We start from the raw sequence: 57,671 nt of genomic DNA, 5'->3' as shown, positions 1-57,671 counted from the left end.
GCCGCCTGGTCCGTGACCTGCGCGAGGGCCGCAAGTCGGTCCCGTTCCTGCTGCGGCGGGGCTGGCGGCTGATGCGCGCGGAGCGCCGCATCGTGGCCCGCCAGACGGCCCTGGGAGCGTATCCCTGCGGCAAGGAAGAGGCCCTGGGCCGCTTCGCCGCCGCCGCGGCGGGCCGGTGCCGCCGGGCGAACGTGACGGCGCCGGTCCCGGAGTAGGCGGCTCGGCCGGCGGGTGCGTCGCGGCACGGCGGGAATTCCGGTAGGTGCGGCGCGGCGGGGATTCCGGCGGGCGCGGCGGGGGATCGACGACAGCGGGGTCGCCCGGGCCCCCCGGCCCGTACGACCCCGCTGTCTTCCCCTGGCCCACGCCTCCCCCGAAGCGATGGACCGTTTCCCCTTGTTGCTCCCCCGTGTCCCCCGTATCCCCATTCCCCCGGGGGTCCCCTCGGTCCCCGTTTTTCCTGCTCCCCCGTACTTCCCCCCGTGGCCCCCGCCTCCCCCGAGACGGAGGGCCCAGCCTCAGGCCACCAGCTCGCCGAAGGACTCCTGCTCGTCACGTCCGAAGCTGAGGACCTCGTCCTCGCGCAGCCGGCGCAGGGAGCGCCAGATGCTCGACTTCACCGTGCCGACACTGATGTCGAGGATGGACGCGATCTCCGGGTCGGTGCGGCCCTCGTAGTACCGCAGGACCAGCATCGTGCGCTGGAGTTCGGGCAGCCGGGCCAGTGCCTGCCAGAGCACCGCCCGCAGCTCCGTGCCGCGCATCGCGTCCGTGTCGCCCACCGTCTCCGGCAGCTCCTCGGTCGGGTATTCGTTGAGCTTGCGCCTGCGCCAGGCGCTGATGTGCAGGTTGGTCATGGTGCGGCGCAGATAGCCGCCGACCGCGGCCTTGTCGCTGATCCGGTCCCACGCCCGGTACGTGGAGAAGAGGGCGCTCTGCAGCAGGTCCTCGGCCTCGAACCGGTCTCCGGTCAGGTGGTAGGCGGTCGCGTACAGGGAGGCCCGTCGCTCCTTGACGTAGGCCGTGAACGCCGCTTCGGCGTCCGCGTTCTCCGTCCGGCCGGTGCGATCCCCCGTGGCCTTCCCGTACGCGTTCGACCCGCCGTCCCCCGCCGGCGCGTCGACGACCGCCATGAACGCCGGCCTGCGCACCTGCTCCGCGGCCGACGGGTGCTGACGTCCGGCGCCTCGAACACACCCCCGTACGTTCGTGACGGCGCCGGACTTCTCTCCGCTCCGGCCGACATCGTGGAGACGCGTGACAACCGCGCTTGAGCTGGTGCTGTGCAGTGCGTTCATCTCGCGCCCCCTATCGGTGGAGTCCGTTCGTTCCTTGCTGACCACGAGCTTGCCGGGGCAGTTTCATGGCGCTGTCCCCCGACTGTCACAGACCTGTCACAGGGGCCGTCGTGGCCGTACCCCGACAATCGGAGCGGACCGCAGGTCGAACTGAAGCGCCCCCATGGGCCAGAATGACGCTCGTGCCTTTCCTGTTGCTGATCGAGGACGACGACGCCATCCGCACGGCCCTCGAACTCTCGCTGTCACGCCAGGGCCACCGTGTGGCCACCGCGGCGACGGGAGAGGACGGCCTGGAGCTGCTGCGCGAGCAGCGCCCCGACCTGGTCGTGCTGGATGTGATGCTGCCCGGCATCGACGGTTTCGAGGTGTGCCGGAGGATTCGCCGCACCGATCAACTGCCGATCATTCTGCTGACCGCGCGCAGCGACGACATCGACGTCGTGGTCGGACTGGAGTCCGGCGCGGACGACTATGTGGTCAAACCCGTCCAGGGCCGGGTGCTGGACGCCCGGATCCGGGCGGTGCTGCGGCGCGGGGAGCGCGAGTCGACCGATTCGGCGACCTTCGGCAACGTGGTGATCGACCGCTCCGCCATGACCGTCACCAAGGACGGGGAGGACCTGCAGCTCACGCCGACCGAGCTGCGGCTCCTGCTGGAGCTGAGCCGCCGGCCGGGACAGGCGCTGTCCCGGCAGCAGTTGCTGCGCCTGGTGTGGGAGCACGACTACCTGGGCGACTCCCGTCTGGTGGACGCGTGTGTGCAGCGGCTGCGCGCGAAGGTGGAGGACGTGCCGTCCTCGCCGACCCTGATCCGTACCGTGCGGGGCGTGGGTTACCGGCTGGACTCGCCTCAGTGACCGCGACCGCCGGGCGGTCCCTGCGTGCCGGGCTGCGCTGGACCAGTCTGCGGATGCGGCTGGTCGTCGTGTTCGCCCTGGTGGCGCTGGTGGCCGCGGTGTCCGCTTCGGGGATCGCGTACTGGCTCAACCGCGAGGCCGTGCTGACCCGTACGCAGGACGCCGCGCTCGACGACTTCCGGCGGCAGATGCAGGACACCGCGGCGGCGCTGCCGACCCGCCCCACCAAGGACGATCTCCAGCGGGCCGCCGGGGAGATGGCGACCGGCAGCCCCGGTTACAGCGTGCTGCTGGTGGCCGAGCGTGAGCGGGGCAAGCCGATCGTGGGCTACTCCGACCTGGACACCTTCACCCGTGCCGACGTCCCCACGTCGCTGCGGAAGCAGGTGGCCCGCACCTGGCCGCTGACGTCGGGCAACGACCACGAGTACCACCTGTTCTGGCAGCGTACGAGCATCGCGGGCACCCCGTACCTGGTCGCGGGCACGCGGATCATCGGCGGCGGCCCGACCGGATACATGCTCAAGTCCCTCGACCAGGAACGGCAGGACCTCAACTCGCTGGCCTGGTCGCTGGGGATCGCCACCGCCCTCGCGCTGATCGGTTCGGCGCTGCTCGCCCAGGCCGCCGCGACGACCGTGCTGCGCCCGGTGCAGCGGCTCGGGGACGCGGCCCGCAAGCTCGGCGAGGGCAAGCTCGACACCCGGCTCGTGGTCTCCGGCACGGACGAACTCGCTGATCTCTCCCGTACGTTCAACAGGACGGCGAGCTCGCTGGAGAAGAAGGTCGCGGACATGAGCGCGCGGGAGGAGGCGAGCCGCAGGTTCGTCGCCGACATGTCCCACGAGCTGCGCACCCCCGCTGACCGCGATCACCGCGGTCGCCGAGGTGCTGGAGGACGAGGCGGACACCCTCGACCCGATGATCGCGCCCGCCGTGCACCTGGTGGTCAGCGAGACCCGGCGGCTGAACGACCTGGTGGAGAACCTGATGGAGGTGACCCGCTTCGACGCGGGCACGGCCCGGCTCGTCCTGGACGACGTCGACGTGGCTGATCAGGTGACCGCGTGCATCGACGCGCGGGCCTGGCTGGACGCGGTGGATCTGGACGCGGAGCGCGGAGTCATGGTCCGGCTCGACCCGCGCCGGCTGGACGTGATCCTGGCCAACCTCATCGGCAACGCCCTCAAGCACGGGGGCTCGCCGGTGGGCGTACGGGTGCGGATCGAGGGCGAGGAGCTGGTCATCGAGGTACGGGACCACGGTCCGGGCATCCCCGAGGACGTGCTGCCGCACGTCTTCGACCGCTTCTACAAGGCCAGCGCCTCCCGGCCGCGGTCGGAGGGCAGCGGACTGGGCCTCTCGATCGCCATGGAGAACGCGCACATCCACGGCGGCGACATCACGGCGGCGAACTCCCCGGACGGCGGCGCCGTCTTCGAACTGCGGCTGCCGCGCGACGCCGAGCGGATCGCACGGAACGACGAACCGGGCGCGGACACCCCGGACGAGAACGGGGCGACGTGAAGCACGGCGACATCACGTACGCGGGGCGGCGACCGCTCCGGCGGCGCACGACGGCCGCTGACGCGCCGGTGGCCGGGGCCCGGCGGCGCACGGCGGCCTCGATCGCGGCCGTGGCGGCGGTCGCGGCACTGCTCTCCGGGTGCGGCATCCGTACCACGTCGGTGCCGGTGGACGCGGGCGCCGCGCCCTCCCGCGTGCCCTGCCGGCTGTCCGCGGCGGACGTCGCCACGTCGTCGCCGGACGGGGAGCGCGTCAAGGTCTACCTGGTGTGCGCCTCGCAGCTGGTCACCGTGGAGCGTCCGGTGGAACGGCGTGCGGCCGGCGACGATCCGGTGGTGGTCGCCCGGGCGCTGCTCGCCGAGGCGCAGCGGGCGCCGTCGGCGGGCGAGCGGCGGGCCGGGTTCACCACCGCCGTACCGGTGGGGATCCGGGTGGAGGCGGCGCGCGACGACGACCCGGCGGGCACGGTGCGGCTGAGCAGTCAGCCGGAGGACCTGTCGGCGGAGGCGCTGGCGCAGCTGGTGTGCACGTACGCGGAGAGCGAGACGCTGGTCCGGGACGGTTCGGTGGTCCTGGGCGGACCGGGCAACTACCCGCCGCGCGGCTACCTGTGCACCTCGCAGACGAAGACCCGGCCGGGGGACCTCGCCACCACGCCGGACGCGGTCGGGCTGGGCTGAGGCGGCCGTGGCCGGGCGGGCCGGGTCGTTGCCGCTCGCCCGCCCCGTCCTGACCGGCGCGCGGCCCTGCGGAGGCCGGGGCGTGACCGCCGGGCCGGTGCGTTCCGGGGGCAGGGGCGTTCCGGGTGGGCAGGGGGCGTACGGAACCGATCCCGCCGGTCGTCGCGTCTTGGTGGGCGTGCGGCACAGTTCGGACGGCCAGACCGTCATCCACTTCCGCGCGGCGGGGGTCACTCTCCTGGTCGCGCACCTCCTGCTCGTCGGGTGGCTGACCTTGCGCCCGCTGGACGTCCCCTGGATCACGGCGGCGAATTTCGAGCCGCTCGCCGGGATCAGGGCGGACCTCGCGCTGGGACCGGTCGAGGCGGCCCGCCGGATCGGCGGCGCGCTGCTGCTGCTGGCCCCGCTCGGGGTACTGCTGCCGGTGGCCGGGGGCCGGATCTTCGTCTCCTCGTGGCTCTCCCTGCTGCGTACGGCCGCCGCCGGGGCGCTGATCTCGCTCGCCATCGAGCTGGGCCAGACCGGGGTGCCCGGCCAGGTCGTCGACATCGACTCGCTCCTGCTGAACACCACCGGGGTCGTGGTGGCCCATCTGCTGGTCGTCCCGCTCTGCCGGGCGCGGCTGCGCCGCCGTGGCCTGCCCGGAGCGCGGGATCTGCCGTACCACCGCCGGGAGACCCGCCTCAGGGACGAGGCCCCTGGGGGGTCGACCCCGACGATTACCGGGGTCGGTCTCGCCCCGTAGAGCGATGCTTTGTCCCCCTCCGCGGGGGCACCATGGATACATCCGGGAGCGGAGAAGACCGACTGCTCCTCCCGCCACGTTCACGAAGGAGCCCACCATGGCCGCACTTGTCCGCCCCCGCGAAGGCCGCATGATCGGCGGAGTGTGCGCGGGCCTCGCCCGGCGTTTCGGCACCTCCGCCGGCACGATGCGCGTCATCTTCCTCGTCAGCTGTCTGCTGCCCGGCCCGCAGTTCCTGCTCTACGTGGTGCTGTGGGCGCTGCTGCCCTCCGAGAAGTCCGCGTCCTCCGCGGCGGCCTGGTGACGCTCGGAACGCCCCGTGGGGCGCACACCCTGGTTCCAGGGTGTGCGCCCCACGTGCATGCACGGGTCAGGGTGGATGCGGGGCGGATCAGCCGCCGAGCGGGATCCCGTTGGCGGTGAGGCCCTGGGTGGGCAGGCCGCCGAGCAGGCCGGTGACCGGAGCGGCCGCGTCGGTGGCGTCGCCGCCGAGGATCTTGCCGACCGTGTCCTGGACCGGGGCGTTCTGGGCCGACTTGGCGACGGTGTCGACCGCCATCGTCGAGACGGGGAGCACGCCGGCCGCGGCGTCGAGCGGCAGCGCGGTGGCGGCGGAGGCGCTGCCGGAGGCTGCGGCGGCGAAAGCGGCGCCGAGAACGGCGACACCGAGAGTCCTGGAAGACTTCTTCATGGAGAATTCATCCTTGGGGAAGGGGATGTGAGCGGCTCTGCAAGCTAGTCACTGCACGGCCCTCTCCGCAAACATCCCGACACGCCGGAAAAGGGCCGGGACGCCATGTCCCGGCCCTTTCGCCCATCGGGGAAATCAGCCCGAAGAGGCGGCAGATCCGCTGGTCACAGCGGTCTGACGGAAAAGCCACTCCGACTTCAGCTCCGCGTAGCCGGGCTTGACGACGTCATTGATCATCGCAAGACGTTCATCGAAAGGAATGAATGCTGATTTCATCGCATTGACGGTGAACCACTGCATGTCGTCGAGCGTGTATCCGAAAGCCTCGGTCAGCCGCTCGAATTCCTGGCTCATGGTCGTACCGCTCATCAGCCGGTTGTCCGTGTTCACGGTGATCCGGAAGTGCAGCTTGCGCAGCAGTCCGATCGGGTGCTCGGCGTACGAGGCGGCCGCGCCGGTCTGGAGGTTGGAGGTCGGGCACATCTCCAGCGGGATGCGCTTGTCGCGTACGTAGGAGGCGAGGCGGCCGAGGGAGACCGAGCCGTCCTCGGCGACCTCGATGTCGTCGATGATCCGCACCCCGTGGCCGAGCCGGTCGGCGCCGCACCACTGGAGGGCCTGCCAGATCGACGGCAGGCCGAACGCCTCGCCCGCGTGGATCGTGAAGTGGTTGTTCTCGCGCTTGAGGTACTCGAACGCGTCGAGGTGGCGGGTGGGCGGGAAGCCGGCCTCCGCGCCCGCGATGTCGAAGCCGACGACGCCCTGGTCGCGGTAGCTGTTGGCCAGTTCGGCGATCTCCAGCGCGCGGGCGGCGTGCCGCATGGCGGTGAGGAGGGCGCCGACCCGGATGCGGTGGCCGTTGGCGCGGGCGATGCGCTCGCCCTCGCGGAAGCCCTCGTTGACGGCCTCGACGACCTCTTCGAGGGTCAGGCCGCCCTCCAGGTGCTGCTCGGGGGCGTAGCGGATCTCGGCGTAGACGACGCCGTCCTCGGCCAGGTCCTCGGCGCACTCGGCGGCCACCCGGAACAGCGCCTCACGGGTCTGCATGACGGCGCAGGTGTGCGCGAACGTCTCCAGGTAGCGCTCCAGCGAACCGGAGTCGGCGGCTTCGCGGAACCAGACGCCGAGCTTGGCGGCATCGGTCTCGGGCAGGGAGTCGTAACCCTGCGCGCGGGCCAGCTCCACGATGGTGCCCGGTCGCAGGCCGCCGTCGAGATGGTCGTGCAGCAGCACCTTGGGGGCGCGCCGGATCTGGTCGGAATCAGGGACATTCGGGGTCTGGCTCGTCATCTTGGCACTCTAGCGCCTACGCGCGTAGAGCGCCTCGTGTCGATGCGTAACAGTGACCGCGAAGTCGGGTGGAGTACACCTCTCCTTCTGACACTGTTCTGTCATGGCACAGCGCGCAGTCCCCCTGCCCCCGAGGCTGGGGCGGGCCGTTCAGACGGCCGGAGCAACGGACGAGGTCAGCGGCGTGGTCCTGCTGCTCCCGGACGGCGAGGCCGATTCCCGCCGCCGTCCCTCCACCCTGTCGTACGCGGCACAGCTGCCGTTCGCCCGTGCGCTGGCCCGCGCCGGGGCGGGCGAGGGGCTCACGGTGCACGTGCTGCGCTACCGGTGGCGCGGCTGGAACGCGGCCGACGCGCATCCCGCCGAGGACGCGGGGTGGGCGGCCGACGAGGTGCAGCGCCGGTACGGCGACGTGCCGGTCTGCCTGGTCGGCCACGGGATGGGCGGTCGGGCTGCTCTGCGGGCCGCCGGACACGGCTCGGTCACCTCGGTGCTGGCACTGGCCCCGTGGCTGCCGGAGCAGCCGGCGGGCGAACCGGAACCGGTCGGACAGCTCGTGGGGCGGCGGGTGTTGATCGTGCACGGCACCAACGACGAGCGCACCGATCCGGAGCTGTCCTACCGGATGGCGGAGCGGGCGAAGAAGGCCAACCGGGACACCTGCCGCTTCGAAGTCCACTCGGACGGGCACGCGTTGCGCCAGCACCGTGCCGAAGTGGTGGCGCTGGCCGCCGACTTCGTCTGCGGTTCCCTCTTCGCCCGGCCCTACGCCCGCCCCGTCGCGGACGCCCTGGCGGCACCGCCGCCGCTGGGGCTGCGGATGCCGCTGGCCGCCGGGTTCGGGCGGTCGCTGCGGCACTGAGGGTCGTTGCGGCACGGGGACCGCGTACACGGGGTGCGTCCCCCGGCCCGGCCCGCCGGTGGAGCACAAGGTCCGGCGTCAGGCCGTACGTCGCCGTGCCGGGCGGCGGAGCAGCCACGCCGAGGCCGCCCACGCGGCCGCGCAGCCGGCGGCGGCGAGGAGCAGGGCCAGGAGCACGTTCTCGACCAGGACGGCGGCGGTGACCGCGACGCCCACCGCGAGTGCCGTCGCCGCCGTCGGGACGACGATCCGGGAGGCGCGAGCGGCCGGGGCGCCGGTCGCGCGGCGTCGGTGCGCCCCTGCGGAGGCCCGCAGGAGGGCGCCGCCGACGATCAGCAGCGCGAGCCCGACGGCCAGCCGGACGATCGCGCCGGGGCCGGGCCGGTCGGTCGCGTCCTGGCGTTCCTTCCCCGCCTCCACCCACACCGCCCGGTCGCGCCAGGTGGCGACGGTGACCCGCGTGCCGGGTGCGAGCTTCTCCCAGACCGGGTGCTCGCCCCGCAGCCGGACGCGGAACGGCGGGGTGTCGCCGCCCGGATCGAGGGTGGCCCAGCGGGCGAAGCCCTTGCCCTGGGGGCGGGCTTCCGTGGAGAGCACGGTGGCCGGCCAGGTGGAGAGGCAGTCGCCGTTCTCCGCCGCCGATCCGCCGACCCGCTCGCACGGCCGCGCCGCCTGGAACGCGCGAGCCTCGGAGAGCGAGCCGGGCAGCAGCGCGAACAGGACCGCGGCGGCCGACACCAGCACCGATCCGACCACGGCCGGGACCACGATGCCCCTCAGACCGGCGCGGGCGGGCGGGGCCGAGGGCCCGGTGGAGTACGCGGGTGCACGGTTCATCGGGACATTCTCGCGGCCTCGGACAGAAGGATGAACCCCGCGTCCGGTTCCGACCGTGCCCCCGCCCGCTCCCGGCCGTCTCTCGCATCCTGTCCCCGGCCGTGTCCCGCTTTCCCGTATCCCCCGTACCCCCGTCCCCCCATCAGTCCGGCAGCAGGTTGCCCCGGCGTGAGAGCAGGAAGCGTTTGAAGGCGGCGACCGGCCGGGTGTCCGGGTGCCCGTCCAGCCAGGCCACGCCGATCTCGCGGACCGCGCGCGGGGCGGTGACCGTCAGCTCGACGACACCGGGGCGGGCGACCGCGGGCGGCGGCAGCAGCGCCACCCCGAGCCCGGCGGCGACCAGTCCGCGCAGGGTCTCCGCCTCCTCGCCCTCGAAGGCGACACGCGGGGTGAAACCCGCCTCCGCGCAGAGGTCGTCGGTGATCCGGCGCAGCCCGTAACCGGGTTCCAGGGTCACGAACGTCTCGTCGGCGGCCTCCGTGAGGCGGATGCGGCGGCGGGAGGCGAGGCGGTGGTCGTCGGGCACCACGAGGCGCAGCCGCTGTTCGTCGAGGCGGCGGGTGACCAGGTCGGGGGCGTCGGGCACGGGTGAGGTGAGGCAGAGGTCGAGGCCGCCGGCGCGGAGCCGTTCGATCATCGCCTCGCCGTAGTTCTGCACGAGCTGGAAGCGGACCTTGGGGTGGTCGACCCGGAAGGCGCGGATCAGGGCGGGCACGGTCTCCGAGCCCATGGTGTGCAGGAAGCCGAAGGAGACCCGGCCAGCCGTCGGGTCGGCGTCCGCCCGGACCGAGTCGGCGGCCTTCTCCACCTCGGCCAGGGCCCGTTCGGCGGAGGCGAGGAAGGTGCGGCCCGCCGGGGTGAGCGAGACCGTGCGGCCCTTGCGGGCGAACAGGGCGACGCCCAGGTCCGCTTCGAGCCGGACCATGGCCCGCGAGAGCGTGGACTGCGGGACGCCCAGCTCGTGGGCGGCGCGGGTCACGTGTTCGTGACGGGCGACCGCCTCGAAGTACGCGAGGCGTGGCGCGAGCACGGCACGGATGTCTTCTTCGTAACTGCTTGGTGACAGCCGAGGCCCTGAGCTGCGTTCATGCACCATGGGATCGATTATGGCAGTTTCATGCATTGGACGCATGAACCCTCTCCCTCTACGTTCGCTGTATGCCTCCCGCCGATACCGGGGCATCCACCGTCGTGGTGGATGCCTCTGCTCCGTCGTCCCCCGTCATCACCCCCGCCGCGCCCGCGGCCGCCGCACCCGAGCGGCTGGAGCCGGGCCGCCCCGGCTACCGCCGGATGAGCTTCGCGCTCTTCGCCGCCGGGGTCGCGGCGTTCGCCCTCCTCTACTCCACCCAGGCCCTGCTGCCCGCCGTCTCCGCCTCGTTCGACGCGACCGCCGGGCAGGCGAGCTGGACGGTCTCGGCGGCGACCGGGGCGCTGGCCCTGTTCGTGCTGCCGCTGAGCGCGCTCTCGGAGCGGTTCGGGCGGCGGCAGATGATGACGGCGTCGCTGACGGTGGCCGTGCTGGTCGGCCTGCTGGTGCCGTTCGCCCCGTCGATGGGCGCGCTGATCGCACTGCGTGCCGTCCAGGGCGCGGCGCTGGCCGGGCTCCCGGCCTCCGCGATGGCGTACCTGGCGGAGGAGGTGCGGCCCAAGGCGCTGATCGCCGCGATCGGCCTGTTCGTCGCGGGCAACAGCATCGGCGGCATGAGCGGGCGCATCCTCACCGGCTGGGTCGCGCAGGCCTGGGGCTGGCGCGCGGCGCTCGCGGCGGTCGGGCTGCTCGCGCTGGCGTGCGCCGTGGCGTTCCACTTCCTGATCCCCGCGGCCCGCAACTTCCGGCCGGGTTCGCTGAACCCGAAGGCGCTCGCGCGGACCGTCACCGGCCATCTGGCCGACCCGCTGCTGGTTCGGCTGTACGCGATCGGCGCGCTGTTCATGACGGTGTTCGGCGCGGTCTACACGGTGATCGGCTACCGCCTGGTGGAGGAGCCGTTCAGCCTGCCGCAGGGCGTCATCGGCTCGATCTTCCTCGTCTATCTGGTCGGCACGGCCTCCTCCGCCGCCGCAGGACGCCTGGTGGCCCGGCTCGGCCGCCGGGGCGCGCTGTACCTGGCGGTCTCCACCACGGCCGCCGGGCTGCTGCTCTCGCTGGCGGACTCCCTCACCGCCGTCCTGCTGGGGCTGGTGCTGATCACGGCCGGGTTCTTCGCCGGGCACGCGGTCGCCTCGTCCTCGGTGAGCCGCACCGCGACGACGGGCCGGGCGCAGGCGTCGGCGCTGTACCAGTCGGCGTACTACCTGGGCTCCAGCGTGGGCGGCACGATGGGTGCGATCGCCTTCCACGCCGGGGGCTGGTCGGGGACGGTGGCGCTGGGCCTGTTCGCGGTCCTGGGCGTCGTCTCGATCACCCTGTACGGGACGCGGGTGGCGCGCGCGGAGCGGCGGGCGTTCGTCCCGGCGACCCGCTGAGACCCCCTCCCGACGGAGGCCCTCGGGCCGCCACCGGTTTTCGGGACGCAATCGAGACATACCGGAGCGCAACCACTGCCCCCCTTCGCACGTCTACCAGGCGTAATCAACAACGCACGCTGGGCAAAGGGGAGTTGGCGCGCATGGGAGTCACGGCGAAGAATTCCGGGAGACGGCTGCGGCGCGGCGTCGCGCTGTCCGTAGCCGGACTGGTGGCCGCTCCGGCCCTGGTCCTGGGCAGCGGCACCGCCGCACAGGCGGCCTCCTGCACGAAGTCGGCGGGGCCGTACCAGAAGCAGGTCGAGAAGTTCCTGAAGCGGCCCGTGGACGGCAAGCAGTCGACGGCCGACTGCAAGGCGATCCAGGCGTTCCAGAAGAAGCACGGGATCACCCCCACCATCGGCTACGCCGGGCCGCTGACCTGGCGCACGATGAACACGATGCTCGCCCAGAAGGCGGCCGGGAAGAACCCCAACAAGGCGGGTAAGTGCCCGACCGACAAGGGCCGCATCGCCTGTGTCGACCTGACGCGGCAGCTGAGCTGGATCCAGGACGGCAAGAAGCTGACGTACGGGCCGGTGCCGGTACGGACCGGCCGGAACGGGGCGGAGACCCGGACCGGGGCCAAGAAGATCTACTGGCGCAGCATCAAGCACTGGTCGACCATCTACAAGGTCTGGATGCCGCACTCCCAGTTCTTCGACGGGGGCCAGGCGTTCCACTCGGTCACCAAGTCCATGTACAACCCGCCGGGATCCGGCGGCTGCGTCAACATGCGGCCCGCCGACGCGAAGGCATACTGGAAACTGCTGAAGAACGGCGACGACGTGTACGTGTACGGGCGCAAGCCCGGAACCTGAGCACAGCGCCTGAGGGCATCCCGGAGGGGTGCCGGACACCGTGGCCGGAGCCATGGCGTCCGGCACCCCTCTGTCCGTCTTCCGCCCCGGCTGTCAGCGGCCTGCGGTAGCTTCCGACGTAGCGGGTGACGGAAGCCACAGCGCGGCTGCGCGCGACAGGGGTGGAGCGATGAGCGATCTGACCACGACGACGGACTCGGGTGCGGCGGCCGCGAGCGCCGATGGAGCCGGGATCGACAGCCGGCTGGAAGGCCACCGGACCGAGCTGACCGGGTACTGCTATCGGATGCTCGGCTCCGCCTTCGAGGCCGAGGACGCGGTGCAGGAGACCCTGATCCGCGCCTGGCGCAACGTCGACAAGTTCGAGGGCCGGTCCTCGCTGCGCTCGTGGCTCTACCGGATCGCCACCAACGTCTGCCTGGACCTGCTGAACGCCGGCAACAAACGGGCCCGCCCCGTCGATCTGACCGGCCCGACCCCGCTCGCCCGAGCCGCGCTGAGCCCCCGCCCGGAGAACGTCTGGCTGGAGCCGATGCCCGACGGGCGGGTCCTGCCCTCCGTGCAGGACCCGGCGGAGGCGGCCGTGGCCCGCGAGTCGGTGCGGCTGGCGTTCATCGCCGCCCTCCAGCACCTGCCGCCCAAGCAGCGGGCCGTGCTGATCCTCCGCGAAGTGCTCGCCTGGAAGGCCGCCGAGGTCGCCGAGCTGCTGGAGACCTCCGTCCCCGCGGTCAACAGCGCCCTCCAGCGGGCCCGCGCCACGCTGACCGAGACGGAGGACCGGGCGGGCGACCCGGCGGACCCGCTCGACGAGGAGCAGCAGAAGCTTCTGGAGCGCTATGTGAAGGCGTTCGAGGGGTACGACATGGCCGCGCTGACGGCACTGCTCCACGAGGACGCGGTGATGACGATGCCGCCGTTCGACCTGTGGCTCCGGGGCACCGGCGACATCACGGGCTTCATGACCACCATCGGCGCGGCCTGCGCGGGTTCCCGGCTGGTGCCCGTCGCGGCCAACGGCTCCCCCGCCTTCGCGCACTACAAGCCCGCCGAGGACGGCTCCGGGTTCGTGCCGTGGGCGGTCCAGGTCATCGACGTCCGGGACGGGGCGATCACCGGGATGCACTGCTTCCTCGACGTCCCGCGCTGGTTCCCGCTGTTCGGCCTGCCGGACCGGCTCCCGGCCGACGCGTAGGAGGAAGCCCGCGTCCGGGCGTCGGGGCCCGGCCCCTGACGCCCGGACGCGGGTCCCCCCGACGCCCGGACGCGGGTCAGGGCAGCCCCGGCACGCGCTCCTCCGGGTCGTCCGCCAGCGCCACCACGTCCGCGAGCCCCACCAGGTCCAGCAGCGCGCGGAGTTCGGGCGGCACACGGCGCAGGCGCAGGGTGCGCCCGGACCGGCGGGCCACGAGCGCCAGCCGGGCCACCCCTTCGACGAGGCCCAGATCGGGCCGGACCACCCCGCCCACATCGCAGTCCGCCACCGCCCCGGGAACCGGGGCCGCTCCACGGGGGCCGGCGAGCGCGCGCTCCAGCTCCGCGCAGAGGTCGGGTACGGCGGCACGGCTGACCGGGCCGGTCACGGTCAGGACGATCGGATTCTCGGCATCCACACCAGAGAGACCGGTCCGGCGGACGAAATTCATCGGCCACCGCGCACCTCCGCCACCGCGACGCGCCCGGCCCGCCCGCGCGAGGGTGCCGCTCCGCTTGCTCCATGGCTCCGCTCCGCTCGCATGATCCCGCCGCGCAGGAGCCATTTCGCGTCAACTTCGAACTTCCGACCGCCCCTTCGGTCAACCGATCGCCCCCGCATCCCCTCTAGTCGGATGGACCGACGGCCGCAGCCGTCCTTTCTGCGTGCCTGCGGACCGGCGGGTTGAAGAACCATCGAGTTCTCCAGGGGGAGAGTTGCGCAGACACGTGAGAAACACGTGCATACCCACGGTCGCCACGGCCGTGGCCGTGGCGCTGGCGGCGGGCATGGCCCCGGCCGCCTTCGCCCAGCCGGACCCGAGGGGGGTCCCGTCCGGCGTCCGTGCCCAGGACCGGGACGTACGTCAGCTGACGCTCGTCACCGGTGACCGGGTCACGGTCGACGCCCAGGGCAAGCCGGTCGCCTTCCGGGCGGCGAAGGGCCGCGAGCACATCCCGGTCCAGCGGATGAGCGACAAGGACCACACCCTCGTCATACCGGCCGACGCCCACAGGCTGATCGCCTCCGGCAAGCTCGACCGGCGGCTGTTCGACGTCACCGAGCTGAGCCGGCCGGAGAACCTCCGGGCCCAGAAGAACGGTCTCAAGCTGATCGTCGGCTACCGGGGCAAGCAGGCCGCGGCCGCGAAGGCACAGGTCCGTGACGCGGGCGGCACCGAGGTCGGCCGGAGCCTGAAGTCCCTGAACGCCGAGTCGGTGACCACGCCGACCGCCGACGCGCCGGCCATCTGGAAGGCCCTCACCGACCGCGGCGCGGCCGGTGGGCGGGTCACCACCGCGGCCGGCATCGACCGGGTCTGGCTGGACGGGGTCCGCAGGGCCAGCCTCGACCGGAGCGTCGCGCAGATCGGCGCCCCGGCGGCCTGGAAGGCCGGATTCACCGGCAAGGGCGTCAAGATCGCGGTCCTGGACACCGGGACGGACACGACCCACCCCGACCTCAAGGGCCAGATCCTCGCGGAGAAGAACTTCAGCGCCGCCAAGGACACCAAGGACCGGGTCGGCCACGGGACGCACGTCGCCTCGATCGCGGCGGGCACCGGCGCCAAGTCGGGCGGGAAGTTCAAGGGCGTGGCCCCGGACGCCAAGCTGCTCGCGGGCAAGGTGCTCGACGACGAGGGGTACGGCGACGACTCCGGCATCCTGGCCGGGATGGAGTGGGCGGTCGCGCAGGGCGCCGACATCGTCAACCTGAGCCTCGGTGGTCCCGACACCCCGGAGGTGGACCCGCTGGAGGCGGCGGTCGACAAGCTGTCGGCCGAGAAGGGCGTCCTGTTCGCCATCGCCGCGGGCAACGAGGGCAGTGGCGCGGGCACGGTCGGTTCGCCCGGCAGCGCCACCGCCGCGCTGACCGTGGGCGCGGTCGACGACAAGGACGTGCTGGCGGAGTTCTCCAGCCGGGGACCGCGGATCGGGGACGGGGCGATCAAGCCCGACGTGACGGCCCCCGGTGTGGACACCACGGCGGCCATCCCGCCCGGTTCGCTGATCGCGCGGGAGGTGGGCGAGAAGCCCGCCGGCTACGCGACGATCTCGGGTACGTCGATGGCCACCCCGCACGTGGCGGGCGCGGCGGCGCTGCTCAAGCAGCAGCATCCCGACTGGACGTACACCGAGCTGAAGGGCGCCCTGACCGCGTCCACGAAGCCCGGCGCGTACAACCCGTTCCAGCAGGGCTCCGGCCGGATCCAGGTGGACCGGGCGATCACCCAGACGATCGTGGCCGAGCCGGTGTCGGTGAGCTTCGGGGTGCAGCAGTGGCCGCACACCGACGACGTACCGGTCACCGAGAAGGTCACCTACCGCAACCTCGGCACCGGTGACGTCACCCTCGACCTGAAGGCGACCGGCACCGGCCCGCAGGGCAAGCCCGCCCCGGCCGGCTTCTTCACGCTCGGCGCGGACAAGGTCACCGTTCCGGCGGGCGGTACGGCGGAGGTCGAGCTGACCGCCGACACCCGCCTCGGCGGCACGGTGGACGGCACGTACGCGGCGTACGTGGTGGCGACCGGCGGCGGCCAGACCGTGCGCACGGCCGCCGCGGTCGAGCGTGAGGCGGAGAGCTACGACGTCACCATCAAGCACATCGGGCGCGACGGCCGCCCGGCCGCCTTCGCGGAGAGCACCCTCTTCCGCTTCGGCGCGCAGTCCGGCAACCCGTTCCTGACCCCGCAGGTCGTCGACGGCGTGGCGAAGATCCGGGTGCCCAAGGGCACGTACGTGGCCAACTCCACGGTCTACCAGGACCCGGACGACGTCACCAAGGGCGCCGACTGGATCGCCCAGCCGAAGGTCTCGGTCACCGGGGCCGTCTCGCTGACGTTCGACGCCCGCAAGGCGAAGCCGGTGAAGGTCACACTGCCGGACGCCAAGGCGAAGGGCCAGCTGTTCGCCCCGGACTACCTGGTGGAGACGGCGGACGAGTCGGTCGGCTTCGGCTGGCTGATGGAATCGCCGGCCGGTGTCCGCACCCTGCACGTCGGGCCGCCGGTCACCGGCGTCTCGCTCGCCCAGCACTGGACGGGCACCTGGACCAGCGGCGCCTCGACCGAGTACGACATCGCGGTCGGCGGCAAGGTCAAGCAGCTCGCCACCGGCTACGACCGGAAGTTCACCACGGCGCAGCTCGCCCGGGTGAAGGTCGGCATGGGCTCGGCCGCGCCGAAGAAGAAGGGTTCGGTCACCGCCTCCCCGTTCCTGCCCACGCAGGGCGGCAGCTGGGTCACCTCGGTCGAGCAGAAGCTGCCCGGCACCCGCACGCTGTACGTCTCCACGGCCGACAAGGTGAGGTGGAACCTCGAATTCAACCAGCTCGGCCCGCTCGACGCGGATGGCTGGCCGACGTACGAGGCCGCCTACGGGATCGGCCGCGAGGCGGCGTACAAGGCGGGCAAGACATACACGAGGACCGTGAACACCGCGGTGTTCGGCCCGCTGGTCGACGGGGACTACGGCATCGCCCGTGAGGGCAACGACATCACCGGCGCCCTCCCGCTGCTGGCCGACGGCCGGGGCAACGCGGGCGGGATGCTGTACACGTCGGCCAAGACCGTCCTGTACCGCAACGGCAAGAAGCTCGGCCAGAACGGCGACCCGGTGACGGGTGACGCGTCCTTCCGGGTCCCGGCGGGCGCGGCCGACTACAAGCTGACGACCACGGTCAGCCACAGCGCGAAGGTCAACCCGCTCTCCACCCGGGTGGACGCGGCCTGGACGTTCCGCTCGAAGAAGACCGCGTTCACGATGCTGCCCGTCTCCACCGTCCGGTTCACCCCGGCCGTGGGCGGCGACGGCCGGGTCACGGCGGGCAAGACCGTCTCGGTGCCGGTGAAGGTGCATGGCGCGGCCGCGGGCAAGAACCTGAAGTCGCTGAAGACGTACGTCAGTTACAACGGCGGCAAGACCTGGAAGAAGGTCACGGTGAAGAAGGGGAAGATCACCGTCAAGAACCCGGCGAAGGGCAAGGCGATCTCCTTCGCCGCCAAGGTCACCGACAAGAAGGGCAACGCCTCGTCGGTGAAGATCTACAGCGCGTACTTCGGCAAGTGACCCCTACAGGCCGGTAGTCCACGCTCGCACGACGGCGGCCCCCCACGCGGACAGCGTTCCGTGCGGGGGGCCGCTCGCGTGTCAGCTGATGGGGAGAACGCCCGTGTCCAGAGCCAGCCCGAACGGCTCGGGAAGCGTCAACTCCCGCCCGTACTCGACCGTTTCCAGCACCCGGTACGTGCCTCCGTCCGGCTCGCCGTAGAGCGTCGCGGTCGGGCGGCCGGAGTGCCAGGGGTCGAGGAGGAGGAACAGCTCGACCCCGGCCTTGGCGTAGCCGTTCACCTTGCTGACGCGGTCGTGGTTGGCATTGGCGCGGGAGGTGATCTCCACGACGAGGCGGGCCTCGGAGGCGGGGACGGTGTGGCCGGGGCCGACGAGCAGGGCCCGCTCCATGACCACGAGATCGGGGATGTAGATCCCGCCCCGGCCGGGAAGCGAGAGGCCGAGGGTCTGGTAGATCCCCCAGCCCTCGGGGATGACGGTGTAGAGCCTGCGCTGGAGCAGCTCCGCGGTGGTGTTGTGGTCCTTGGACGGCGGCGGCGACACGGTGACGATCTCCTCGATGATCTCCACCTTGCAGCCCTCGGGTGCGTCCGTCTCCTCCCAGATCCGGACCAGGTCGTCCCAGTCCGTGCCGGGGCCCGGAACAGGTTCGACGGTGAGTGCGCTCATGGCGGTCTCCTCTATCGGTACGTCACCGGGTCCAGCATGCCGAACGGGACCGGCGGCAGTCCACCGGTCCCGTTCACCCGTACGAGGAAACCGCAGGTCAGGCGATACGTTCCCGCACGACCGGGAGCGGCGCGAAGGACGTGCCGGCCGGGGCGATGTCGTACGCGTCGGGCAGGGCCTTCAGGGCGTAGTCGAACTTCTCCGGGGTGTCCGTGTGCAGCGTCATCAGCGGCTGGCCCTCGGTGACCGTGTCGCCGGGCTTGGCGTGCAGTTCGACGCCCGCGCCCGCCTGCACCGGGTCCTCCTTGCGGGCGCGGCCCGCACCGAGGCGCCAGGCGGCGACGCCGACGTCGTACGCGTCCAGGCGGGTGAGGACGCCGGAGGAGCGCGCGGTCACCACGTGCTGCTCGCGGGCGGTGGGGAGCGCGGCGTCCGGGTCGCCGCCCTGGGCGGAGATCATCCGGCGCCAGACGTCCATCGCGGAGCCGTCGGCGAGCGCCTTCTCCGGGTCGGCGTCCTTGAGCCCGGCGGCGTCCAGCATCTCGCGGGCGAGCGCGAGGGTGAGGTCGATGACGTCGCGGGGGCCGCCACCCGCCAGCACCTCGACGGACTCGCGGACCTCCAGCGCGTTGCCCGCGGTGAGGCCGAGCGGGGTGGACATGTCGGTGAGCAGGGCGACCGTGCGCACACCGCTGTCGGTGCCGAGCGCGACCATGGTGGAGGCAAGTTCGCGGGCGTCCTCGATGGTCTTCATGAAGGCGCCGGAGCCGACCTTGACGTCCAGGACGAGTGCGCCGGTGCCCTCGGCGATCTTCTTGGACATGATGGAGCTGGCGATCAGCGGGATGGCCTCGACGGTGCCGGTGACGTCACGCAGCGCGTACAGCTTCTTGTCGGCGGGGGCGAGGCCGTCGCCGGCGGCGCAGATGACCGCGCCGGTGGTGTCGAGGACGTTCAGCATCTCCGCGTTGGACAGGTGGGCCCGCCAGCCGGGGATGGACTCCAGCTTGTCCAGGGTGCCGCCGGTGTGGCCGAGGCCCCGGCCGCTGAGCTGCGGCACGGCCGCGCCGCAGGCGGCGACCAGCGGGGCGAGCGGCAGGGTGATCTTGTCGCCGACGCCGCCGGTGGAGTGCTTGTCGGTGGTGGGCCGGGAGAGCGCGTCGAAGTTCATCCGCTCGCCGGAGGCGATCATCGCGGCGGTCCAGCGGGCGATCTCGGTCCGGTTCATGCCGTTGAGCAGGATCGCCATGGCGAGGGCGGACATCTGCTCGTCGGCGACCTCGCCGCGGGTGTAGGCGTCGATGACCCAGTCGATCTGCTCGGGGGTCAGCTCGCCTCGGTCCCGCTTGGTGCGGATGACGGAGATGGCGTCCATGGGAATCCTTCCGGCCGGGTGCGTACGCAAGAGTCCTCGATGACTCTACGCGCATAGAGGGGAGAAAGAGCGGTGGCCCTTCCGTGTGGGGAAGGGCCACCGCCGGGAATCAGGGGTGCGGGCTCAGCCGCGGTGCGGCCCGCTCAGCCGAGGTGCTGCGGGCCGAACGCCTGCGGCAGCATCTCGTCCAGCGTGCGCAGCCCGTCGGGCGTCTCCAGGAGGAGTTCCGGTCCGCCGAACTCGTACAGCAGCTGGCGGCACCTGCCGCACGGCACCAGGATCGCCCCGGCACCGTCCACGCAGGTGAAGTGGGTCAGCCGGCCGCCACCGGTGGCCTGGAGCGTGGAGACCAGGCCGCACTCGGCGCAGAGCGAGAGGCCGTAACTGGCGTTCTCCACATTGCAGCCGGTGATGGTGCGGCCGTCGTCCACGCGGGCGGCCACCCCGACCGGGTAGCCCGAGTAGGGGGCGTACGCGCGGGACATGGCGTCCCGTGCCGCCTCCCGCAGGGCCTCCCAGTCGGACGAGCCGAAGGTCACCACGGCTGCCGCGCCCTCGGCGGCCGGCGGCGTCACTTGCCCTCGCCCTTGCGGTACGGCACGCCGTCCGCCTTGGGCATCCGCAGGCGTTGCGCGGAGAGCGAGAGGACCAGCAGCGTCGTGACGTACGGGGCCGCGTCGACGAACTGGCTGGGCACCTGGTCGGTCAGGAAGTACCAGGTGAACAGCAGCGCCGAGACGGCCGCCGAGATCACCGCGGCGACGTACTTCTTCCGGTACAGCTGCCAGAACACCGCGATGACCAGCAGGATCGCCAGCAGGAGCAGCATCGCGTGGACGTTCTCCGCACCGCCGCGCAGCTTGAGGCTGTCGGTGAAGCCGAAGAGGCCGGCGCCCAGCGCCATACCGCCCGGCATCCAGTTGCCGAAGATCATCGCGGCGAGGCCGATGTAGCCGCGGCCGCCGGTCTGGCCCTCCTGGTAGATGCCGGTGGCGACGATCGCGAGGAACGCGCCGCCGAGGCCGGCCAGACCGCCGGAGACCGTGACGGCGATGTACTTGTACTTGTACACGTTGACGCCGAGGGTCTCGGCGGCCACCGGGGACTCGCCGCAGGAGCGCAGGCGCAGACCGAAGGGGGTGCGCCACAGGATCCACCAGGTGGCGGGGATCAGCAGCAGGGCGACGACGGTGAGCAGGGAGAGGCCGGTGACCAGGCCGCCGATGATGCCCGCGATGTCGGAGATCAGGAACCAGTGCTGTTGTTGCAGGTCCTGGAGCCAGTCCGAGAGCCCCGGAATGGTGATCTTGTCGATCGGCTCGACGCGCGGGGACTGCTTGGAGGAGCCGCCCTGGACGCCGTCGAAGGCGAAGTTGGAGAGGTAGCGGGTGATGCCGACGGCGAGGATGTTGATCGCCACACCGGAGACGATGTGGTTCACGCCGAAGGTGACGGTGATGACCGCGTGCAGCAGACCGCCGAGGCAGCCGCCGAGGATGCCGAAGAGGACGCCCATCCACGGGCCCCACTGGAACCCGGCCCAGGCGCCGAACCAGGTGCCGAGGACCATCATGCCTTCGAGGCCGATGTTGACGACGCCCGCGCGCTCGGCCCACAGGCCGCCGAGTCCGGCGAGTCCGATCGGGACGGCGAGTTCCAGGGCGCCGGCGACCTGGCCGACCGAGGTGATGTCGTCGGCGCCGCTGATCAGGCGCACCAGCGAGACCAGGGCGAGCGCGCCCGCGATGATCAGGAGGACGACGGGCAGGGAGAGCTTGCGGCGGCCGCCCTTGACGGGGGTGGGCCGTGCGGCGGTGGATTTGCTGGTGCTCACAGGGCCGCCTCCTTCTCGGTCTTGATGGCATGGCCGGCGGCGAGCTCCTCGCCGACCTTCTGCTGCTGGCGGCGGACGCCGTAGCGGCGTACCAGCTCGTAGGAGACGACGACCGAGATCACGATCAGGCCCTGCATGATCGTGGCGATCTCCTTCTCGTACCCGTACTGGTCGAGCGAGGCGGACGACTTGTCCAGGAAGGCGATGAGCAGCGCGCTGAAGGCGATGCCGAGGGGGTTGTTGCGGCCCAGCAGCGCGATGGTGATGCCGGTGAAGCCGATGCCGGTGGGGAAGTCGAGGCTGTAGGTGTGGGTGTCGCCGAGCAGGGTCGGCATGCCCGCCAGACCCGCGACGGCGCCCGAGATCAGCATCGAGGTGAGGATCATCTTCTTGGCGTCCACGCCGGACGCCTGGGCGGCGCTCTCGCTGGCGCCGGTGGCCCGCAGGTCGAAGCCGAACCGGGTGCGGTTCAGCACGAACCAGTACAGCAGGCCGCAGCCGGCGGCGACGAAGGTGAAGCCGTAGATCTCGCCGGCCTGGTCGCCCATCGGGAGCCCCGGGAACCAGCCGGACTCCGGGATCTCACCGGTGGTGAGGTTGTTGGAGCCGGCGGGCTGCTCGCCGAAGTTCTTCGGCAGGATCATCCAGGCGACCAGCGCGGTGGCGATCGAGTTGAGCATGATCGTCGAGACGACCTCGCTCACCCCGCGGGTGGTCTTGAGGAAGCCCGCGATGCCCGACCAGAACGCGCCGACCATCATGGCGACGATCACGATCAGCGCGATGTGCAGCGGGCCGGGCAGGTCGACGCTCGCGCCGACCAGCGCGGCCAGCATGGCGGCGAGGCGGTACTGGCCGTCGACGCCGATGTTGAAGAGGTTCATCCGGAAGCCGACCGCGACCGCGAGTGCGGCGAGGTAGTACGTACCGGCCTGGTTGACGATCAGGACCTGTACGTCGACGTAGCTCGCCGACTCGAACATGATCCGGTACGGCTCGAAGGGGTTGCGGCCGGAGGCGAGCAGCACCACGGTCGTCAGCGCGAGGGCCACGACCAGGGCGAGCACCGGGCCGGCGAAGCCCAGGATCAGCCGGTCCTTGTCGATTTTCTTCATCGGGCCTCGTCCTCCGGGCTTTCGAGGTGACCGGTGGCGGCGCCGGTCATGGCCGAGCCCAGTTCCTCCGGGGTGATGGTGGCCGGGTCGGCGTCGGCGACCAGTCGGCCGCGGTACATGACGCGCAGGGTGTCGGAGAGCCCGATCAGCTCGTCCAGGTCGGCCGAGATCAGCAGCACGGCCAGCCCTTCCCGGCGGGCCTCACGGATCTGGTCCCAGATCTGGGCCTGCGCGCCGACGTCCACGCCGCGGGTGGGGTGGGCGGCGATCAGCAGCTTGGGGGCGTGGCTCATCTCGCGGCCGACGATCAGCTTCTGCTGGTTGCCGCCGGAGAGGGAGGCGGCGGTGACCTCGATGCCGGGGGTGCGCACGTCGTACTCGCGCACGATGCGCACGGTGTCGGCGCGGGCCGCCTTGTTGTCCAGCAGCCAGCCGCGGCTGTTGGGCTTCTCGGTGACGTGGCCGAGGATGCGGTTCTCCCACAACGGGGCGTCCAGCAGGACGCCGTGGCGGTGGCGGTCCTCGGGGATGTATCCGATGCCGGACTCGCGCCGCTTGCGGGTGGGGGCGTGCGAGATGTCGTCCTGGTCGAGGGTGATGACCCCGCCGTCCGGGTCGCGCATGCCCATCAGGGCCTCGATCAGCTCGGTCTGCCCGTTGCCCTCGACGCCGGCGATGCCGAGGACCTCACCCTGGTGGATGGTGAAGTCGATCCCGGCGAGCACGTCGCGGACGGTGCCGTCGGGGTCGGTGACGGTGAGCGCCAGCTCCTTCACGCGCAGCATGGGCACGTCGGTGACGGTGGACTCGCGGGTCTCCGGCGAGGGCAGCTCGCTGCCGACCATCAGCTCGGCGAGCTGCTTGGTCGTGGTGGTGGCCGGGTCCGCGGTGCCCACGGTCGTACCGCGGCGGATCACCGTGATGTCGTCGGCGACGGAGAGCACCTCGCCCAGCTTGTGCGAGATGAAGATGACGGTGAGGCCCTCGGCCTTGAGCTCGCGCAGGTTGGCGAAGAGGGCGTCGACCTCCTGCGGCACGAGGACCGCGGTCGGCTCGTCGAGGATCAGGATGCGGGCGCCCCGGTAGAGCACCTTGAGGATCTCCACGCGCTGCCGGTCGGCGACCCCGAGGTCCTCCACGAGCGCGTCGGGCCGGATGCCCAGGCCGTACGCGTCGGAGATCTCCTTGATCTTCTTCCGGGCGCCGGACCCGATGCCGTACAGCTTCTCGCCGCCGAGGACGACGTTCTCCAGGACGGTGAAGTTGTCGGCGAGCATGAAGTGCTGGTGCACCATGCCGATGCCCCGCTCGATGGCGTCGCCCGGATTGGAGAACGCGACCTGCCGGCCGTCGATCGCGATGGTGCCCTCGTCCGGCTTCTGCATGCCGTAGAGGATCTTCATCAGGGTGGACTTGCCGGCGCCGTTCTCACCGACGAGGGCGTGGACGGTGCCCTTGCGGATGGTGATGTCGATGTCGTGGTTGGCGACGACGCCGGGGAAGCGCTTGGTGATGCCGTGCAGTTCCACGGCGGGGGGGCTGCTGGACGCGTTGATGACGCACTCTCCTTGGCCGGACAGGAGCGGGGGCGGAGGGGCAGGGGGGCTCTGAGGGGCGGGGGTGAAGTTATCGCGCCGGAGGGCTGTCTACACGCGTAGCGCTGCCGAATCGTGAAACACGGGGTGCACGTCACCGTCCGGACGCGGGTCCGGGCCGGTGTGGGAGAGCACGGCGAGAGGCGGAACTTCTTCGTGGGGTCGCGCGGGACATCTCGGCCCCGTCGCGCGGGGCGGGGGGCCGGGCCGCGGGGCGGGGACGGGCCCGCGGCCCTGTCCGTCCACCGGCCGCGGTGCGGACGGGGACGGACAGGGCCGGGGGAAACCAGCCGTACGGCGTCGGGCGCCGGACCGCTTACGGAGCGGTCTTGACGGTGATCTTGCCGTCGATGATCTCCTTCTTGGCCTTGTCGACGGCCGCGATGACGTCGGTCATCTTGGCGAACGCCGGGTTGGACATCGACAGGCCGACGCCGTCCTTGTCCAGGCCGTAGCGGATCTCACCGGTGGTCGGCTTGCCGTCCTTGACCGACTTGATCAGGTTGAACACGGAGTCCTCGACGTCCTTGGTGACCGAGGTGAGGATGGACTCCTTGTAGGCCGCGAGGCCCTTCTGCTGGTACTGGTCGGAGTCGACGCCGATGTTCCACTTGCCCGCCTTGGAGGCGGCCTCGATGGCACCGGAGCCGGCCAGACCGGCGGCCGAGTAGATCACGTCGGCCTTCTTGTCGAGCTGGCCCTGGGCGGCGGCCTTGCCGAGGTCGGGCTTGGAGAAGCCGTCGAAGTTCGGCGGCTGGGTCAGGTACTGCGGGAGGACCTCGACCGAGGCGTCGGTGTCCTTGGCGCCCTGGACGAAGCCGGCCTCGAACTTCTTGATCAGCGGGGTCTCGACACCGCCGATGAAGCCGATCTTCTTCGTCTTGGTGACCTTGGCGGCGGCGACGCCGGCGAGGTAGGAGCCCTGCTCCTCGTTGAAGACGATGTTGGCGATGTTGTCGCCGGTCACCGAGGCGTCGTCGATGATGCCGAAGGTGGTCTTCGGGAACTTCGGCGCGACCTTCTTGATGGCGGGCGCGTAGGCGAAGCCGACGCCGATCACCGGGTTGTTGCCGGCACGGGCGAGCTCGGTGAGGCGCTGGACCTTGTCCGCGTCGCCCTCCCCGTCGGAGGGCTCGGCCTCGCTGCCCTTGATGCCGAGGTCCTTCTCCGCCTTGGCGAGACCGGCGTAGGCGGCGTCGTTGAACGACTGGTCGCCGCGACCGCCGATGTCGTACGCGATGGCGGCCTTGTCGCCGTCCTTGCCGGAACCGGCTTCCGACGACGACTTTCCGCCACAGGCGGTGACACTGAGCGCGAGCGCCGCGGACGCAATGCCCACGGTGGTGATCCTGGTGATCCGGCGCAAGGGAGGCTCCTTCAAACCTGACCGAAGCGCCTCTTCCGGCGCTGGTTTCGCGGCGATCGTAACGCGCGTAGATGTCAGATAAGAGCACGTACGGAAGCCGTTATCGGATCGTCGTGAACAGAAGCGGTCCCGCGGGTCCACGAACGGCCCGCGAAGACCGCGTCAACCCTCCGCTAACGGTGTCCGTCGAGCAGTGCCGCGGCGGTGAACAGCTCCACACCCACGGTGATCGCCTCTTCGTCGACGTCGAAGTTGCCCCGATGGAGGTCGAGCCCGCGCGTGTCGCCCGGCGGCCGGACGCCGAGGCGGGCCATCGCGCCGGGGACCTGCTCCAGGTACCAGGAGAAGTCCTCGCCGCCCAGGCTCTGTTCGGTGTCCTCGATGGCGTACGATCCGCGGCGCTCGGTCATCGCCGCGTCCAGCAGGCCGATGGACTCGGCGTCGTTCACCACGGGCGGCACCCCGCGCACGTAGGTGATGACGGTCTTGGCCCGGTGCATTCCGGCCACCTCGTCCACGGCGGCGTGCACCAGGTCGGGGGCTTCGCGCCAGGCGTCCAGGTTGAGGCAGCGGACGGTGCCGGACAGCTCGGCGTGTTGCGGGATGACGTTGGGGGCGTGCCCGGTCTCCAGCCGGCCCCAGGTCAGCGCGAGCCCGGCGCGGGCGTCGACCCGGCGGGCGAGCAGCGCGGGCACGTCCACGGCGATCCGGGCGGCGGCGGTGACCAGGTCGGTGGTCAGGTGCGGCCGGGCGGTGTGGCCGCCGGGGCCGTCGAGACTGATCTCCAGCCGGTCGCAGGCCGAGGTGATGGCCCCGACGCGCAGCCCGATCCGCCCGGCGTCCACCTTCGGGTCGCAGTGGACGCCGATGATCCGCCCGACGCCCTCCAGCACCCCGGACTCGATCGCGTCGACCGCGCCGCCGGGCAGGACCTCCTCGGCGGGCTGGAAGATCAGCCGCACGGCGTTGGGCAGCCGCCCCTGCCGGTCGAGCCCGGCGAGCACGAGACCCGCGCCGAGCACGGTGGTGGTGTGCACGTCGTGCCCGCAGGCGTGGGCCCGGTCGGGAACGGTGGACCGGTAAGGAACGCCCGTCTTGGTGTCCGGGATCGGCAGCGCGTCGATGTCCGCCCGCAACGCCAGCATGGGCGTCACCCCGTCCCACTCCCCCACGTCGCACATGAGCCCGGTCCCGACCCGCAGGACCCGCGGCTTGAGCCCGGCCATCTCCAGCCGGTCCTTGATGGCGGCGGTGGTGCGGAACTCCTGGTTGCCCAGCTCGGGGTGCATGTGCAGATCCCGGCGGAAGGCGATCAGCTCGGCACGGAGCTCGTCCGGGAGCCGCCCCGGCAGGCCGCCTCCCCCCGGCTGCTCGGCGTCGGGCAGGTCGTGGGGGCGGGAGGCGCGGGACTTCACGTGGTTCACCTGATCAAGCGTAGGCCCCTCGGCCCCTCAACTGGCCAGGGATCAGCGAAATTTCAGCCGTGCAGGGGAACAAAGTCCGCGTGGGGACGTGTGGTGCGGGGCGGTTTCGGGTATAAACCTCCGCCTCCCGGACCCGGACCACTTCTCCGCCGACGCGCCCCTCCCGCCCCGAAGGTCTCAGCAACGGTGACGTCAGCGGCGATGGCCGAGTGAGCCGCACCTCTCGTTGTGTCCAGTCACACGTTCTTTACAGCTGTCTTTACCGCCCTTCACACCCCTACGATGAGCGGTCGTCGACAGATGCCGCACGAGTCCCTGTGCGCCCCGTCCGTCGCCTACGTATCGACGCGTGCGGCGTGAGGCCCGGCGTCCGGGCCCCGGAGTGTGTGCTGTGCCGAAAGTGTCCCGCCGTGTTGCGCTCGGAACCATCGGGGCCGGAGCCATAGCGGTGGCCGGCTACCAACTGCGCGGCGAGGCGGAGTCCCTGCCGAGACGCCCTGCCGCGCGTACGGGGAAGAACCCCGTCGCACGGGAGAACCGCTCCACCGGGTCCCAGGAGTGGCGCATCGGGCAGGGCGGTACACGGGCCGCCAATGACAAGGACATTCAGATACAGGGGTACGCCTCGGCCACTTCGGTCGGCCGTGGCGAATCGATCGGCTTTCACCTGTCGGCCCACCACGCCCAGGAATGCACCGTGGCGATCTACCGGGTGGGCCACTACGGCGGTGACGGAGCCCGGCACCTGCTGACCAGCGACCCGGTCCGGGTGGAGCCCCGGAAGCGGCCGGCTCCCGATCCGGACACCGGGCTCATAGCCTGCGCCTGGCCGACCACCTGGACCCTGGACATTCCGGAAGCCTGGGTGTCGGGGATCCATCTGGCGGTCTTCACCTCGGAAGACGGCTTCCGCAGCTACACACCGTTCGTCGTACGAGACACCCGGCGCCGGTCCGATCTCCTGATGGTGCTGCCCTTCACCACCTACCAGGCGTACAACATCTGGCCCTTCGACGGGCGCACCGGCAAGAACCTGTACAAGGGCTACACCGCCGAGGGCGAGATCGGTGGGAACGAGGTACGCGCCTTCCGGGTCTCCTTCGACAGGCCGTACGTGAACGCCGGGACACCACGGTGGTTCGAGATGGACACGGCCACGGCCCGGTGGGCGGAAGAGGCCGGGTACGACATCACCTACGCGAGCAGCGTTGATCTGCACGAGGGGCGGATCGACCCGGGCGACTACACCGCGGTGGTCTTCTCCGGGCATGACGAATACTGGTCCAAGGAGATGCGCGACTGCGCCGAGGACGCGGTGGCCGCCGGGACCCATCTCGCCTTCCTCGCCTCGAACAACATCTACTTCCACGTCCGCGTCGAGCCCTCCGACGACGGCCGCGCAAGCCGGGTGGTCACGTGCTACAAGGAGGCTCCCGACCCCGAACCGGGCACCGCGGGCCCCACCGTGCGCTGGCGCAAGCTGTCCAAGAAGCGGCGCAAAGCAGAGCAAGGGCTGCTGGGCGTGCAGTACAACGGCATTCTCGCCGAGCCCGTACCGCTCGTGGTCCGGGAGAGCAAGCACTGGTTCTGGAAGGGGACCGGGCTGCGGGACGGTGACAGCATTCCGGATCTGGTGGCAGTGGAGGCCGACGGGTTCGATCCCTCGATGCCCCGCCCGGCGAACAGCACCCAGACGCTCCTGGCAGCTTCCCCGTACACCGACAGCTGGGGCCGGGGCCGCCGGGAGCACAACGCCAGTCTGTGCGAGGACACCGAGGGAACGCTGGTCTTCGTCGCGGGGACGTTCCACTGGCCGCTCGCGCTGAACGAACCCGACCACCTCGACCCGCTGGTCCAGCGGGCCACCCGGAACCTGGTGGAGAAGATGCTGGAGCCGCGCCGCTAGCCACCCGCGGCGGGGTCCTACGCGCGGGCCACCGAGGACAGCCGCTGCACCCCCCGTGCCGTCTCCGTGACGCCGCTCAGGAAGCCCTGGGCGCGCGGGGACGCCGTGGTGCGGAGCCATTCCGGGGCGATGTCGCAGACCGCCACGTTCACGCCCGTGCCGGTCAGGGCCAGCGGGAGGGTGTGGACGACCGTGGAGGGGAAGCTGACGATCGTGCGGCCGATGGGGCCGCGGCGGGCGATCAGTTCCAGGGGGAGGTCCGGGCGGACGATCTCCAGGCCGGTGGCGGCTTCCAGGGCGTGGAGCTTCTCGGCGGACTCGCGGCGGTGGGCGAAGTAGCGGGTGGCCCCGTGGGCGCGGGCCAGGGCCGTGACCGCCTCCTGGTACGGGACGGGGTCCACGACGCCCGTCTCGACCAGGGAGGTGCCGACCAGGTCCGCCCCGTTGCCGACGCTCGGCGGACCGAAACGTGACCGGGTCCAGGCGAAGGTGTTCGGGGTGACCGCGATGCCGGCCGGAGCCTCGACCGGCATCGCGGTGAACACCTCGACCGTGTGGCCGGCCGACGGGGTGAAGCGGCGGCGGGCCGTGGCGGTGACCGGGGCCAGGACCAGTTCGCGCGGTCCCGTACGGCCCCGGCGGTGCCAGCGCGTCAGGCGCTCGCCGCGGGCCAGCTGGGCGACGAACTCCATGGTGGCCGTGCCGTCGTCGACCACCGTGAGGCGGTCGGCGCGGACCAGGGTCAGCAGGAGCTGGACGTACCGGGAGAACGGGTCGCCGATCACGATGTGGTCCGCGCGCCGGACCAGGCCGGCCAGGGCGCGCAGGGCCTTCAGGGGCGCGCCCGATTCGCCGCGCGCCTCCTGCCAGCGGACCGTGATGCCCTCGTCGCGGGCCAGCTCCGCCATCCGGCGCAGCTGACCGCGCGACATCGGGTCGACCGGAGGGAGGACGACGACCGTGGTGGCGGCCGGATCGTCTCCCCCCTGGGCGTGAACCCACTCCAGGACGTTCAGGAGCTGGACCGGGCTCTCGACGAAGGCGAGGTTCACCGGTCGGCGCTCAGACCGCGACCGGCTCGGGGGCCGGCGCGTTCTCGGTCTCGGCGACGACGCCCGCGACGCGGCGGAGCTTCTTCATCGGGCCGAGCTCGGACTCGTACACCTTCTTGACGCCGTCGCCGAGCGACTGCTCGATGGTGCGGATGTCGCGGACCAGGCGGGTCAGGCCCTGCGGCTCGACGGAGGCGGCCTGGTCGGAGCCCCACATGGCGCGGTCCAGCGTGATGTGGCGCTCGACGAACGTGGCGCCCAGCGCGACGGCGGCCAGGGTGGTCTGGAGGCCGGTCTCGTGGCCGGAGTAGCCGATCGGGACGTTCGGGTACTCCTGCTGGAGGGTGTTGATGACCCGCAGGTTCAGCTCCTCGGCCTTCGCCGGGTACGTCGACGTGGCGTGGCAGAGCAGGATGTTGTCGCTGCCCAGGACCTCGACCGCGTGGCGGATCTGCTTCGGGGTGGACATGCCGGTGGAGAGGATAATCGTGCGGCCGGTGGCGCGCAGGGCGCGCAGCAGCTCGTCGTCGGTGAGCGAGGCGGAGGCCACCTTGTGGGCGGGGACGTCGAACTTCTCCAGGAAGGCGACGGCCTCGGTGTCCCACGGGGAGGCGAACCAGTCGATGCCGCGCTTCGCGCAGTGCTCGGCGATGGCGGTGTACTCGGCCTCGCCGAACTCGACGCGGTGGCGGTAGTCGATGTACGTCATCCGGCCCCAGGGGGTGTCGCGCTCGATGTCCCACTGGTCGCGCGGGGTGCAGATCTCCGGGGTGCGCTTCTGGAACTTGACGGCGTCGCAGCCTGCTTCGGCGGCCGCGTCGATCAGCGCGATGGCGTTGTCGAGGTCGCCGTTGTGGTTGATGCCGATCTCGCCCGTGATGTAGACGGGGTTGCCGGGGCCGGCGGTGCGGGTGCCGAAGGTGCGCAGGCGGGAGGTGCTCATGGTGGTGCTTCCTTACGTGGTGGGGACAGAGGGGGAGGGGGTGTGGGTCAGGGTGGGGCCGAGCAGCCAGGCCGCGATCTCGCGGATGGCGCCGTAGCCGCCGGGGGTGGTCGTGACGGCGCGCGCGGCGGCGCGTACCGAGTCGTGGGCGCCGGCGACCGCGACGGGCCAGCCGGCGAGCGAGAAGCAGGGGAGGTCGTTGACGTCGTTGCCGACGTAGAGGACCCGGTCGGGGGCGATGGCGTGCTCGTCGCACCACCGCTTCAGCGCCTCGTCCTTGCGGTCGATGCCGTGCAGGACGGGGACCTGGAGCTTGCGGGCGCGGGCGGCGACGACCGGGTTCTGCTCGGTGGAGAGGATCAGGAGGGGGACCCCGGCCTTGCGCAGGGCGGCGATGCCCAGGCCGTCGCCCCGGTGCACGGCGACGGTCTCGCGGCCGTCCGAGTCGATCATGACCCGGTCGTCGGTCTGGGTGCCGTCGAAGTCCAGGACCACCGCGTCCACGTCCGCGAGGGAGGGCAGCGGGGAGGGGTCCAGGAGCGGGGCGAGCGCGCGGGCGCGGGCCAGGTCGTGCGGGTCGTCGATCTCCAGCACCCGCGCCGGGTCGGTGCGGACGAGGGCGGTGTGGCCGAAGAAGCGGTGACGGTGGGTACGGAAGCCCGCCGCGTCCATCGCGTAGGCGGCGCCGGTCTCCAGGAGGTCCTGGGGGCGGTCCTGGCGGCGGGGGCGTACGGACTTGTCGTGGTTGACGCCGTACGTGCCCTCCTCGACCGCGTGCCCGTCGCGCCAGACGAAGCCGTGGAACGGGGCGACCGTGACGGCCGTGTCCGCGCCCTCGTGGGCGACCGCGCGGGCCACGCCGTCGATGTCCTCGGGGGAGACGAAGGGGCTGGTGCACTGGACGAGGAGGACCACGTCGACGGTCCTGGCGCGCTCCGCCTCGTAGACGTCCAGGGCGTGCAGGACGGCCGCTTCGCTGGTGGCGGTGTCGCCCGCGATGGCGGCGGGGCGCTCCACGCAGTGCAGCCGGTGGGCGGCCCGGAGGTCGGCGGCGGCTGCGCGGGCGGCCTCGGCGATCGTCCCGTCGTCGGTGGTGACGACGACGTCGGTGACCTCGGGGGCGCCGAGCGCGGCGCGGACGGCGCGGGCGACCAGCGGGATGCCGCCGACCTCGGCGAGGTTTTTGGCGGGGACGCCCTTGGACCCCCCGCGGGCGGGGATCACGGCGACGACGGTCGGGGTCGGGGGCGGCTGCATCGCTGCTCCTGGTGTGGTGGGGGTTCCGGGCGTGGTGGGCCCCGAGGTCTCCGGGGCTCCTGCGGGAGCGGTCACAGCTCCCCCATCCGGCGGATCACCGGCGCGACGCGCTGGACGCCGTGGCGGTAGGCGCCGCGGGCCGCGTTGCGGACGGTTTCGCGGACCGCGCCCCGGACCCGGCCCGGCTCCTGCGGTGCGGCGGCGCCGGGCAGGGGCGTGCCGTCGGGGGCCAGGTGGTGGCGGGCGAGGATGCCGGGGAGGTAGCCGGGGGCGGTCGCGGGCGTGTAGTAGGGGGCGAGCGGCGGGAGTTCGCCGCCGTCGAGGAGGGCGGTGACCTTGGCGCGGGCGGTGTCGTAGGCGGTGCCGTACGAGCCGTCGGCGGCGACGCCCTGCCGGGCCACCCACTCCGGGTCCGGCCGGGGCCGCGTCCCGCCGTCGAGCCGGTCCCACGAGGTGAGGAGCCCGGAGCCGACGAAGTGGTGGTTGCCGAGCGGCTCGCGGACGCCGAGGTCGGTGAGGATCGCGGTCGGGATGCGGCGGTGCAGCGATTCCAGCGCGGCGGTCGAGGAGACCGTGACCAGGAGGTCGGTGCGGTCCAGGACCTCGCCCATGTGCCCGTACACCAGGCGGAAGTTGGGCGGCAGGCCGCCGGGCAGCCGCTGCGCGAGCTTCTGGTAGGGCAGTTCCTCGATGTGCGTGGTGTGCTCGCCGGGCTTGGAGCGCAGCTTCAGCAGCACCTCGCGGCGCGGGTGCAGCCGGGCGTGCTCGACGAGCCGGCGCAGCAGGTACGTACGGTCGGCGCGCGTCGCCGGTACGGAGGGCTGGGCGGCGAACACCACGGTGTCGCGGCCCTCTTCGGGGCGGTAGGGGGCTCCGCCGAGGAAGGGGAGGGCCGCCTCGGTGACCGCCGAGGCGTCGGCGCCCACGCCTTCGTACACCGCGCGGAAGCGCTCCGCGTCGTGGGCCGAGTTGGCGAGGACGACGTCCGCGCCGTGGCGGAGCAGGAGCCCGTCGGCCAGCTTCTCGTAGACGACGCCGACGTATCCGGTGACGACGACGGGACGGCGCGGGAGGCTCAGCGCGGCCAGGCCGTGCAGCATGGCCTGGACGCCGCCGCCGACGAGGGCGAGGACGACGACGTCGTACGCCTCGTCGCGCACGGTGTGCAGGAACTCGACGGCGGTGACCTCACGGACCCGCGCGGCGTCGATCCCGACCTCGCCGACCTCCGCGAGCTGGCGGGGCGTCGGCGTGGCCCGGCCGCGCAGCAGCAGCCCGCTGACCTCGACGGGGCGCGCGCCCCGCTCACCGGACCCGGAGGTCAGGCGGCGCGCGGTGAGCGCGCCCCATTTCCACCGGGTGTCGGAGTCGGCGAGGACGGCGACCCTCAGCGCCGGTCGGGGCGCGGCGGGGGTTTCGGCCTGATCGGCCTGATTGCTGGTACGTGGGGGCACATCCCAGAAATTAGGAAGGCATTTCGATGAGCGGCCCAACGCGACAGCAACAAATGGTTAACAGGCGGCCGACGCTTGGGGAATCGGCAGGCAGGACGGGTCAACTTCCGTCGCATTCGATCCACTTCACCGTTCGGACATTCATCGTTCACGCGCAGTACTTTCTCGGGACAAGGAATGTGCCGGGCCTCCGACTAGCGTGATGCGGGTGGTTAAGCTCTCCGTCATCGTGCCGTTCTACAACGTGCAGACATACGCGCCCGACACCCTCAGAAGCCTGCGTGCCAACGCCCGCGACGATTTCGAGTTCCTCCTCGTCGACGACCGGTCGACCGACGGGACGGCCGAGATCCTCCAGCGCGCCGCGAAGGACATTCCCGGTGCGCGGGTGATCGTCCATGAGCGCAACGGCGGTCTGGCCACGGCCAGGAACACCGGCCTGGACGCGGCGGACGGGGAGTACCTGACCTTCCTGGACGGCGACGACTGGCTGGCCCCCGGCTACTTCGCGGACCTGGTCGCCGCGGCCGAGCGGCTGGAGTGCGACTTCGTCCGCACGGACCACGTCCAGGCCACCGGCCGTACGCGGACGGTGCACCGGGTGCCGCACGGGCTGCGGAACGTGGTGCTCAGCCCGCGCTCGGTGATCCTCCCGGTCGACCGCACCACGTCGGTGGACTACCCGTACGCCTGGGCCGGCATCTACCACCGCCGCCTCCTCGACCGGGGGCTGCTGCACTTCACCGACGGCCTGCGCACCGCCGAGGACCGGCCGTGGATCTGGCGGCTGCACCGGGAGGCGGAGAGCTTCGCCGCGGTCGGCCTGCTCGGCCTCTTCTACCGGCGCGGGGTCGCTTCCTCGCTCACCCAGATCGGCGATGTCCGGCAGCTCGATTTCATCCGGGCGTTCGACCAGATCGTCGAGGAGACGTCGCGGGACCCCGACGCGGACGTCCTGCTGCCGAAGGCCGTGCGGACGTACTGCGCGGTCATGGCCCACCATCTCGGTTCCATCGAACGGTTCGAACCGGCCGTGGCGCGGACGCTGCGCACCATGAGCGCCACCGCCCTGCGCAGGCTCCCCGCCGAGCTGCTCGACGAGACCCTCCACTCCCTGGGCGACCGGCGCGCCGCCCTGCTCCGCCGGGTGCGCCGCCGCCCCGGCACGGAGCCCGCCCCCGCCGTCACACCTGCCGCCGCCTCCGGAGCCCGCGCCTGATGTCTGCCATCCGTTCCACCCAGCTCTTCTTCGCGGCCTCCCAGTACGCCGCGGCGACGGTGACCGCGGCGATCCGGGCCGGTCAGTTCGGCCCGCGCGCCGAGCACCGCCGGCTGCTGATCGTCAGTGACACCTCCCCCGCCCCCGAGGTGGGCACCCCGCTCGACCGGATGGCCGGATTCGGCTCGTTGCGGCCGGAGTTCGACGAGGTCCACTCGTGGAACGCGTTCATCAGGCCCTTCCACCCGGCCGGCTGGTTCCCCCGCGAGCAGGACACCCTCCTCTGGGAGCGGTACCTGCGGCTGGCCTGGGGGCTGGGCGACGGACCGGTGGAGATCGCCTGCGAGTCCATCCAGGCCAATCCGTCCAGCGCCGTGGCCAAGATCTTCGGCGAGAGCCCGATCCACCTCTACGCGGACGGGCTGATGAGTTACGGGCCCACCCGCAGCAAGATCGACCCGCTGATCGGCACCCGCGTGCAGCGCCTGCTCCACCTGGACCTGGTGCCGGGACTGCGGCCGCTGCTGATGACCGAGTTCGACGTCGAGCCGGAAGTCGTGCCGACCGCCGAGTTCCTCAAGGTCCTGGGCGAACTCGCATCTTCCGCCGAGGAGTTCGCCGCCCCGGCCGACGCACCGGCCCTGCTGCTCGGGCAGTACCTCTCCGCCATCGACGTCCTGACCGCCGACGAGGAGCAGGAGCTGCACCTGCGGATGCTGCGCGGCACGGTCGCGCTCGGCCACACGCAGGTGGTCTTCAAGCCGCACCCCGCCGCCCCGGTGAGCTGGTCGCGCGCGCTGGAGGAGGAGGCCGCGCGGCTCGGCGCCGGCCTCACCGTGCTGGACTCCCCGGTGATCGCCGAGGTGGTGTACGAGCGGACGCGTCCGGCGCTCGTGGTGGGCGCGTTCTCCACCGCGCTGCTGACCGCCGCGACGTTCTACGGGATTCCCGTCGCACGGGTCGGCACGAGGGACCTGCTCGCCGCGCTGACCCCGTACCAGAACAGCAACCGCGTCCCGGTCACGATCGTCGACGCCCTGCTGCCCGCCCTGGAGGACCGGGAGGCGGTCACCTCGTGGCGGCTGCCGGACGCGGACCGGGTGCGCGCGGAGCTGTCGGGCCTGGTCACGGCCGTCGGATTCGCCATGCAGCCGCAGATCTACCCGCGGCTGCGGCCCGCCGCCGAGGAGTACCTCGCCGCCCATCCGGCCTCGGCGTCGTCGCCGTACTTCCGCCGCCGCCGGCTCACCGCGCTCGCGCTGCCGGGGGCCCTTCCGGCGCAGTTCGACTTCATCCCGCGCAACGCGACGGTCCGCAGGATCGCCCGGCAGGCCGCCGCCTGGAAGCGGGGCGCGGAGCAGCGGCTCCCCCGTGTCCGCGGCACGCGCGGCTGAGAGGGCGGGGAGATGAGCGGGGGAACGGTCCGGGAAACGACCGGGGGAACCGGCATGACGGGCGAGCGGGCGGGTACGGCGACACTTCCGGTCCAGGAGGGCCGGCCCGCCGAACCGGCGCGAACGGACCCGCCGCCGAAGCAGCGGAGCCGACTGGCGGCGCTGGACGGGCTGCGCATCCTGGCCGCGCTGATGGTCTGCCTCTACCACTACGCGGGCAAGGAAGGCCCGGTCGCCGAGTCCTGGGGGCAGTCGCCGGCGCACCTGTTCCCGACGCTGTCGTCGTTCGCCACGTACGGCAGCCTGGGGGTGCAGCTCTTCTTCATCATCAGCGGGTTCGTCATCTGCATGAGCAGCTGGGGCCGTTCGGTGGGCGACTTCTTCCGCTCCCGCGTCGCCCGCCTCTACCCGGCGTACTGGGCGGCGATCGTCGTCGTCACCGCGGCGGCCGTTCTGCTGCCGGTGGTCGTGGAGCCGCTGCGCCCGGACGAACTGCTGGTCAACCTGACGATGCTCCAGCAACCGTTGGGCGTGGACCGGGTCCTCGGGGTGTGCTGGACGCTCTGGGTGGAGCTGCGCTTCTACGTGCTGTTCGCCGTGTTCGTCGTCTGGCGCGGGGTCACCTACCGCCGGGTGGTCGTCTTCTGCTGCGGCTGGACGCTGGCGGGCGCCTTCGCCCGGATCGCCGACCATCCGCTGACCGACGCCCTGGTGATGCGGGACCACGCGCCGTACTTCATCGCCGGTCTCGCGCTCTACCTGATCCACCGGCACGGGAGCGACCTGCTGCTCTGGGGGATCGTGCTGGTCAGCTGGCTGCTGGGGCAGCGGTACTCCGTCATGGCCCTGTGGCATCCCGGCGCGGACGGCGCGTTCGACCGCTCTCCCTATGCGATCCAGCTGATCGTGACCCTCTCCTTCGTCGCGGTGGCCGCCGTGGCTCTGGGGTGGCTGTGCTGGGCCGACTGGCGGTGGCTGACGTTCGCGGGGGCGTTGACGTACCCCTTCTACCTGCTCCACGAGCACCTGGGCTGGTTCGTGATCCGGGTCCTGAACCGGGGCCTGCGCATACCGCCGCAGCTGACGCTGATCGCGACGGTGTCCTCGATCCTGGTCCTGGCCTACCTGATGCACCGGTTCGTCGAGAAGCCGGTCGGGCCCCGGCTGAAGCGGACGATGACGGAGCAGAGCCGGCGGGTCCGGCAGATAGGGTCCGGAGCCTGAGCGATCCCGGGCGCGCCCGAGCGGACCGGGCGGGCGTGCCCGAGCGGTCCGGCCGGGCGTACCCGAGCGTACCGGGCGTACCGGGCGGCGCGCCTGCCCGGTACGCCCGGTACGCCCGGACCGGCCGTGCCCCCGCAGGGCCTCCTCCGGTCCGGGCGTGCCCGCGCCGCGGGGGCTCCTCCGGTCCACCGATGCCGACACGAACACGAGGACGGACACCATGCGCCTGCCCCGACGACCCGCGGCTTTCCTCATGAGCCGCAACCGTCGCCGAAGAACCCGCGCGACCACGGCCGCCCTCGCGCTGGCGCTGGCGGCCACGGCCCTCGGAGCCCCCGCTCCCCCCGCGGCGGCCGTGCCGGCGGCGGTCACCACCCCCTTCAAGGCGGACAGCGAGAGCTCCTACCACTGCTTCCGCATCCCCGCACTCGTCGCCACGCCCTCGGGCGCTCTGCTGGCCTTCGCCGAGGGGCGGGTGGCCACCTGCAGCGACATCGGGCACAACGACATCGTGATGCGGAAGTCCACGGACGGCGGCCGGAGTTGGGGCCCGCTGACGGTGGTGGCCGGTAAGGGCGACACGGACGCGCACGGGAACCCGTCGCCGGTCGTGGACGCGGCGACCGGGCGGGTGTCGCTGCTGTACGCGACCGGCGGCTGGAGCGGCACCGAGAGCCAGCCGGTCCGCGGGCCCCGGAGCCTGCGCGTTGCGCACAGCGTGGACGTGGGCGCCACGTGGACGGAGGGCGCCCCGCTCACCCACCTGAAGCCGGCGGACCGGGGATGGATCTCCACGGGCCCCGGACACGGCATCCAGCTCACCGGCGGCCCGCACCGGGGCAGACTGGTCGTTCCGGGCGACTTCACGACGACGGACGGCCGGGCGGGCGGCCAGCTCTACGTCAGCGACGACGGCGGACTGACCTGGGCCCTGGGCGCGCAGGCGGCGGTCGACCGGACCGCCCCCGCCTTCCCGGCCGAGCTGTCCGTCGCCGAGACGACCGGCGGAGGCGTGTACGTCAACGCCCGCAGCTCCGCCCGGTGCGACACCGAGGACCACCGGATGGCCGCCACCAGCGCGGACGGCGGGACCACCTTCGACGCCCCGTTCTCCCCCGTGCCCGGCCTCGACGCCCCGCCGGTCTCCGGCTCGCTGCTGCGTCTGCACGCCAAGGAGTCCGGCGCGGCACAGGACCGGCTCCTCTTCTCCGCGCCCTCACGCCTCGGCCCCCACACCCTGGAGGACCGCCGCGAGCTGGCGATCCGCTCCTCCTACGACGAGGGCAGGACCTGGCAGACGGCGGGCACGGTGGTGACGCCGGGCCGCTCCGGCTACTCCGACCTGGCGCTGTTGTCCTCGGGGGCGATCGGGGTGCTCTACGAGAGCGCCGGGAACATCCCGCACAGCGACCTCGTCTTCACCTCGTTCACCGAGACCCAGATGGACGCGGACCGGCGTGAACTGCGGCTGCCCCGCACCTCGGACACCGGCCCCAACGGATACGGCAACCACGCCCTGGTCCACGGCGGCGCCCAGCTCGGCAGCCGGGGCTCGGGCAAGGCCATGACCTTCGACGGCCAGGACGATTATCTGCGCCTGGTCTCCTGCTCGGACTCGCTGCGCCTGGGCGCGGGCGACTTCACCTTCACGGGCTGGTTCCGCCACACCGCCACGACGGGGGCGCTGCCCATCGTCTGGGCGTACGGGATGGGCTCCGGCGTCCGCCAGTTCTGGCTGCGGGCCGAGCCGGGCAGGGGCAGCCTCCGGGCCGCGATCGACACGGGGACGGAGTACGCGGAGGTGAAGACCACCTCCTCGTACAACGACGGCCAGTGGCACCACGCGGTATTCAAGCGCCAGGCGGGCCGGCTGACCCTCTCGGTGGACGGCGGCCAGGAGTTCGGCGCGGCGGCCCCGGCGGGCTCCCTCGCCCCGCCCGCCGAGTTCTCCGTCCACATCGGCGCCCGCCCGGACTTCCCGAACCAGCCGGTCGGCGTCACGGAACTCTTCCGCGGCGGCCTGGACGACCTCCGCCTCTTCGGCCGCGCCCTGACCCCCCAGGAGGCATCACGGGTGCAGAGCGGGGCGCTGGACGTGGCCAACGAGGAGGAGCGGGTGCGGCTGGGGTTCTCCAGCATCTGGTAGGCCGCGCGGAGAAGGGGCTGGGGAGTGCGCGGACGCACTCCCCAGCCCCTTCCCTGTCGGCGCTCCTGGCTGGATACCTGCCGGGCCCGCACCGGCCGGATGGCCGCTCGGCGGACAACGCCACGGACGGCGTTTCAGGTCTCCGCATCGCGCTCCCGTTGCCTCACGACCGAGGACGGGCGAGCCGAGAGGCGCAGTTCGCCATCCGGCATGAAATCCAGTGTCACGGCGTCGAGCAGGTCACCGACCGGGGGGAATTCAGCGGGGGTCGGATGCCCCTCGCCATCACTCAACATGACGAAATCGATGAATGCCGCAACACTCGACTCGGGGTCGACGAGCGAGACTTCCACACCGAAGCGGCCCCGATGCCCCGTGACGACACAGCGTACGACTTGGAACTGCCGAACCCCGCTGAGCTGCCACATCCGGTCAAGCTCTTCCACGAAACCCTCCCTCAGAAATCGACTCCCTTTTTCCAGCGCACCCATTCGGTCTTGTCATGATCGATGAAGGAGTTGAAGTCATCGAAATCCGCATCTTCGATAATCCACTGAAGTCCGCCCTTATTGTCGTGGAATCGGCGATAGGCGCTGGGATGGAACTCGTCCAGGAATCCGGGCTTCATCGTGAACGCGTGGTACCCGTCCTCGTAAACACCTTGGCCGGCATACTGCCGCACCACCGAGTGCGAATCCCCCAGGTAGGCGAAGTTGCGTCCCTTCGCATCAGTCGCCGTGTGGTTGTCCCGGTTCAGCCCGCGAGCCTCTGAAGCACGATTTCCCTTCTGAGGGGATCGGAACAGCTTGACCGGCGTGTCGGGACCACAGTTGTGAACCAGGACCGGCGTGGCCCCCGCCGCCACATAGTACGTATGCGCCGTGTCGACGGTCAGGTTGTACACCGCCGCCCGCTGCGTCCACGCCGAGACCGCCTCGATCTGGACGCGGGTGCCGGAGCCGGTCTCCAGCCACTGGCCCGGTTCCAGTTCGCCGGCGGTCCGCCAGGTGCTCAGGGACGGGACCCAGAAGGGGTGGCCGGCCGTGGCCGTCAGGGTCTCCGTGTCGTCGCCGCGGTCTCCGTCGGTGTCGAGGGTGAGGCGGACCAGCTCCTTCAGGCCCTTGCCCGTGATCGTGGCGGTGACCTCCCGGGTGGAGGTCCTGCCGGTCGTCGGGTCGGTGGCCCGTACCTCGTCGCCCGCCTTCACCTTCTCGATCGGTTGCCGGGTGCCGTCGGCCATCACCACCTCGGTGCCGCCGAGGAAGCTGTTGCCCGCCAGGTCCGAGGCGAGCCGGGTGCACTCCACCGCGGACTCGACCCGGTCGACGGTGTCGCTCGCCTTCTCGATCTTCTTGCCGTACTCGGCGGCCTTCGCCGCCATCCGCCCCGCCTTGGCCGCGCGGACCACCCCCGCGCCCGCGCCGCCGAGCGCCAGGCCCGCCACCGTGGCCACGGCCCAGGCGCATGCCTCCATGTCGCCGGTCGTGACGCAGTCGCGGATGTCGTTGAACCCGGTGACCTCGCCGACGACGTTGCCGACGGTTTTCACCCCGTCCCAGACCGCGCCCCAGTCCACCGCGTCCCGGACGGTCTCGACGACCGCTCCGACTTCCGCGACCACCGCCGCCCGGATGTCGTCCGCCGCCTTCGCCACGTCGGCGATCACGTTGTTCGCCACGCCGACGAGGATCGCCGGGAGGTTGGGGTCGGCCGTCACGACCGCCACGGCCACGACGAGCAGGGGTTTGGCGGCGGCCATGATGGCGGGCACCGGGTTGTGCTTGGCGACGAAGTCGGCCGCAGCTCGGGCCTTGCGGGTGATCTGCGCCCGTACTTCGTGGTATTTCTTCCGGGCCTCCGCGGCTTTCTGCCGGGCCCATTCGGTGACCCCGGTGGTCCGGCCGAGACTCTTCACCGCCCGTACGCCGGCGTTCCAGATCTGGGTGAGTCCCGACTTCCGCGCGAGGCTGCTGACCACCCTGCCGGCGAACTTCACCGCCTTCTTGAGCGCGGAGATGGGGTTGCGGACGACGTAGGAGACCGCCTTGTACACGTACTTGGCGGTCTTGACGGCCGCCCGGACGTACTTGTTCCCCTTGATCTTGTTCAGGGCTTTGTTGAAGGTCTTCTTGCAGAAGATGCAGCTCGGCCAGTTCCCGTCCGGGTCGGAGTAGTCCAGCGGGGACCCGGCTCCGTAGGTGTAGCGGTTGGCGAGGACCGAGGCCCCGGAGGCGTACGTGTAGGAGTCGCGGGAGTCGAAGACGCCGGTGCCCGGGTCGTACCAGCGCGCCCCCATGTTCACCTGCCCGGTGTCCGGGTCGGTCCAGTCGCCCTGGAACCCGGAGTTGCCCGCCGTTCCGGGCTCCGCCCCGGTGGCTTCGGAGCGCTGTCCGAACGGGTCGAAGGCCGCCGAGCCCGTCAGCCGTGTCGCCGAGCCGTCGGTCGCCGACAGGTCCCCGACCACGTCCCCGTGTTTGTCGGTGACCGTCAGCTGCGCCGCGCCGGTCCCCTCGGCGACGGAGAGCAGTTCGTCGGACGCGCCCCGGCCGTAGGTGGAGTTGTTGTCCTTGACCGGGTCCGGTGCGAAGCCGGCGTACGAGAACTCCGCGCCGTTGCGGGACGCGACCCGGTCCAGTGCGTCGTACGTGTAGGCGGTGCCCGACTCGCCCGCCTTCGTCAGCCGGTCGAAGGCGTCGAAGGTGAACTCCTCGGTCAGCCCGGAGCTGGTGCGGGTGGCCAGGGTGCCGCGTGCGGTGTGGCTGTAGGTGTAGTCCCCGTCGGAGAGCAGCCGGTTGCGTTCGTCGTAGGCGGCCGTCTTCTCCCCGTTGCCGGTCCGGTTGCCGCTCTTGTCCCAGCGGTACTCGGTGGTGGCGCCGTCCGCGGTCCAGGAGGTGAGGCGGCCCGCGTCGTCGTAGCCGTATGTGTTCTCCCCGGCCTTCGCGGTGCCGGTGGTCTTCTTGGAGGTCAGGTGGTCGTCGGCGTCGTAGCCGTAGTCGGCGGAGGCGATGGTGCCGCCGGTGCTGCTGCTGATCGTGTCCGTGTCGAGGCGGCCGAGCGCGTCGTACGCGAACGAGCGTGACTGGCCCGCGCCGTAGCCGATCTCCTTGATCGCCCCCGAACCGTCGTAGCGGTAGGTCTGGGCCCCGCCCGTGAGCGGGTCGGTGGCGGAGACGAGCTGGCGGCGCGCGTAGCCGAAGTTCGCCGTGCCGGCCGCGTCGGTGCGCGAGGTGAGCTGCCCGTCGGCGTCGTACGTGTACGTGGCGTCGCCGGACGGCCCGGCCGCCGAGATCAGCGAGCCGCGGTCGTCGTACGCGTAGGTGTTGTCGCCCTCGGGGGTGGAGGCCCTGGTCGTGCGGCCGACCGCGTCGTAGCCGAAGGTCTTCTCCGGTGTGGTGACCCCGGCGCCGCTGCCGCTCTCGCGGGTCAGCAGCCCGGCCCGGTCGTAGGCGCGTTCCCGGACCACCCCGCCCGGTGCGGTCACCTCGACCGGCCGGCCCGCGGCGTCGTACGCGGTGGTCCAGGTGCGGTCCTCGGGCGCCGGGTGGCGGGCGGTCTCGGGTTCGATCACCGATTCGGGCAGACCGAGGGTGTTGACCGTGTAGAACGTCCGGTTCCCGCGCCCGTCGGTGTAGCGCGTCCGGTTGCCGAGGGCGTCGTAGCCGAACGAGGTGGTGATCGATTCGGTGGCGGAGACGGGTTCGGTCTGGCTGCTCAGCCGGCCGAGCGCGTCGTACGCGTAGCGGGTGGTGCGGCCGCGGGGGTCGGTGGCGGAGGTCAGGTTCCCGGCGGTGTCGTAGCCGTAGTCGACCTTGCGCAGCGGGCTGTTGGTCGCGTCCAGGTCGGAGTCCTGCCGCAACTGCCCGAGCGCGTCGTACAGCTTGGCGGAGGTGCGGCCCATGCCGTCGGTGGCGCGGACCTCGCGGCCGCTCAGGTCGTAGCCGTACTGGCTGACCACCCCGGCCGGGTCGGTCATCCGCAGCAGCTGGCCCAGCTTGTCGTAGGTGTAGTGGCTCACCCCGCCGCCGGGCGAGGTCTGCTTGACGATGTTCCCGGCGTCGTCGTACTCGTTGCGCGTGGTGAACGCTCCGGGCTGCGGCTTGCGTTCGATGCGGGTGGTGGTGACGGGCCGGTCGAGGTCGTCGTAGGTGCTCTCCGCACGGGCGCCGGTGGGGTCGGTGACGGTGAGGAGTTCGCCGGTACGGGTGTAGGTGTAGGACCACCTGGCGCGCGCGTCGCCCTCGCCGACGGGCACGTCCTTGGCGAGGAGGCGGTTCTGCCGGTCGTAGGTGAACTCCGTGGTCCGGCCGAGCGGGTCGGTCTCGGTGAGCACGTTGCCCAGGGCGTCGTAGGTGCGGGCGGTGGTCGGGGTGACGGTCCCGGTGGCGCCGGGGGCCCGGTAGGCGGGGGCGGTGGCGCTGACGGAGCGGCCCAGCCGGTCGTAGACGGTGCGGTTGACGTTGCCGAGCGCGTCGACGGATTCGGTGACCGAGCCGAAGGTGTCGTAGCCGGTGTAGGTGGTGGGGCGGGAGATGGTGGCGGCCCCGCCCCCGGACTCCGTGCCGACCGGGGGCGCGGTGACCGACAGGGGGCGGCCGGTCTCGTCGTAGCCGTAGTCGGTCCGGTGGCCTCCGGCGTCGGTGCGGGAGGTGACCAGGCCGCGCTGGTCGTAGGCGTAGCGGGTGGTGCGGCCCTCGGTGCCGTTCTCGACGGTCTCCTGTTCGACGTTGCCCGCCTGGTCGTACACGTAGCGGACGGTCTCGGGGGTGGCGCTCACCGGCCACGGCACGTTGGAGGGCGAGCCGCTGGAGGCGGTGGTGGTGACATTGCCCGCGAGGTCGTAGGTGAAGGTGGTCCGGCGGGCGAGGCCGCCGGGGTCGGTCACCTCCGACCGCGTACGGCCGACCTCGTCGTAGGTGTACTCGGTGACGACGCTGCCGTTGTAGGCCCTCTCGGTGAGGACGTTGCCGGCGCCGTCGTAGGTGTTGGCCTCGACGACGATGTCCCGCCGGGTGCCGTCGGGGTCGCGGAAGTCCTTGAGCGTCAGGGACTTGACCAGGTCGTCGCCGTAGTACTCGTAGAGGACGGTCCGGCCCATGGCGTCGGTGTTGCGGACGACCCGGCCGCCCCTGTCGTAGGCGTAGGACTGCAGGACGGTGTACTCGGGGTCGCCGCCGTCGTCGTCCCAGTCCCGCAGCCGGACCTCGGCCATCATGTTGCGCGCGGTGTGGACGTACTGGAAGTGGTTGCCGTTGGCGTCGACCATCGAGGTCCGGTTGCCGAGGGAGTCGTAGCCGTAGGAGGTCTCGTTGCCCTCGGCGTCGACCGCCTTCGCGGGGCGGCCGTGCTCGTCGGCCTCGAAGGTCATGGAGCGCGGTGCGTCGCCGCCGAGGACGTCACCCACCTCGGTGCGCACGGTGTTGCCGTCGGCGTCGTACGCGGTGACGGTGCGCTGCTGGTGCCGGGCCAGGGTGACGACGTTGGTCGTGGCGGGTTCGGTGGTGGAAACGAGCCGGGACAGCTTGTCGTAGGCCAGGGTGACGGTGACGCCGGCGGGGTGGGCGTCGGAGACCTCGGTCTCGGTGAGCTTGCGGCCCAGCGCGTCGTACGTGAACTGCGTGACGAGCCCCGAGGGTTCGGTGATCCGCGCCAGGTCGCCGGAGGAGAAGTACTGGTAGCGGGTGGTCTTTCCGCGCGGGTCGGTGGTGGTGAGCGGCAGACCGGTGGGGGTGTTGCCGCCGCCGATCGCCGGTTCGGCGCCGGTGGTGTACGTGTTCCTGACCGTGCCGCCGTCCGCCGCCGTCTGGAGGGTCAGCAGCCCCCGCGCGTCGTACTCGTAGCGCGTCCGGTAGCGGGTGTCCGTCGGGCCCGAGGAGCGGCCGTCGAGGGTGGCGGAGGGCTGGTCGGACCGCAGGTCCAGGTCCCCGGCCGGGGCCGGGTAATGGGTGTAGGCGGTCTGGCAGTCGTCCTTGGTCCGGCAGGTGGTGCGCCGTACGACGTTGCCCCGGTCGTCGTGTCCGAGGGTGACCTGGTCGCCGTTCTCGCTGGTGATGCCGGTCTGGTTGCCCTGGTCGTCGTAGGTGAAGAGGCGGATGGCGACGCCGTCCGCGGGGTGCCGGATGAAGTCGGGTTCGCCGCCGCCGTCACCGGGCGGGTTGGTGCAGAACGCCGGGTCGCCGGGGTCGGGCTCGGTGCAGATCTGGCCGGGCGGGTCGCTGCCGGTGGGCGAGGGCGTGGGGCGGGACTCGCGGGCGCCGAGGGCCATCGGTTCGCCGTAGCGGAGCATGCGCGAGGTGAGGCCGTCGTACTCGTAGAAGTACGGGGAGTCGACCGGATCGTGGACCTCGACCGTGCGCCGCAGGTCGTCGTCGTCGCCGAAGACCGCGGGCGTGCCGATCTCCCAGGTGCCGCCGTTGCGGTCGGTGTACTCCCGGACCCGGTCGCGGGCGGTGTCGTAGGCCACCTCGGAGGCGATCCGGCCGGAGGGCAGCGTGGTCCGGGTCAGGACGTCGGCGGCCCGCGTGCCTTCGCGGTGGTGGGCGGCGACGGCCGGGGCGCCCAGCGGGTGGTGGTAGACGGCGACGTCGTCGATCGTGCCGGCGAAGGAGCGGGCGGCGGCGGTGCCCCAGCCCGGCCAGGAGGCGGGGGCGGGGACGCGGGCGGCGCCGATCTGGTTGTGGGTGAGGTCGCCCGCGGTCAGCTGCTTGCCGCTGAGGGTGCCGGAGAGCCTGCCGTCCAGGTAGAGGCTCTGGGTGGTGCCGGAGGCCGACAGCACGGCGTGGTGCCACTTGCCGTCGTTGACGTTCTTGGTGGTGTCGGTGATCGGGGTGGCGGTGCCGGTCCAGAACTGGCCGCGCAGCTTGCCGTCGCCGCCGACGTACAGGGCGGGGACGCCGACGCCGGGCGCGGTGCCCCAGGCCTTGTCCTGGTAGCCGACGAGGGGGCCGCCGACGCCGGTGGCGGGCGTCTTGAACCACACCTCGACCGCCAGGTCCCGGCTCTTCTTGAGGGTGCCGGAGGGCAGGGTGATGCGTGAGGTGGACCCGTTGAACCCGGCCGCCGTGCCCGGATCGCCGGTGATGGCCCCCTCCGCCTTCAGGGTGACGTCGGTGGCGGTGCCCCGGTCCTTGCCGAGGTTGGCCTCGACGGCGCTCCCGGCCGCCGTGCCCTCGCTCTCGCCGAGCTTCCAGTAGGAGGCGGGGCGGGCGTCGAGCACCGTACTGCCGTAGTGGCTGCCGGAGGTGTAGGCGTAGCGGGTGCAGCCGCCGGTGGGGTCGCAGACCTGGTCGAGCACATCGCCCGTGTAGGTGTACGTCCAGGTGAGCGGGGCGCCGTCGACCGGGTTGGTGGACACGGAGGTGACGTGGGCGCCGGTCCAGGTGAAGGTGAGCGAACGGCCGCTGCGGGCGTGGACCGCGCGCTGGATCTTCCCGCCGGACCAGGTGTAGGAGACCACGTTGGAGGAGGCGTCGGTGATCCGGGCGAGCAGACCTCCGGTGCTGAACTCGTAGAGGGTGCCGGACTTGTCCTGGAGACGGTACGTGCCCGCGGCCGTGTCGAGGGTCAGCTTGGCGAAGCGGCCGGGCGGCGGGGCGAAGCTCCCGTCCGGGTTCTTGCCGAAGCGGACGTCCTGGCCGTCCGGGTAGCGGATGACGACATTGCCGCTGCCGTCGTCGTCCGGGGTGAGCCGCATGTCGTAGCGGGTCGACCAGCCGGCTCCGAAGGCGAGGTCGCGCCGTGGGTCGAGGCTGTTGTAGGTCCTGACGAGGCCGAGGTCGGGGCCGACCGAGGTGATGGTGGCGTCGATGGCGGCCGAGGTGAAGTTGCCGGCGTTCGGGTCGAACTCCTTGCCCGGAGTGGCGGAGAGCCGGGAGGTGATCTCCGGCTGCGGCACCGCCGCGACCAGGGCGACCCGGGCGGTGGGCACCTCGTTGGAGGCGTCCTTGACGAAGCCGCGCCAGAGGTAGGTGGTGCCCCACGTGAGCCGTCCGGCCGGGACCGGGTAGGCGGAGGAGGTCTGGTACGCGGAGGTGGTGCAGGCCGTCGGCTCGCCGTCCTTGCCGGCCTCGCAGATCTCGTACTTGTACTGGAGGGCGGAGCCCGGTGGCGCGTCGATGTCGACACCGCTCGCCCACAGTTGGGGCGTGAGGGTCTGCGCCTGGTAGCCGTTGGGCGGGAACTGCTCCTTGACCACCGGGGCGATGTCGAAGACCTGGAGGGTGAGCCGGCCGGGCGGCACCTGTTCGTCGGTGAAGACCGTGCCGCCGGTGCGCACCATGGTGAAGTCGAGCAGGTACGCCCCCGGTGGGAGCGCCTTGATGGTCGCCTCCAGCGTCGTCCTCCCGCCACGCGCCACGTTCCCGGTGAGGTTGGCGGACCGCTGCTGGGTGACGAGCCTGCTCTTGGCGTCGTACACCCGGTACGCGAGGTAGTAGCCGCTCGGCGTCCAGGTCTCGGCGCCGGTGTTGGTGACGGTGACCTTGATCTTGCCGGCCTGGTTCTGGAGCACCGGCGGGTCGGGGACCGGCTTGGGGAAGGAGTAGGTGGCGCTGTACGGGGAGTGGGTGACGTACAGCTTCGGCGGGTTGGCGCTGGCGTGGCCGGTGAACTTCTTGAAGGAGAGCGGGTCGGTGGCCGAGGCGCGCAGCGAGAGACCGTAGTTGGGCTGGGTTCCGTCGGTCCAGCGCTGGACCAGGTCGCGGCCGGCCTTGCCGAGGTTGAAGAGTTCCCCGGCCGGCGGGCAGGCGGAGCTCGACCCGCCGAAGGCGATGTGCCCGTACGCGAACGACTTCGTCGCCAGCGCGCCGCCGACCGAGGGGCCCGGATAGGAGGTCCCGGTCCCGGCGGCCCACGCCTGGGTGACGGGGTGGACGGAGACCGGGCGGGGCTTGCAGGAGGCGGAGTCGAAGTTCACGAGCTGGAGCTGGGCCCCGAAGATCCGGTGGTGGCGCAGCTTGTCGTCCAGGCCGGGGAAGCCCAGGTAGGAGTGGGTGGCGCCGCCGGGCCCCCGGCCGGTGTGGAGTTCCCCGGAGCCGACCACGGAGGGGCCGCCGTCCCTGACGTACATGGAGGTGGAGGCCGTGCCGGTGTCGACGGAGGGGTCGAGCTGGACGGGGAAGGCGCGGGCCGGGTCGGTGAGCCAGTCGCGGTCGGCGCTGACGTGCAGCGTCCGCGTGCCGTCGCGGTCGGCGAGGCGGTAGCGGACGGCGTACGAGGTGGCCCCGCGGGCGTCCGTCATGAATCCGGCCGGGATGACGGCCGCGGTCCTGCCGTCGCCGTCGGTGAGGACGATGCCGCCGTCCCGCTCGGTCGCGGTGAGGCCGCGGAGGGTGAGCGGGAAGGAGAAGTCGGCGGGTGCGTCGGCGGAACGCAGGACCAGGGTCTCCTTGACGCCCCCCGCCTGCGCGTCGAGCCAGAGATCGGTGTCCGGCAGGACGTTCTCGTAACGGACGCGGCTTCCGCGGGCGTTGCCCGGCGCGGCGGCGGCGCCGTCGAGGCCGTAGCCGAAGGAATCACCGGACGGCAGGACGAGCTGGGCGAGTCGGGGGCTGTCGGCGCGCGGGGCCAGGGTCAGGCCCACGGAGTCCGATGTGCTGGTCCAACCGCCGGACGGCGTGCCGGAGGTGGCGCGGCGGGCTGCCGGGACACCCCCGGACCGCTCCCTGAGCTTCGTATCGATGACCCGCCAACCACCGTCACGATCCCGGTAGTTGATGGGCGTGGTGGATATCTCGGTGGTACGCGTGCCGTCCTGGTTGGCGTAGGTGCGGCTGCGCGCGTCCCGCTCGGCGACGATCTCCGTGCTGGTCCCGGCGTCGAATCCGGTGACGCGCGGGACGGGCGGTTCGGCCACCTCGGCGAGGTTGCGCGGGACGGCGGGACGGGAGGCGGCCTTCGGCGCGCGGAGGGGATAGGTCGCGCGCAGGGACTCGGGCGGCCGGGTATTGGCGGGGCCGCCCGCGATGTGGTCGAGCCCTTCGGCGCTCCCCCAGCGCTGGTCGGGCCCTTCGGCGGGGGCGGGCCGCTCCGGCAGCAGAGGGAACCCGGTGGCGGCGAGGGCCAGGGAGCCGACGGCGAGTGCCATGGCCAGGGCCAGTCCGACGACCTTGCCCCAGGGGCCACGTACCGCACGGCGCATCAGCAGACGGCGCGCGATTCTTCGGTACGTGGGCATGGGTCCCCCAAGTGCATGGCTGATCGGACCAGTTGATGTTGGGCGGCGTGGGGAAGGTGTGTCGAGACGGGCACAGACTGTTCACGCGCTCTTTGGTTGCAGACGGCACCTATTCACCTGGCGGCTACCGCACCGTTCACCGAAGCTCGCCTAGCGTCCGACCCCATGACTCTCATCTCGACACGACGGAAGGCACGTTGGGCCGGCGCGCTGACGGCGGCGGCCACCGTCGTCCCGCTGCTCGTGGGCCTTCCGGGTACGGCGCACGCGGCCGAGGCCGCCACCTGCACCCCCACGGGTCCCATGTACGCGGTGGACACGGCCGGCAAGCTGCTCCGGACCGACATGCCGACTCCCTTGAGCGGCGGGACACTTGACGCTCCGGGGGCCATCGACTCCGGGTGGAACGGTTACGGCCGGGTGCTGGCCGGCCCCGGCGCGCGCTTCTACGGCATCAAGTCCGACGGCCTGTACCTGAGCCGCCGGACCTCCGGCACCTGGGACATCCACCACAAGAAGATCAGCCCGGACTTCGGCTGGCTGGCGGGGGCGGCGAGCCGTGACCGGATCACGGCCGACCGGGGCGGCCGGCTCTGGGTGCTCAACCACGAAGGCCACCTGCGGGCCAACAAGTACGACCTCGCCACCGAGAAGTGGACCGGCGACAGCGGGAAGATCATCGATCAGGACTGGGATCGCTACGACCTGATCGTCGCGGCCGACGCGGGCGTGGTCTACGGCCGCTCCGCCACCGACGGACGGCTCTACCGCTCGCGCTACGACTTCACCAGCCAGCGCTGGCTGGAGCGTCACGTGGTCGAGAGCTTCGCCGACTGGCGCCAGTACACCAAGGGGATCACGTCGATCGGCGGTGACACCCTGGTCGGTGTGACCGCCGCGGGCGCCGCCCACTACTACCGCTTCGACGAGAACACCGGGGACTTCACCGTCTACAAGAAGACGGTGGCCGCGAGCGGCTGGCAGAACTACACGAACGTCTCCGGAGCGCCGGACGCCTGCCGGCTCACCGCGAACCCGACCCCGCCGTCCCCCGCCGCGCCGCCGGAGAACTACACCCCCACCGCGGCGGCCCAGTCCTCCGCCGGTTCGCTGGAGTTCGCCTACACGGACAACATCGGCCGCCTGGTGCACGGACGGATGACGGACCCCTCCGACTTCAACGGCGTGCAGTGGACCACCGTCTCCGGCAACGAGGCGTTCACCGGGCGCCCCACCCTGGCCGAGCACAGCGACGGCCGGGTCGTCATCACCGCGCAGAACACCTCCGGCAGCATCTGGCAGCGCACGCAGACCGCCAAGGCCGGCGCCGACTGGAACAACTGGGTCGACCTGGCGGGCGCCATGGCCCACCGCCCGGTCACCGCGAGGACGCCCGGCGGGCTCCTCGTCCAGTTCGCCGTCGCCGCCGACGGTTCGCCCTGGTACCGCGTCCAGCAGCGGCCCAACGTCGACTTCATGGGGTGGATGCGGCTGACCGGCACCGGCCTGGCCGGTCCGCTCCAGGCCGTGACCGTCCGCGACGGCATCCAGCTCTTCGCCACCACCACGACCGGCACGCTCTCCACCGCCCGGTTCGCCGAGAGCGGCTCCCTCACCGCGTGGAGCGGCCTCGGTGCCCAGAACGTGAGTGACACCCCCTCGGTCGTCGTCTACCCCGGCTACCGCATACGGGTCTTCGCCAACGACGGCCAGGGCCACGTCATCACGGCGGCCCAGTCCACGGAGAACGGGGCGTTCGGGGCCTGGGACACGGTCGGCGGCCTGAGCGCCGACGGCCCGCCGAGCGCCGTCATCTCCCCGCTGACCGGCCTCACCGAGATCACCGCACGCGGCACCGACGGCTTCATCCACAACACCGGTGAGACCGTCCAGGGCAGCGGCTCCTGGCGGGCCTGGCAGCAGGCGTCCTTCGAGGCCTCCGCCACCGCGCCGACCACCTTCGCGTACACCAACAGCTCCGGCCCGACCTGGGCGTACGTCTTCCGTACCGCCGACAACCAGACCCGGATCTACCAGGTCCAGCAGGGCTTCGCCCGGAGCGCCGCCACGAGCGACGCGAACACCGCACCCCGGTTCACGGCAGGCGTCCTGCCCCGGCCCTCCGGGGACTGACCGCACCGCCGGGGCGGCGCGCACCCCGCCGCCCCGGCCGGCGGCTCCCGGCTCCCGGCTCCCGGCTCCCGGCTACACGCTGGTGAGTGAGAGCTTGGCGGCGAATCCGAGGAAGAGGACGCCGGCCGCCGAGGTGGCCCCCGCCGACAGCCGCTTGCGGCGGCGGAAGGCGGCAGCCAGGCGCGTGCCGCCGAAGATCAGCACCGAGAGGTACGCGAAGCTGGCGAGCTGGAGCAGCGTGCCGAGCAGCAGGAACGACAGGGCCGGGTAGGCGTAGCCGGGATCGACGAACTGCACGAAGAAGGAGATCAGGAAGAGGATCGCCTTCGGGTTGAACAGGCTGACCAACAGCGCCCGGCGGTACGGCTTCTCGACCGGCCCGGCCGCGGCCCCGGAGGCCCCGGAAGCCCCGGAAGCCCCCGCAGTCTCCACCGCCCCGGCGGTCCCGGCCGCTCCGGCCGCCTCGACCGACTCCACCAGCTCCGCCGTCCGCCGGTGCCTCTCGCGCCACAGCGCGACGGCCGCCCGCAGCATCCCGATGGCCATCCAGGTCAGATAGCCCGCACCCGCGTACTTGACGACCGCGAAGAGGAGGGGCGTGGTCTGGAGCAGGGAGGCCGCGCCGAGCGCGGAGAGCGTCATCAGCACGGCGTCCCCGGTCCAGACGCCCGCGGCGGCCGTGTAGCCGGTGCGCACGCCGCGTCGGGCGGCGACGGAGAGCACGTACAGCGAGTTCGGTCCCGGCAGAAGAACGATCAGCGCCAGACCGGCGAGGTACGTCGGAAGATCGGTGACACCCAGCATGGACGGAGTCTCGCACGCCTGTACGGGACGCCGTCCAGGGGTTTCACCAGGCGATATACGTCACTCGGCGCCACCCGGAAAGGACGGCTCCCCCTGCGGACCTGACTCGGCCATGATCACCGGGGCGTGCGGGCGGGGGTCTGGACGCACCGCTCGCGTACGACGGAGGATTCGGGGACCGGGCCGGGCGGGAATCCGTACAGGAGGCACCGGACCGACGGGTGAGCCAGGGGGCGGAGCGATGGCGGGCACGGGCAACGGGTGGGACGGCCGGGGACCGGGGGACTCGGGCGCGGGCCGCGCGCGACCGGCGGCCGCGCCACCGGACCCGATCCCTCAGGGGCGGGAGCGGGCCGTCCGGCACCAGGGCGCGGTACCTGGAAGGCGGGAGCGGGCCGTCCGGCCGCCGGGCCGTCGCGTCGCCGCCGTGTCGCTCGTCGCGCTGGCCGCCCTCACGACCGGGTGCGAGCCGGGCACCGCCACCGGGGCGCGCAACGTGCAGCCGGCCGCCCCCTCCCCCGCACGCACCGCCCCCGCGACCGAGGCCGCGACGCCGAGCACCGCTCCGCCGCCCAGCCCTTCGGCATCCACCGCCACTCCTGCCCCGGCCCCGACGACCGCCCGGCCGGCTCCGGAGCCGAGCACCGCCCCGCCGCCGCGCGTGTTGATGCGGACCGGGGCGGAGAGCGACCGCGTACGGGAACTCCAGGCCCGGCTCCGGCAGATCGGCCACTTCGGGCGCAACCCCACCGGGTACTACGGCTCCGTCACCGCCGACGCCGTACGGTCGTTCCAGGCCGCACGGAGCCTGGCGGCCACCGGCAGCACCGACGAGGTGACCTGGAAGCGGTTGCTGGCCATGACCCGGACGCCGACCGCCGCCGAGCTGCGACCGCCGACCGAGCGGCCGGTGGCCGCGCCGGACAAGCGCTGCCTGACGGGCCGGGTCCTGTGCATCAGCAAGAAGAGCCGGACCCTGGCGTGGATGATCGACGGCCGGGTCGTCTCCGCGATGGACGTGCGCTTCGGCTCGGAGTACACGCCCACCCGCGAGGGCGTGTTCGAGGTGTTCTGGAAGTCCCGGAACCATGTGTCCACGCTCTACGACACCCCGATGCCGTACGCGCTGTTCTTCAGCGGCGGCCAGGCGGTGCACTACTCCGCCGACTTCGCGGCCAACGGCTACGGCGGCGCGTCGCACGGGTGCGTCAACGTACGGGACAAGGAGAAGGTCGCCGCCCTGTTCGACCAGGTGAAGAACGGCGACAAGGTCGTCGTCTCCTGGTGATCCGGTACGGGCGGCCGGGTGCGGAGGACGAGGTGGAGGGAGAGGGCGCGGGCGGGACAGGGGGAACGTGTCCCGCCCGCGCCGATGCGCTGAGCCGAAGGTACGGGGGGAACCCCGGCTCGTCGCGCGGCCGATGACCAGTCGGCATTCTGTACTGCGCCCCGCGTCCGAAAAACGTCACACCTGACCGTCCGGGCGCCTGCGGGAGGCCCGCACGACGGTTCAGCGCGCGCGTACGGCGACCGGGCCGTCGCTCTCCGGGAGCGCCCGCGCCCCGGCGTCCGCGCCCGCCCCCGTCTCCGGGGCCGCGGCGGAGCGGGGTACGGGGTGGAAGGAGACGGGCGGCAGGGAGCCTCCGTCGCCCGGAGCTTTCGGTCCGTCGTCATCGTCGTCGCCGCCGTCGGACCCACCGGAGCCGTGGCCGCCGCCGGAGCCGTGGTCGCCGCTCCCGCCGTCCCCGCCGTCCCCGTCGAGGATGCGGTCGCAGAAGCGTTCCAGGTTCTCCTCGCCCTTGGCGAACTGGATCAGCTGGCGCCGGCTCCGCTCGTCCAGCGTGCCGTTGCGGAACGCCTTGCACGCCTTGACGGACTTCTCGTACCAGTCCCCGGTGTCCGTATGGTCGCCGCCGGAGCCGCCGGACGCGGCCGGCCGTTCGTCGCCGCCTCCCCCGGCCGTCCGCTCCCGGCCGTCGCCGCCGGGCAGGTCCTGGCCGCCCGGCCGGTCGTCGCCCGGATCCCGGCCGGCCTCGTCGGTGTGCGCCCCTTCGGGCTCATCGGGGCCGCCGGACTCCCGCGCCTCGGGCGCGGAGGAGGAATCGGGGCCGTCGGGTGCGGACGGGTCCGCCGGGAGCGACGGGTCGCCGCCGGGCTCACCGGACGTCAGCGGCCCCGGCGTAGCGGCCGCCGATACGGAGGTGGCGGGCGCGGGCGAGTTCGGTCCGCCGAAGCTTCCGGCGAGCACGCCCGTACCGGCGGCGACCGCCACCCCGCCGAGCGCACAGCCCGCGAGCGAGGCGACCAGCCCGAAGCGGACCGGCCGGCTCCAGCGCGGACGGCGGACCGGGGCGCCGGGGGCGGCGCCGAGGTGGACGGCGGGCAGCAGACCGGGGCGGCCGGGCAGGGCGGCGCCGGCGGCACGGCCGGCGAGCCGGTCAACGCCCGTACCGTGGCCGGCCTCGCGGAACGCCGCGAGGGCCGCGTCCTCACCGGGAAGGTCACCCGCCGGCGGCCGCAGCCCCTCGCGGGCCGCGCCGAGCGCTTCGGCGAGCCGGAAGGCGTCGGTGCGGGCTTCGTCGCCGACGGGGACGACCGGTTCGCCGCGGAGCAGTCTCTCCGCCGCGTCCTTGTCAAGCCACTCGTAGTGCTCGTCGGCCATCACATGTCCTTCTGCGTCCACGGTCGCGAATGCGTCACACCGGGAGTGACCCCGGCGGGCGCGGCCGGACCGCCCCGGCCGGGCCGCTGGGCGGGCACCGCGCCGAGCCCGGCTCCGTCGTCCGTATCGTCCTCGCCCCCCCGGGCGGGAGGCGGCGCACCGTCCACGGGGGCACCGGCGTCGGCCAGGCCGCCGCCGGCGGGCGCCCCGGTGCCGGGCCGGTGCGCCGGGGGGGCCGCTCCGGCGCCAGGGCTGGTCGCCGTCCGTCCGGGCTGCTCGGCGCCGAGGAGTTCGGCCAGCCGCTTGAGGCCGCGGTGGGCGGCGGTGCGGACGGCGCCGGGCCGCTTGCCGAGCGTCTGCGCGGCACTCTTGGCGTCCAGCCCGACGACCACGCGGAGCACGACGGCCTCGGCCTGGTCCTGGGGCAGCTGGGCGATGAGGGACATGGTGCGGTCGGTGTCCAGTGCCTCGATGGCGTCGCCCGCGGTGTCGGACTCGGCGGGGCGCGCGGTCAGTTCGGTCTCGTCCCCGGCGATGGCGGGGCGGCGGCTGCGCATCCGCAGATGGTCCAGAGACCGGTTGCGGGCGATCCGGGCGGTCCAGCCCCGGAACCGGTCGGCGTCCCCGCTGAAGCGGTCGAGGTCGCGCGCTATCTGCAACCACGCCTCGGACGCCACGTCCTCGGCGTCCGAGTCCCCGACCAGCGTCCGTATGTAGCCCAACAGCCGTGGCTGCACAGCGCGGTACACAGCACGGAAGGCGTCCTCGTCCCCGTCCTGCGCCGCGAGCACCGCGGCAGTCAGCTCCGCGTCGTCCCCCAGCACTCCCTGTACCCGCCCTGACGTCCTTGTCCGCAGCTGGTCAACTGCTGCGCAACCCTGCGCGAACCAGCACGCTACGTGCTCGGCGGGGGCCGCGTCCATGACTTGTACAACTCACAACAATTCGCCGTGGGGGCTCTCGGGTGTGACAGAAAACGCCGTCATGGCGCAGAGATGAGTACGGGGTCGTGCTGCGACCCCGTGGAAGACGGCCGGGGCCTCTCCTGTGGGGGGTGGCGGCCCCGGTCGTCGCTCCAAGCATGTGGTCGCTCGACCAGGCGCTTTGTGGATCAGCCGGCCTATCCATGACCAACGGCGTGACCAACGCGTCAGGGAATCCCTCCGGGTGTACACGTTCTTGAACGCTGGATACTTCAGTGACCAGCGCTTTCCGGTGCTCACCTGACCTGTCTGCGCTCAGTCACCGCGTGACCTCAGGACAAGCTCCCGGCACTTCCGTTCGGCACCAGAGGCCGCCGACGCGAAGAGCCTGTCCGCCAGCGCGACCCAGGCGTCTCCGACGCCGAGAGCCATGGCGAACGATCACCGGACTGCAGCCACTAGAGTGCCCGGCGTGAACAACGCGCCTCAGCAGACGCCCGTCTTCCGCCTGATCGTGACGGGAGGCGGCACCGGCGGCCACACCTACCCCGCTCTCACCGCGATCCGCACCTTGCAGGCACGGCTGGCCGCTTCCGGCCGCACCCTCGACGTCCTGTGGATCGGCACGGCGGAGGGCCTGGAGGCCCGGGTCACGAGCGCAGAGGGCATCCCGTTCACCACCGTGGCCACGGGCAAGATCCGGCGTCACGCGAACCCGCTGAAAATGGTGTCGCCCGCCAACGTCCGGGACATGGCGCGCGTGCCGCTCGGGGTCGCCCGGGCACGCAGCGCTGTCTCCGCCTTCCGGCCGGACGTCGTGCTCGCCACGGGCGGTTACGTAGCCGTGCCGGCCGGGCTCGCCGCCAAGATGTGCCGGGTCCCGCTGGTCCTGCACGAGCAGACCGTCCGCCTCGGCCTCGCCAATCGGAAGCTCGCCGGCTCCGCCGCGCGGATCGCCGTGTCCTCGGAGTCGACCCTGCCGCTCCTGCCGGAGAGCGTCCGGTCGGCGGCGGTGGTCACCGGCAACCCCGTACGACCGGAGATCCTGACCGGCCACCCGGACAAAGCAGTGACTGCCCTCGGCCTCCACGCCTTCGACCGACGCCTTCCGACGGTGTACGTCACCGGAGGCGCGCAAGGCTCACAGCAGATCAACGACGTGGTCGGCGGCGAACTGCCGTGGCTACTGGAACGCGCCAACGTGGTGCACCAGTGCGGCCCCGCCCACCAGGAGGCGCTGTCCACTCGCGCCGCGGGCTTGCCTGCGGCCCTCGCTACCCGTTACCACCTCACGGCCTTCGTCGGGCCGGAGCTGCCGGACGTGCTCGCCCTGGCCGATCTGGTGATCTCCCGCAGCGGCGCGGGCACCTTGGCCGAGCTGACCGCCCTCGGCAAGCCCGCCGTATTCATCCCGCTCGCCACGTCGGCCGGGAACGAACAGGCCCACAACGCCCGCCACCTGGAGGAGTCCGGGGCAGCGGTCGCCCTCCTCGGCGAGGTCACCGGCGGCCACCTGCGCGAGGCGGTCGGCCCGCTCCTCGACGATCCGGAGCGCCGGGGCACGATGGCCGCAGCGGCCAGGGCCCACGGTCGCCCGGACGCTGCGGAAAGGCTCGTGGAC

The 57,671-nt window shown here is 72.1% G+C and carries 41 protein-coding genes and 1 pseudogene (2 of these 42 running past the window's edge); 19 read left to right on the top strand and 23 right to left on the bottom strand.

What is annotated here, in order from left to right; genetic code table 11:
* A protein-coding gene (locus tag QFZ71_RS19405; RefSeq protein ID WP_307669448.1) for a uridine kinase crosses the window boundary here: on the top strand, nucleotides 1-215 show its final stretch. Its footprint begins 496 nt before the window's first position; the window shows 215 of its 711 coding nt (coding positions 497-711); the start codon falls outside the window, past its left edge; its stop codon occupies nucleotides 213-215.
* Between the two features lie 303 nt (nucleotides 216-518).
* On the opposite strand, the gene QFZ71_RS19400 is transcribed toward QFZ71_RS19405, so the two are convergent.
* On the bottom strand, nucleotides 519-1,298 hold the full coding sequence (locus QFZ71_RS19400; protein ID WP_307669447.1) for a SigE family RNA polymerase sigma factor: 780 nt from the start codon (nucleotides 1,296-1,298) through the stop codon (nucleotides 519-521).
* A gap of 182 nt (nucleotides 1,299-1,480) precedes the next feature.
* On the opposite strand from QFZ71_RS19400, the gene afsQ1 reads away from it, so the two are divergent.
* The 5 genes and pseudogenes from afsQ1 to QFZ71_RS19375 all read left to right on the top strand — a co-directional run bounded on the left by afsQ1 (nucleotide 1,481) and on the right by QFZ71_RS19375 (nucleotide 5,414).
* Nucleotides 1,481-2,158: a two-component system response regulator AfsQ1 gene (gene afsQ1, locus QFZ71_RS19395; RefSeq protein WP_006127084.1), complete on the top strand. Its 678-nt coding sequence runs from the start codon at nucleotides 1,481-1,483 to the stop codon at nucleotides 2,156-2,158.
* Nucleotides 2,155-3,685, top strand: a pseudogene (locus tag QFZ71_RS19390) (ATP-binding protein). The gene afsQ1 and the pseudogene QFZ71_RS19390 overlap by 4 nt, the downstream one beginning before the upstream one ends.
* A complete protein-coding gene (locus QFZ71_RS19385; protein ID WP_307669446.1) occupies nucleotides 3,682-4,365 on the top strand; it encodes a hypothetical protein in 684 nt (227 codons plus the stop codon). Before QFZ71_RS19390 ends, QFZ71_RS19385 begins: the two are co-directional and overlap by 4 nt.
* A 172-nt stretch (nucleotides 4,366-4,537) precedes the next feature.
* Nucleotides 4,538-5,110: a VanZ family protein gene (locus QFZ71_RS19380; RefSeq protein ID WP_307671515.1), complete on the top strand. Its 573-nt coding sequence runs from the start codon at nucleotides 4,538-4,540 to the stop codon at nucleotides 5,108-5,110.
* A gap of 97 nt (nucleotides 5,111-5,207) precedes the next feature.
* Nucleotides 5,208-5,414, top strand: a complete 207-nt coding sequence (locus QFZ71_RS19375) for a PspC domain-containing protein (RefSeq protein WP_307669445.1) — start codon at nucleotides 5,208-5,210, stop codon at nucleotides 5,412-5,414.
* An 87-nt stretch (nucleotides 5,415-5,501) separates the two neighbouring features.
* Here the strand turns inward: QFZ71_RS19375 and QFZ71_RS19370 are convergent, their stop codons facing one another.
* Both QFZ71_RS19370 and QFZ71_RS19365 read right to left on the bottom strand, forming a co-directional pair.
* Nucleotides 5,502-5,801, bottom strand: a complete 300-nt coding sequence (locus QFZ71_RS19370; RefSeq protein WP_307669444.1) for a hypothetical protein — start codon at nucleotides 5,799-5,801, stop codon at nucleotides 5,502-5,504.
* Between the two features lie 135 nt (nucleotides 5,802-5,936).
* Nucleotides 5,937-7,091, bottom strand: coding sequence for an adenosine deaminase (locus QFZ71_RS19365; protein ID WP_307669443.1), 1,155 nt, complete (start codon nucleotides 7,089-7,091; stop codon nucleotides 5,937-5,939).
* Nucleotides 7,092-7,194: 103 nt separating this feature from the next.
* Here QFZ71_RS19365 and QFZ71_RS19360 point away from each other — a divergent pair, with 103 nt between their 5' ends.
* Nucleotides 7,195-7,953 (top strand): S9 family peptidase, encoded by a 759-nt coding sequence (locus QFZ71_RS19360; protein WP_307669442.1) that lies wholly within the window; start codon nucleotides 7,195-7,197, stop codon nucleotides 7,951-7,953.
* Between the two features lie 78 nt (nucleotides 7,954-8,031).
* Here the strand turns inward: QFZ71_RS19360 and QFZ71_RS19355 are convergent, their stop codons facing one another.
* The gene (locus tag QFZ71_RS19355; protein WP_307669441.1) at nucleotides 8,032-8,790 is read right to left on the bottom strand and encodes a hypothetical protein; all 759 of its coding nucleotides are present in this window, start codon (nucleotides 8,788-8,790) and stop codon (nucleotides 8,032-8,034) included.
* A gap of 142 nt (nucleotides 8,791-8,932) precedes the next feature.
* Nucleotides 8,933-9,886 (bottom strand): LysR family transcriptional regulator, encoded by a 954-nt coding sequence (locus QFZ71_RS19350; RefSeq protein ID WP_307669440.1) that lies wholly within the window; start codon nucleotides 9,884-9,886, stop codon nucleotides 8,933-8,935.
* A 62-nt stretch (nucleotides 9,887-9,948) separates the two neighbouring features.
* On the opposite strand from QFZ71_RS19350, the gene QFZ71_RS19345 reads away from it, so the two are divergent.
* The 3 genes from QFZ71_RS19345 (at nucleotide 9,949) to QFZ71_RS19335 (ending at nucleotide 13,311) form a co-directional block, all read left to right on the top strand.
* Nucleotides 9,949-11,259 carry an MFS transporter gene (locus QFZ71_RS19345; protein WP_307669439.1) on the top strand — a complete coding sequence of 437 codons (1,311 nt, stop codon included), beginning with the start codon at nucleotides 9,949-9,951 and terminating at the stop codon, nucleotides 11,257-11,259.
* Between the two features lie 143 nt (nucleotides 11,260-11,402).
* On the top strand, nucleotides 11,403-12,119 hold the full coding sequence (locus QFZ71_RS19340) for a L,D-transpeptidase (protein ID WP_307669438.1): 717 nt from the start codon (nucleotides 11,403-11,405) through the stop codon (nucleotides 12,117-12,119).
* A 169-nt stretch (nucleotides 12,120-12,288) separates the two neighbouring features.
* Nucleotides 12,289-13,311, top strand: coding sequence for a sigma-70 family RNA polymerase sigma factor (locus tag QFZ71_RS19335; RefSeq protein ID WP_307669437.1), 1,023 nt, complete (start codon nucleotides 12,289-12,291; stop codon nucleotides 13,309-13,311).
* A gap of 76 nt (nucleotides 13,312-13,387) precedes the next feature.
* On the opposite strand, the gene QFZ71_RS19330 is transcribed toward QFZ71_RS19335, so the two are convergent.
* Complete coding sequence (locus tag QFZ71_RS19330) at nucleotides 13,388-13,762, bottom strand: STAS domain-containing protein (RefSeq protein ID WP_307669436.1); 375 nt, start codon at nucleotides 13,760-13,762, stop codon at nucleotides 13,388-13,390.
* A gap of 337 nt (nucleotides 13,763-14,099) precedes the next feature.
* Here QFZ71_RS19330 and QFZ71_RS19325 point away from each other — a divergent pair, with 337 nt between their 5' ends.
* Nucleotides 14,100-17,381 carry a S8 family peptidase gene (locus QFZ71_RS19325; RefSeq protein WP_307671514.1) on the top strand — a complete coding sequence of 1,094 codons (3,282 nt, stop codon included), beginning with the start codon at nucleotides 14,100-14,102 and terminating at the stop codon, nucleotides 17,379-17,381.
* A gap of 81 nt (nucleotides 17,382-17,462) precedes the next feature.
* On the opposite strand, the gene QFZ71_RS19320 is transcribed toward QFZ71_RS19325, so the two are convergent.
* The 8 genes from QFZ71_RS19320 to QFZ71_RS19285 form a co-directional block, all read right to left on the bottom strand.
* Complete coding sequence (locus QFZ71_RS19320; RefSeq protein ID WP_307669435.1) at nucleotides 17,463-18,053, bottom strand: Uma2 family endonuclease; 591 nt, start codon at nucleotides 18,051-18,053, stop codon at nucleotides 17,463-17,465.
* A gap of 97 nt (nucleotides 18,054-18,150) precedes the next feature.
* Entirely contained in the window at nucleotides 18,151-19,428 is a 1,278-nt protein-coding gene (locus QFZ71_RS19315; RefSeq protein WP_307669434.1) for a thymidine phosphorylase, read from the bottom strand.
* A 143-nt stretch (nucleotides 19,429-19,571) separates the two neighbouring features.
* On the bottom strand, nucleotides 19,572-20,003 hold the full coding sequence (locus tag QFZ71_RS19310) for a cytidine deaminase (RefSeq protein WP_307669433.1): 432 nt from the start codon (nucleotides 20,001-20,003) through the stop codon (nucleotides 19,572-19,574).
* Nucleotides 20,000-21,262, bottom strand: coding sequence for an ABC transporter permease (locus tag QFZ71_RS19305; protein WP_307669432.1), 1,263 nt, complete (start codon nucleotides 21,260-21,262; stop codon nucleotides 20,000-20,002). Before QFZ71_RS19305 ends, QFZ71_RS19310 begins: the two co-directional genes overlap by 4 nt.
* Nucleotides 21,259-22,377: an ABC transporter permease gene (locus tag QFZ71_RS19300; protein WP_307669431.1), complete on the bottom strand. Its 1,119-nt coding sequence runs from the start codon at nucleotides 22,375-22,377 to the stop codon at nucleotides 21,259-21,261. The genes QFZ71_RS19305 and QFZ71_RS19300 overlap by 4 nt, the downstream gene beginning before the upstream one ends.
* Nucleotides 22,374-23,957 (bottom strand): ABC transporter ATP-binding protein, encoded by a 1,584-nt coding sequence (locus QFZ71_RS19295; RefSeq protein ID WP_307671513.1) that lies wholly within the window; start codon nucleotides 23,955-23,957, stop codon nucleotides 22,374-22,376. Before QFZ71_RS19295 ends, QFZ71_RS19300 begins: the two co-directional genes overlap by 4 nt.
* 331 nt (nucleotides 23,958-24,288) lie before the next feature.
* Nucleotides 24,289-25,338: a BMP family protein gene (locus tag QFZ71_RS19290; RefSeq protein ID WP_307669430.1), complete on the bottom strand. Its 1,050-nt coding sequence runs from the start codon at nucleotides 25,336-25,338 to the stop codon at nucleotides 24,289-24,291.
* A gap of 173 nt (nucleotides 25,339-25,511) precedes the next feature.
* Nucleotides 25,512-26,753 (bottom strand): amidohydrolase, encoded by a 1,242-nt coding sequence (locus QFZ71_RS19285; RefSeq protein WP_307671512.1) that lies wholly within the window; start codon nucleotides 26,751-26,753, stop codon nucleotides 25,512-25,514.
* Nucleotides 26,754-27,162: 409 nt separating this feature from the next.
* On the opposite strand from QFZ71_RS19285, the gene QFZ71_RS19280 reads away from it, so the two are divergent.
* The gene (locus QFZ71_RS19280) at nucleotides 27,163-28,668 is read left to right on the top strand and encodes a N,N-dimethylformamidase beta subunit family domain-containing protein (protein ID WP_307669429.1); all 1,506 of its coding nucleotides are present in this window, start codon (nucleotides 27,163-27,165) and stop codon (nucleotides 28,666-28,668) included.
* A gap of 17 nt (nucleotides 28,669-28,685) precedes the next feature.
* On the opposite strand, the gene QFZ71_RS19275 is transcribed toward QFZ71_RS19280, so the two are convergent.
* The 4 genes from QFZ71_RS19275 to QFZ71_RS19260 all read right to left on the bottom strand — a co-directional run bounded on the left by QFZ71_RS19275 (nucleotide 28,686) and on the right by QFZ71_RS19260 (nucleotide 33,374).
* Nucleotides 28,686-29,720, bottom strand: a complete 1,035-nt coding sequence (locus QFZ71_RS19275; RefSeq protein ID WP_307669428.1) for a hypothetical protein — start codon at nucleotides 29,718-29,720, stop codon at nucleotides 28,686-28,688.
* Between the two features lie 10 nt (nucleotides 29,721-29,730).
* A complete protein-coding gene (locus QFZ71_RS19270; protein WP_032763659.1) occupies nucleotides 29,731-30,663 on the bottom strand; it encodes an N-acetylneuraminate synthase family protein in 933 nt (310 codons plus the stop codon).
* A gap of 12 nt (nucleotides 30,664-30,675) precedes the next feature.
* Nucleotides 30,676-31,920, bottom strand: coding sequence for an acylneuraminate cytidylyltransferase (locus tag QFZ71_RS19265; RefSeq protein ID WP_307669427.1), 1,245 nt, complete (start codon nucleotides 31,918-31,920; stop codon nucleotides 30,676-30,678).
* Between the two features lie 71 nt (nucleotides 31,921-31,991).
* Nucleotides 31,992-33,374, bottom strand: coding sequence for a DUF6716 putative glycosyltransferase (locus tag QFZ71_RS19260; protein ID WP_307669426.1), 1,383 nt, complete (start codon nucleotides 33,372-33,374; stop codon nucleotides 31,992-31,994).
* A gap of 208 nt (nucleotides 33,375-33,582) precedes the next feature.
* Between QFZ71_RS19260 and QFZ71_RS19255 the strand changes: the two genes are divergently transcribed.
* The 4 genes from QFZ71_RS19255 to QFZ71_RS19240 all read left to right on the top strand — a co-directional run bounded on the left by QFZ71_RS19255 (nucleotide 33,583) and on the right by QFZ71_RS19240 (nucleotide 39,357).
* Nucleotides 33,583-34,593: a glycosyltransferase family 2 protein gene (locus QFZ71_RS19255; RefSeq protein ID WP_307669425.1), complete on the top strand. Its 1,011-nt coding sequence runs from the start codon at nucleotides 33,583-33,585 to the stop codon at nucleotides 34,591-34,593.
* Nucleotides 34,593-35,987 (top strand): polysialyltransferase family glycosyltransferase, encoded by a 1,395-nt coding sequence (locus QFZ71_RS19250; RefSeq protein WP_307669424.1) that lies wholly within the window; start codon nucleotides 34,593-34,595, stop codon nucleotides 35,985-35,987. Before QFZ71_RS19255 ends, QFZ71_RS19250 begins: the two co-directional genes overlap by 1 nt.
* A 54-nt stretch (nucleotides 35,988-36,041) precedes the next feature.
* On the top strand, nucleotides 36,042-37,211 hold the full coding sequence (locus tag QFZ71_RS19245) for an acyltransferase (protein WP_307669423.1): 1,170 nt from the start codon (nucleotides 36,042-36,044) through the stop codon (nucleotides 37,209-37,211).
* Nucleotides 37,212-37,464: 253 nt separating this feature from the next.
* Nucleotides 37,465-39,357, top strand: coding sequence for a sialidase family protein (locus tag QFZ71_RS19240; RefSeq protein WP_307669422.1), 1,893 nt, complete (start codon nucleotides 37,465-37,467; stop codon nucleotides 39,355-39,357).
* Nucleotides 39,358-39,491: 134 nt separating this feature from the next.
* Here QFZ71_RS19240 and QFZ71_RS19235 read toward each other — a convergent pair whose 3' ends face one another.
* Together QFZ71_RS19235 and QFZ71_RS19230 are read right to left on the bottom strand one after the other, a co-directional pair.
* Complete coding sequence (locus QFZ71_RS19235) at nucleotides 39,492-39,803, bottom strand: hypothetical protein (protein WP_098010306.1); 312 nt, start codon at nucleotides 39,801-39,803, stop codon at nucleotides 39,492-39,494.
* Between the two features lie 11 nt (nucleotides 39,804-39,814).
* A complete protein-coding gene (locus tag QFZ71_RS19230; protein ID WP_307669421.1) occupies nucleotides 39,815-49,528 on the bottom strand; it encodes a LamG-like jellyroll fold domain-containing protein in 9,714 nt (3,237 codons plus the stop codon).
* A gap of 165 nt (nucleotides 49,529-49,693) precedes the next feature.
* Here QFZ71_RS19230 and QFZ71_RS19225 point away from each other — a divergent pair, with 165 nt between their 5' ends.
* Nucleotides 49,694-51,661, top strand: coding sequence for a tachylectin-related carbohydrate-binding protein (locus tag QFZ71_RS19225; RefSeq protein WP_307669420.1), 1,968 nt, complete (start codon nucleotides 49,694-49,696; stop codon nucleotides 51,659-51,661).
* 72 nt (nucleotides 51,662-51,733) lie between these two features.
* Here the strand turns inward: QFZ71_RS19225 and leuE are convergent, their stop codons facing one another.
* Complete coding sequence (gene leuE, locus QFZ71_RS19220) at nucleotides 51,734-52,465, bottom strand: leucine efflux protein LeuE (RefSeq protein ID WP_307669419.1); 732 nt, start codon at nucleotides 52,463-52,465, stop codon at nucleotides 51,734-51,736.
* Between the two features lie 241 nt (nucleotides 52,466-52,706).
* Between leuE and QFZ71_RS19215 the strand changes: the two genes are divergently transcribed.
* Nucleotides 52,707-53,753 (top strand): L,D-transpeptidase family protein, encoded by a 1,047-nt coding sequence (locus QFZ71_RS19215; RefSeq protein WP_307669418.1) that lies wholly within the window; start codon nucleotides 52,707-52,709, stop codon nucleotides 53,751-53,753.
* Between the two features lie 222 nt (nucleotides 53,754-53,975).
* Here the strand turns inward: QFZ71_RS19215 and QFZ71_RS19210 are convergent, their stop codons facing one another.
* Together QFZ71_RS19210 and QFZ71_RS19205 are read right to left on the bottom strand one after the other, a co-directional pair.
* The gene (locus QFZ71_RS19210) at nucleotides 53,976-55,127 is read right to left on the bottom strand and encodes a hypothetical protein (protein WP_307669417.1); all 1,152 of its coding nucleotides are present in this window, start codon (nucleotides 55,125-55,127) and stop codon (nucleotides 53,976-53,978) included.
* Nucleotides 55,127-55,951, bottom strand: coding sequence for an RNA polymerase sigma factor (locus QFZ71_RS19205; RefSeq protein WP_307669416.1), 825 nt, complete (start codon nucleotides 55,949-55,951; stop codon nucleotides 55,127-55,129). Before QFZ71_RS19205 ends, QFZ71_RS19210 begins: the two co-directional genes overlap by 1 nt.
* Nucleotides 55,952-56,480: 529 nt before the next feature.
* On the opposite strand from QFZ71_RS19205, the gene QFZ71_RS19200 reads away from it, so the two are divergent.
* Nucleotides 56,481-57,671, top strand: the 5' portion of a protein-coding gene (locus QFZ71_RS19200; protein ID WP_373465129.1) for a glycosyltransferase. It continues 204 nt past the right edge of the window; the window shows 1,191 of its 1,395 coding nt (coding positions 1-1,191); the start codon lies at nucleotides 56,481-56,483; its stop codon lies beyond the right edge, outside the window.

Origin of the sequence: Streptomyces sp. V2I9 (assembly GCF_030817475.1) — a bacterium.
Taxonomy (GTDB): Bacteria; Actinomycetota; Actinomycetes; order Streptomycetales; family Streptomycetaceae; genus Streptomyces.
This window is presented reverse-complemented; position numbering and strand designations above follow the sequence as displayed.

Bases quoted from the DNA above. Each gene is read 5' to 3' on its own strand.
- QFZ71_RS19400 (WP_307669447.1), bottom strand. From the start codon at position 1,298: ATGAACGCACTGCACAGCACCAGCTCAAGCGCGGTTGTCACGCGTCTC.
- QFZ71_RS19375 (WP_307669445.1), top strand. From the start codon at position 5,208: ATGGCCGCACTTGTCCGCCCCCGCGAAGGCCGCATGATCGGCGGAGTG.
- QFZ71_RS19370 (WP_307669444.1), bottom strand. From the start codon at position 5,801: ATGAAGAAGTCTTCCAGGACTCTCGGTGTCGCCGTTCTCGGCGCCGCT.
- QFZ71_RS19365 (WP_307669443.1), bottom strand. From the start codon at position 7,091: ATGACGAGCCAGACCCCGAATGTCCCTGATTCCGACCAGATCCGGCGC.
- QFZ71_RS19360 (WP_307669442.1), top strand. From the start codon at position 7,195: ATGGCACAGCGCGCAGTCCCCCTGCCCCCGAGGCTGGGGCGGGCCGTT.
- QFZ71_RS19355 (WP_307669441.1), bottom strand. From the start codon at position 8,790: ATGAACCGTGCACCCGCGTACTCCACCGGGCCCTCGGCCCCGCCCGCC.
- QFZ71_RS19350 (WP_307669440.1), bottom strand. From the start codon at position 9,886: ATGGTGCATGAACGCAGCTCAGGGCCTCGGCTGTCACCAAGCAGTTAC.
- QFZ71_RS19345 (WP_307669439.1), top strand. From the start codon at position 9,949: ATGCCTCCCGCCGATACCGGGGCATCCACCGTCGTGGTGGATGCCTCT.
- QFZ71_RS19340 (WP_307669438.1), top strand. From the start codon at position 11,403: ATGGGAGTCACGGCGAAGAATTCCGGGAGACGGCTGCGGCGCGGCGTC.
- QFZ71_RS19335 (WP_307669437.1), top strand. From the start codon at position 12,289: ATGAGCGATCTGACCACGACGACGGACTCGGGTGCGGCGGCCGCGAGC.
- QFZ71_RS19330 (WP_307669436.1), bottom strand. From the start codon at position 13,762: ATGAATTTCGTCCGCCGGACCGGTCTCTCTGGTGTGGATGCCGAGAAT.
- QFZ71_RS19325 (WP_307671514.1), top strand. From the start codon at position 14,100: ATGGCCCCGGCCGCCTTCGCCCAGCCGGACCCGAGGGGGGTCCCGTCC.
- QFZ71_RS19320 (WP_307669435.1), bottom strand. From the start codon at position 18,053: ATGAGCGCACTCACCGTCGAACCTGTTCCGGGCCCCGGCACGGACTGG.
- QFZ71_RS19315 (WP_307669434.1), bottom strand. From the start codon at position 19,428: ATGGACGCCATCTCCGTCATCCGCACCAAGCGGGACCGAGGCGAGCTG.
- QFZ71_RS19300 (WP_307669431.1), bottom strand. From the start codon at position 22,377: ATGAAGAAAATCGACAAGGACCGGCTGATCCTGGGCTTCGCCGGCCCG.
- QFZ71_RS19270 (WP_032763659.1), bottom strand. From the start codon at position 30,663: ATGAGCACCTCCCGCCTGCGCACCTTCGGCACCCGCACCGCCGGCCCC.
- QFZ71_RS19265 (WP_307669427.1), bottom strand. From the start codon at position 31,920: ATGCAGCCGCCCCCGACCCCGACCGTCGTCGCCGTGATCCCCGCCCGC.
- QFZ71_RS19250 (WP_307669424.1), top strand. From the start codon at position 34,593: ATGTCTGCCATCCGTTCCACCCAGCTCTTCTTCGCGGCCTCCCAGTAC.
- QFZ71_RS19245 (WP_307669423.1), top strand. From the start codon at position 36,042: ATGACGGGCGAGCGGGCGGGTACGGCGACACTTCCGGTCCAGGAGGGC.
- QFZ71_RS19240 (WP_307669422.1), top strand. From the start codon at position 37,465: ATGAGCCGCAACCGTCGCCGAAGAACCCGCGCGACCACGGCCGCCCTC.
- QFZ71_RS19230 (WP_307669421.1), bottom strand. From the start codon at position 49,528: ATGCCCACGTACCGAAGAATCGCGCGCCGTCTGCTGATGCGCCGTGCG.
- QFZ71_RS19225 (WP_307669420.1), top strand. From the start codon at position 49,694: ATGACTCTCATCTCGACACGACGGAAGGCACGTTGGGCCGGCGCGCTG.
- leuE (WP_307669419.1), bottom strand. From the start codon at position 52,465: ATGCTGGGTGTCACCGATCTTCCGACGTACCTCGCCGGTCTGGCGCTG.
- QFZ71_RS19215 (WP_307669418.1), top strand. From the start codon at position 52,707: ATGGCGGGCACGGGCAACGGGTGGGACGGCCGGGGACCGGGGGACTCG.
- QFZ71_RS19210 (WP_307669417.1), bottom strand. From the start codon at position 55,127: ATGGCCGACGAGCACTACGAGTGGCTTGACAAGGACGCGGCGGAGAGA.